We start from the raw sequence: 57,671 nt of genomic DNA, 5'->3' as shown, positions 1-57,671 counted from the left end.
CGGGTTCGTGGAGGCATTGGCATCGGCGGGAATCGCCATCCAACCCGATACTATTCAGGCGAATGGATATGATCCCGCAATCGCCGAAGCTACCATCCGTTCTATCTACAAGAAGGGCAATGGACTGCCTGACGTGCTGTTTGTGAATTCGACAATTGTCTTTGAAGGTATTGTCAGGTTTCTCAAAACTCTACCCGTGGAAGAAGTTCGTAAATGCTCGATCGGCTGTTACGACTGGGACCCTTTTATCGAGCTTCTGCATTTTCCGGTCGTGATGGTACGCCAGAATGTGCAGGCAATGATGGAGCGTGCCTATGCGCTTCTGGACGAACCCGAAACGGCCAAAAGCCCAATAGAACGGATACCCACGGAACTCATTATGCCGCTAACAGCCAGTTAGAAGGCCGACACTATCGGGCGCTCTATCAACCGGCCGGATAGGCTTTAACCTGCGCAACCAGCCAATTGCCGGACCGGATTCGGCACCATTGATTTAAGTCAATGACTGGCTTCATAGCACATGTTTACATAACGATGAATCATCGCATATGTTTGCATGATCATGAATTGACGCAGCCAGCCACCGGAACTCGACCGGGAGCCAAGCCATGATGGGTCACATGACGCCAAGCCGCCACGACCAACAAAAAGCCCTCTGGCTAAGCACCATCGCATTTACCTTGTGCTTTGCCGTCTGGACGCTCTTTTCCATCATCGGGCTATCCATCAAGGAGGAGCTTGGGCTCTCCGAATTCGAATATGGCGTTCTAATCGCCACGCCGATACTGACCGGCTCTCTGACCAGGCTGATCCTCGGCGTTTGGACCGAGCGTTATGGCGGACGGCTGGTGTTTTCGGCCCAGATGGTCCTGACCGGCGCAGCGACCTATGCCCTGACCTGGGCCCACAGCTACCCAACTTTCCTGCTGGCCGCGCTGGGCGTGGGGTTGGCGGGCGGTTCCTTCATCATCGGCGTCGCCTATGTCTCTAAATGGTTTCCGCAAGCGCGACAGGGAACTGCGCTGGGCGTATTCGGCATGGGCAATATCGGCGCAGCGCTGACAACTTTCCTCGCTCCTTTCGCGTTGATCGCCTGGGGCTGGCAGGGGGTAGCGGAGCTTTGGGCATGCGTCATCGCCGCCATGGGCGTCATCTTCTATCTGGTGGCCAAGGACGACCCAGATCTTGTTGCCAGGCGCACCCAAGGCATTGCCGCGCCAAGCCTTGCCGAGCAATTTGCGCCATTGAAGAAGCTGCAAGTCTGGCGTTTCTCGCTCTATTATTTCTTTGTCTTCGGTGGCTTTGTCGCGCTGGCTTTGTGGCTGCCTTATTATCTGGTGCAGGTCTATGATGTGGATGTGCGCACGGCTGGTATCGCTGCGGCTGTATTCAGTCTCTCGGCCAGTATCTTCCGCGCCTATGGCGGAATACTGTCCGACCGCTTCGGTGCCCGCTCCGTCATGTACTGGACCTTCGGCTTCTCGCTGGTATTCCTGTTCATGCTGTCTTATCCGCCAACGGATTATGTAATCCGGGGCAAGGATGGCCCGATCGCCTTCTCGACCGAGATGGGACTGTGGCCCTTCGTAGTCACACTATTCGGACTGGGCTTCTTCATGAGCCTCGGCAAGGCGGCGGTCTTCCGGCATATCCCGGTCTATTATCCTGACCATGTTGGCTCGGTCGGCGGTCTTGTCGGCATGATCGGCGGGCTGGGCGGCTTTGCCCTGCCCATCGTCTTCGGCGCATTGCTTGACGTGACCGGCATCTGGACCTCTGCCTTCGTGCTGCTGTTCCTGACCGTACTGGTGTCTCTGGGCTGGATGCATATGTCGATCCGCGCCATGGAGAGGCAGGCACAGGGCGCAGCTCTCGACCGGCTGCCCAACTTCCCCGAACTCGCGGAAGTCCATGACCCCGAACGCACGGTCATGCCGCATGTGATCGACGACTGGCGACCAGAAGACTCGCAATTCTGGAACGACAAAGGCAGGCGCATTGCCAAGCGCAATCTGTGGATATCGATCCCCGCGCTGCTGCTTGCCTTCGCGGTGTGGATGGTCTGGTCGGTGGTGGTGTCGCAACTGCCAGCTATCGGCTTCGACTTTACGCAGGACCGGCTTTTCTGGCTAGCGGCACTGCCAGCGCTATCGGGGGCGACATTACGCATCTTCTACAGCTTCATGGTGCCGATCTTCGGCGGACGGCTGTGGACCACGCTATCCACCGCCTCGTTGCTGGTTCCTGCTATAGGTATCGGATATGCCGTGCAGGACCCCTCAACGCCCTATCTGATCTTCGTGGTCCTGGCACTGCTCTGCGGCCTGGGTGGAGCTAATTTTGCTTCCTCCATGGCCAATATCAGCTTCTTCTTCCCGCGTGCCGAAAAGGGCAATGCCATGGGGCTGAATGCAGGCCTGGGCAATCTCGGCGTCTCGATCATGCAGTTCCTGGTACCGCTGGTCATCACCGTCGGCGTGTTCGGCGCCTTTGGCGGCGCGCCGCAGGAGTTGTCGAACGGTGGTCGCATCTGGATGCAGAATGCAGGCTTCATCTGGGTACCCTTCATTCTGGCCTCAACAGCCGCCGCCTGGCTGGGGATGAACGATCTGGCCGACGCACGCGCGAGTTTCCGCGAACAAGCGATAATATTCACCCGCACTCAAAACTGGGTGATGTGTCTGCTTTATGTCGGCACATTCGGTTCCTTTATCGGTTATTCGGCGGGTTTTCCCCTGCTGTCGGGCCTGGCCTTTCCGGAAGTGAACGCGCTGCAATTCGTCTTTCTCGGGCCATTGATCGGAGCGCTCAGCCGCGCCGGCAGCGGCTGGCTGGCCGACCGGGTCGGCGGCGGGCGCGTCACCTTCTGGGTGTTCGTCGGCATGATCGCCTCTGTTCTGGTTGTGATCTGGGGGCTGGAGAGCACATCCTTCGCCGTCTTCTTTGCCGGCTTCATGGCTCTGTTTTTCTTCACCGGAATCGGCAATTCCTCCACCTTCCAGATGATCCCGATCATCATGGGCAAGGAGATCGCGCGCCTCTATCCCGATCAGGACGCGGACGAACAGCGCCGCCAGTCCGAGCGTGAGGCTGCCGCCATCGTCGCTTTCACCAGCGCCATCGGCGGATATGGTGGCTTTTTCATCCCGAAAGCCTACGGCACCTCCATCGGGCTGACCGGAGCACCGCTGGCAGCCCTGTGGGCTTTCCTTGCCTTCTACATCCTGTGCCTGGGCGTCACCTGGGCCGTCTACACGCGTCGCGGCGGACTGCTGTACGACATTGAACGCGGTCGGGCTATGCCCACCGCCCTTCCAGCCGGAATAAATTGAGGAGACAGTCATGAGCCAATTGCTGGATCGACTAAACTTCCTGACATCGTTGCGCAAAGACACCTTCGCCGATGGTCACGGACAGACGACGATCGAGAACCGCGACTGGGAAGATGTCTATCGCCGTCGTTGGCAGCACGACAAGATCGTGCGCTCCACCCACGGGGTAAACTGTACCGGCTCCTGCTCATGGAAGATCTATGTCAAATCCGGGATCGTCACCTGGGAGACGCAGCAGACTGACTATCCGCGCACGCGACCCGATCTGCCTAATCACGAGCCGCGCGGCTGCGCGCGTGGTGCTTCCTACAGCTGGTATCTCTACAGCGCCAACCGGGTAAAAACGCCGCTGATCCGTGGCCGGTTGATGCGCCTATGGCGCGAAAAGCGCAAGACCATGAGCCCGATCGATGCCTGGACGGCGATCCAGAGTGATGCGGGGGCGCGTGAAAGCTATACGCGTATCCGTGGCAAGGGCGGTTTCGTGCGGGCGAGCTGGGACGAGGCAACCGAGATCGTCGCCGCCGCCAATGCCTATACGACGCGCAAATACGGCCCCGACCGAGTGTTCGGCTTCTCACCAATCCCGGCCATGTCGATGGTCTCCTATGCGGCGGGTACGCGCTATTTGTCGCTACTCGGCGGCACCTGTATGTCCTTCTATGACTGGTATTGCGATCTGCCGCCGGCCAGCCCACAAACCTGGGGCGAGCAGACCGATGTTCCCGAATCCGCCGACTGGTACAATGCGGGCTATCTGCTGCTGTGGGGTTCCAACGTGCCACAGACACGTACACCCGACGCCCATTTCTATACCGAAGTGCGCTATAAAGGCACCAAGAGCGCCGTCATTTGTCCCGACTATTCCGAGGCTGCCAAGTTCGGCGACATCTGGCTGAGTGCCAAGCAAGGCACGGACGCGGCACTAGGCATGGCCTTTGGCCATGTCATTCTGCGCGAATTCCACCTCGACCGGCAGGTTCCATATTTCGAGGATTACTGCCGCAAATATTCCGACATGCCGATGCTGGTGCGCCTTGATCGCCAAGGCGAAAGGCTTGTGCCCGGCAAGCAGTTGCGCGCTTCCGATTTCACAGGCGGGCTGGGCGAGAAGAACAATCCTGACTGGAAGACGGTCGGCATCGACGAATTGTCTGGCAAAATCGTCGCCCCCAACGGCTCCATTGGCTTCCGTTGGGGGGAGGAAGGCAAATGGAATCTGGAGCAGAAGGCTGGCAAGGAGGATGTCAAACTCAAACTCAGCCTGATTCTGGATAGGGACCATGACGAAGTGGCAGGGGTTGACTTCCCCTATTTTGGCGGCGCTGCCACCAATGGCTTTGAAGTGGACGACCGCGGCGAAGTACTGACCCGCAAAGTGCCGGTGAAGCGGATGATGCTTGCCGATGGCAAAGAGGTGCTCGTCGCCACGGTCTTCGATCTCTTATGCGCCAATTATAGCCTCAACCGTGGCCTGGGCGGCGAACATGTAGCCTCTGATTATGACGCCGACGTGCCCTTCACCCCGGCCTGGGCAGAGCGCATCACTGGTGTGCGCCGAGATAAGATCGTTCAGGTCGCGCGCGAATTTGCCGCCAACGCCGAGAAGACCAATGGCCGTTCCATGGTTATTATCGGCGCAGGCATGAACCACTGGTTCAATATGGACATGAACTATCGTGCAGTCATCAATATGCTGGTGATGTGCGGTTGCGTGGGCCAGTCGGGCGGCGGCTGGTCGCATTATGTCGGGCAGGAAAAGCTGCGACCGCAGACCGGCTGGACGCCGCTGGCCTTCGCGCTCGACTGGGCGCGCCCGCCGCGCCACATGAATTCCACCAGTGCCTTTTATGCTCATACCGACCAGTGGCGCTACGAGACAGTGAGCGCCGCCGAAATTCTCTCGCCGACTGCACCGAGCGGCGACTGGCACAAACTCAGCCTGATCGACTACAACATCCGCGCCGAACGTATGGGCTGGCTGCCTTCGGCTCCGCAATTGAAGACCAATCCGCTGGAGGTCGGTCGCGCTGCCAGGGCCGCGGGTGTTGATGCGGGAAGCTATGTGGCTGAGCGCCTGAAATCAGGCGAGCTGCAAATGTCCTGCGAAGACCCGGACGCACCGGAAAACTGGCCGCGCAATCTGTTCGTGTGGCGCTCCAACCTGCTCGGCTCGTCCGGCAAGGGACATGAATATTTCCTCAAGCACCTGCTCGGCACCGATCATGGCGTGCAAGGCAAGGATCTTGGCGCAGAGGGCGGCGTGAAACCGGTCGAGGCTGTCTGGCACGACAATGCGCCAGAAGGGAAACTCGACCTGCTCGTTACCATTGATTTCCGCATGTCGACCACCGCTGTCTATGCCGACATCGTGCTGCCTACAGCCAGTTGGTATGAAAAGGACGATATGAACACGTCCGACATGCATCCCTTCATCCATCCGCTGCAAGCTGCGGTGGACCCGGCCTATGAATCGAAAACCGACTGGGAAATCTTCAAGGCGATCGCGAAGAAGTTTTCTGAAGTGGCTCCGGAAATCCTCGGAGTGGAAAGCGACTTGGTGCAACTGCCCTTGCAGCACGACAGCCCCGGCGAACTGGCGCAAGGCGTGGTGCGCGACTGGAAACGGGACGAATGCGAGTTGGTTCCAGGCCAAACAGCACCGGCATATATCGCCGTCGAGCGCGACTATCCCAATCTCTATAAGCGCTTCACCGCTGTCGGGCCACTGATGGAAAAGGCCGGCAATGGCGGCAAGGGTATCGCTTGGGATACAAAAGAGGAAGTCCACCATCTCAAGACCCTGAACGGCACTGTCACTGAGGAGGGTGCGACACAGGGCATGGCCCGTCTCGATACCGCTATCGACGCCGCCGAGATGATCCTGATGCTGGCGCCCGAAACCAATGGCGAGGTAGCGGTAAAGGCGTGGGACGCGCTCAGCAAGGCGACAGGCAAAAGCCACCGACATCTGGCCGAAGTCAAGCGGGACGAAAAGATCCGCTTCCGCGACATCGCCGCCCAGCCGCGCAAGATCATCTCATCGCCCACATGGTCGGGCATCGAGAGCGAGGAAGTCTGCTACAATGCCGGCTGGACCAATGTACATGAGCTGATCCCCTGGCGCACGGTCACTGGCCGCCAACAGCTCTATCAGGACCATGAATGGATGCGAGCCTTCGGCGAGGGCTTCGTTACCTGGCGCCCACCAGTAGACCTGAAAACGGTAGGCGAGAACGCCAGACGGCCGCTGGCTGCGGACGAGCCACATGTGGTGCTGAACTTTCTCACGCCGCACCAGAAATGGGGCATCCATTCCACCTATACCGACAATCTGCTGATGTTGACTCTGAACCGGGGCGGCCCGGTGGTGTGGATTTCCGAGACTGATGCCAAAACGGCGGGGCTGGTCGATAATGACTGGGTCGAGGTCTTCAACATCAATGGCGCCATTACCGCGCGCGCAGTGGTCAGCCAGCGCATGAAGGAAGGTTCCATGTTTATGTATCACGCGCAGGAGAAAATCATAAACACGCCCGGTAGCCAGGTGACTGGCAAGCGCGGCGGCATCCACAACTCCGTCACCCGTATCGTGCTGAAGCCCACTCATATGATCGGTGGCTATGCCCAGCTTGCCTATGGCTTCAATTATTACGGCACCGTCGGTTCCAACCGCGACGAGTTCGTGATCCTGCGCAAATTGTCGAAAATCGATTGGATGGACCAGCCCGCAACACAGGCTACGGAGGCAGCAGAATGAAGGTACGTGCCCAGATTGGAATGGTGCTGAACCTCGATAAATGTATCGGGTGCCACACATGCTCCGTCACCTGCAAAAATGTATGGACCAGCCGCGAAGGCGTCGAATATGCCTGGTTCAACAATGTCGAGACCAAGCCAGGCATCGGCTACCCCAAGGACTGGGAAAACCAGAAGCGCTGGAACGGCGGCTGGACCCGGACGAAGACCGGTGCGCTGCAACCCAGACAGGGCGGTAAATGGCGTATCCTGGCGAACATCTTCGCCAATCCCGACCTGCCCGAGATCGATGATTTCTACGAGCCTTTCGATTTCGACTATGATCATCTGAAGTCCGCGCCGGAAATGAAGGCATTTCCAACTGCACGCCCGCGCTCGAAGATTTCGGGCGAGCGCATGGAAAAAATCGAATGGGGGCCGAACTGGGAAGAAATCCTTGGCGGCGAGTTCGAAAAGCGCTCCAAGGACTACAATTTCGAGGGCATCCAGAAGGAAATTTACGGCGAATACGAAAACACCTTCATGATGTATCTGCCGCGGCTGTGCGAGCACTGCCTTAACCCGAGCTGTGTGGCTTCTTGTCCTTCGGGGGCGATCTATAAACGCGAGGATGATGGCGTTGTCCTGATTGATCAGGAAAAATGCCGGGGCTGGCGCATGTGCGTCTCGGGCTGTCCCTACAAGAAAATCTATTACAACTGGTCGACCGGCAAATCCGAGAAATGCACGCTGTGCTATCCGCGCCTGGAAAGCGGCCAGCCGACAGTGTGCTCCGAGACCTGCGTGGGCCGCATCCGCTATCTGGGTGTCATGCTTTACGACGCCGACAGAATCGCTGAAGCGGCAAGCGTGGAAAACGAGAAGGATCTTTATGATGCCCAGCTCGGCGTTTTTCTCGACCCCAACGACCCGGAAGTGATCGCCGCAGCGCGCGCCGAAGGCGTTCCCGAAGACTGGATCAGGGGCGCGCAGGCTTCCCCGATCTGGAAGATGGCGATGGAATGGAAGATCGCATTCCCGCTGCATCCCGAATATCGCACCTTACCCATGGTCTGGTACGTCCCTCCGCTGTCGCCGATCCAGAACGCGGCCGAAGCAGGTCGGATTTCTGCGCAGGACGATATGCCCGATGTGCGCTCATTGCGCATTCCGGTGCGTTATCTTGCCAATATGCTCACCGCAGGCGACGAAGCGCCAATCGTCTCGGCGCTGGAGCGGATGCTGGCGATGCGCTCCTATATGCGTTCCAAGACGGTCGATGGCGTCGTCAATCTGGGCGTGGCCAAGCGCGTCGGCCTGACCCCGCTACAGATCGACGAGATGTACCAGCTTCTGGCCATCGCTAATTACGAGGATCGTTTCGTTATTCCCACCACCCATCGCGAACTGGTCGAGGACGCTTATGACCTCAAGGGCGGTTGCGGCTTCACCGACGGCAATGGCTGCTCGTCCGGTCACTCAGGCCAATCGCTGTTTGGTGGCAAGAAAAAGTTCCGCAGCCCGCAGGAGTTCATTGCATGAAGACCTTCAAAGCCCTGTCGGCCCTGCTCACTTATCCGGGCCATGATCTGCAACAGGCAATCCCGGCGATCCGCGAGGTTTTGAGTGAAGGTGTCGTGTCATCAGCCGCTATTGCTGCGCTGGAACCCCTTCTAGCCTCGCTGGAGACTGGCGACCTTTACGATCTTCAGGAGCGCTATGTACTGCTGTTCGACCGTTCGCGCACCTTGTCGCTCAATCTGTTCGAGCATGTGCATGGCGAAAGCCGCGACCGGGGCGGAGCAATGGTCGATCTTTTGGAAACCTATCGTGCCGGCGGATTCGATCTTGCCGGGACAGAACTGCCCGACTACCTGCCGGTGCTGCTGGAGTTTCTTTCGACGCAGCCGCTGGCCGAGGCGCGTGAGATTCTGGCCGATGCAGGCCATATCCTCATCGCCCTTGCCGAGCGGCTGGCGCGACGCGAAAGCGTTTATGGCGCCGTGTTCGAAGCGCTGGTGACGTTCGCCTCTGCCGATCCGGAGACGGAAGAAGCGCAGGCGCTGCTGTCGCAACAGGATGACAATCCGGAAGATTTGGACGCCCTTGATGCTGTCTGGGAGGAAGCGCAGGTCACTTTCGGCCCCGATCCGAACGCTGGCTGCCCGATCAGCCGCGATATTCTTGCCCGCATGGACCCCGCACCGGCGTCGACCGTACGCTAAATGGGAGGCAGAGATGAATAACTTCCTCTTCGGTATCTATCCTTATATCGCCATCACCGTGATGGTCGTGGCAAGTATCATCCGCTACGACCGCGATCCCTTCACCTGGAAATCCAAATCGAGCCAGCTCCTGCGCAAGCGGCAGTTCATTGCTGGATCGGTGCTGTTTCATGTTGGTGTGCTGGCGATCTTTGCCGGGCATCTGGTCGGCCTTCTGACCCCGATCCAGATATTCGACGCGCTGGGCATCAGCCATGAAGCAAAGCAAATCCTTGCCATCCTGGCGGGCGGCATAGCCGGATTGATGGCGCTGGTGGGCGGCATGCTCTTGTTGCACCGGCGACTGTTCGATCCGCGTATCCGTGCCAACTCCACCCTGGCCGATACCGGCATCATGGTGTTGCTGATGGCGCAACTGCTGCTGGGACTCGCCAGCATCGTGGTTTCGCTCGGCCATCTCGACGGTTCGGAAATGGTCAGATTGATGAACTGGGCGCAAAGCATAGTCTATCTGCGCTCCGGCGCAGCCGATTATGTCGCTGGCGTGCACTGGCTGTTCAAGGCGCATATCCTGCTTGGCCTGACCATCTTCCTGCTGTTTCCCTTCACCCGACTGGTGCATATGTTCTCAGCCCCGGTGCGCTATCTATGGCGACCTGGCTATCAGATCGTGCGCTCTCGGCGCGGGGCCAAGCCCGCGCCTACCGGGCTGAAGCCATTGGCGCGGTCAGGTATGGAGCCGGGCGAATGAGAGTCCTCGATTTTACCAACGCTCCAGTGCCGGTTACAGTCAACGGCATCACCATCGCCGCCGAGGCAATCGCGGCAGAAGCGCAAAATCATCCGGTGCCGAAAGGCAAGCCCGGCTGGGCCTGGCAGGCGGCAGCGCAGGCGTTGGTGCTGCGTGAGATTCTGTTGCAGGAGGCAAGGACGCGCCGCATCACACCCGAACCAATCGAACTGGAAGAAGGGAAATGGGAAACGCAGGAGGAGGCGCTGATCCGCCAGCTTCTGGAAAGCGCCATCGCACCGACTGCGATCGACGAAGCCCGATTACGCGCGGTCTATGACGCCGCGCCGGACAGATTTCGCGGTCCCTCATTGTTCGAGGCCGCGCATATCCTGTTTACCGCCGCCCCCGGCGATACAGTCGCACGCGAAACAGCACGCCAGAGGGCCGATGCCGTGCTTGCTGATCTCAAACACGATCCACGCCGCTTCGCAGCGCTAGCGGCCGAATACAGCGCCTGCCCATCGCGGGCGAATGGGGGGGTGCTCGGCCAGCTTGCCTCGGGCGATACGGTGCCAGAATTCGAGGCGGCTCTTGGCCTTATGGAAGAAGGAGCCATTTCCGAAACACCGGTGGAATCTCGTTATGGCCTCCACCTGATCCGACTGGATGCGAGGGTGCGCGGCGAGGTGCTACCTTTTTCGACTGTGTTGCCGCATCTGCGCGAAGCGCAGGAAAAGGCCGACTGGGTACGTGCCAGCCGCATCTATGTCCAGGAGCTCGCAGCACAGGCTGAAGTGACTGGCATCGACTTTGCTGAAATGCCATGAACGGAGCCTACAGTCAGGATATCTATTGCATCATATCCTTCGCCGCCTTCTGGAAATTGGCTCAGGTTGGCACTACCGGCAGCGATCCTGCCTCGCCTCGCGCATATCCGTCAACCAGCGTTCCCGGCAGGTCAAGACAGGACAAGACGAAACGCGCCGCTTGCGGTTCCTGCCGCCCCTCGATAATCCCTCTGTAGGTTTTCGCCACTTCTACCATGTCGCAGCCATGCGGCGACAACCGCAGCCGTTTTATGCCGTAGGCAGAAAATTCAGCCGGATCGGCCAGAACAGCGTGCACCTGCGCTGAAAGAGTCTGCACGCCGTTGATCGCCAAGAATGGCTGGTCGTCCAGCGTGTCGACGGCAAGACCGTCCAGATCCTGTTCGCAGGTGAACTGGCATGAATCCTTATGCAGCCCATGCAGCCTCGCATGATAACAACGTCCCGAAATCGCCAGCGGCAGCCGCCCAAAAGCGAATATCTCGAACTCCGCCTCCGGACAGGCCGCAGCTATCGTACCCACGGTTTTGAGGGAAAGCTCGACGGGTGGGCAGATGGTGGCCGCGCCGTGGCGGATAAGAAAGCGCGCCGTTGCCTCGTTGTAGACATTAAGAAAAGGCCCGGTAACGAAGGGCGTGCCGCCGCGAGCAGGCAGGGCCGTGACATCGTTGATCTCAACCAGCCGTTCATTCCCGCATAAGCCTGCAACGGCACGGCGCTCACGCACAGTCGCGGGAGCAGCAAGTGTGGACAGCACCACCTCCTTGCCGCCGCGCTCAAGCCGTTCGATAATCTCCGGCCAGATGGGATCGGAAAATGGCATACGCTTGCCGCACACCACCTCGCCGACATGAACGCGCTCCACCGGTGCCTCGTCGGCGATGCGAGCGTAAAAGTCGCGCAGGCGATCAGTCGGCCAGTGGAAGAAGAGCGGCCCCAATGTCAGCTTGATCAGCGGCATCATTTATCTCCAGATCTTGCGATAAGCGCCTGTGGTCTGCCTGCCGCCTTCCGACATACTGGACAGAATACTGTCGATCTCGGTGGCGTCATGGCCCTGCTCAGCAGCATCCACCGCCTTCCTGAAGGCGCGCACAACCTCGGTAACATAGCCCTTGCCCCGTTGACGGCCCTCAATCTTCAGCGCAGTGACCCCAGCCGCCTTCAACGCGACAATCATGCTGCCGGCATTGAGACTGACGGGATCTTCAAACAGATAGCCGGTCTTGCTCCCTGCCTTGAACCTGCCCTTGCACAATGTGGGGTAGCCAGCGGGTGCACCAGGCTCATAGCGATCAATAGTGAAGCCGGCTAACCGCGCGGCTATGCCATCCTTGTCCTCGTCATAGCTCACCATTTCCGGTGGGGAACACACGCCATCGAGGTTCGGCGACTTGCCGGCAGCGTAGGAAGAAAGATAACACCGGCCCTCGATCATGACGCACAAACCGCCGAACACGAAGACCTCCGTCTCCACATCGATCGCGCGGTTCAGAGCTGCAATCTCCTGCACAGAAAGTACGCGCGGCAGCACGACGCGGCGCACGCCGAAGGTTTGCACATAGAAGGCGATCGCCTCGGGCGTTGCAGCCGCCGCCTGAACGGACAGGTGCAGGCGCGTATCTGGATGTTCATTCGCCATATGATCGAGCACGGCGATGTCGGCAGCGATGATGGCATCGGCACCACATTCGGCTGCCGTGTCGGCTGCTTTGCGCCAGGGATCGATGCCGCCGGCACGCGCGAAAGTGTTGATGGCGACCAGTACCTTACTGCCATGATCGTGGGCAAACTGGACGCTTTCAGCCATCTCCGCAGGCGAAAAATTGAGACCAGGGAAATTACGTGCATTGGTTTCGTCGCGGAAGCCGCAATAGACCGCGTCAGCACCCGCCTGTACGGCAGCGCGCAGCGTCGCCGGTGTTCCTGCCGGACAAACCAGTTCCATATTGCCGCTCATATCCGGCTGCCTTCAGTTAAAGGGGCGTTCGCCACCATATGGCGGATCGTACCGAGACCACCGAGGATGCCGGCATCCGCAACACGGGCGAGTGTCCCGCGCAGACCCAGAAGATCGGATGGACGCAGCTCGGCGTCCTCAATGGCGTTGCGCAATGCCACCACCGCCTCTGTGCGACCGCTAACGGAGATAGTACGGTGGAAGAACAGCGCATCGCCATCCAGCGTGCCGTCAAGTATGCCAAGCAGCATCAGGATCGGACCGCGAATGACAACGTCGCAGGAGCTTTCAGTATCTTTTCCGGTGACGCGCACCACCGAGGCCCGATCATCGGGGACCATGATGAAGGCGAATGGCAGGTCGGTCGGGTCGATCAGGTAGCGTAGGGTACGATATTCGCCCAGCCGTTCGAACAAGCGCGGGAAGCGCCGCGCCAGTGAACGCAGCGACAAGGTAAGCAGCGGCCCCAGAGGCGCACCTGAACGTGGGGGAAGGCTGCGCCGGATTAAAGCGGGAAGGCTGGCGCCCTCATGAAGATTGGGACCCATCTAGACCTCCGTATCATGGCAGCCTGATCGATATATACAAATGGAAAAAAGAACTTTGCGCTGTGTCAAACAGAACGGGATTCATCTTGTAACCGGCGAAGGCTCAGGTGCTGGCGGCAGTTTGAGATCTTCGGTCTGCCCGGATTGGAGGTTCTTTGCGCTACCGCAACGACTTTACACGCCCTGCATGGCTTGAGCGACACAGCTTATCCTGATTGATCGGAGCCATTTCATGCATCGGCGTAGCTTTCCTCCATTTGGTGATCTCGGCTCGTTTCTCTCCTTTCTGGAGGGGAAGGATGAGCTTGCCACGATTTCGGCGCCCATTTCGATGCATCTCGAAATCACTGAAATCCATCGCCGTGTCATTGCTGCGGGCGGGCCAGCGATGCGATTGACGCGGGCACTGAACGGAGATGGCACCCCCGCTGCTCTGCCAGTGGTGACAAACCTGTTCGGCACGCCCCGGCGCGTGGCCTGGGGGTTGGGTACGGATATGGCCGGCCTCGCCGAACTAGGGGCGCTTCTGGCATGGATGCGTTCGCCGCAGCCGCCGCAAAATCTGAAGCAGGCACGGCTGTTGCTGCCGGCAGCGCGCGGCGCACTTCAGGCAAGACCGAAGATTGTCAGGGCACCCCAACAATGGCAGGAAACCAATCCCGATTTCTCGCAACTGCCAGTACAGACCTGCTGGCCGGGCGATGCCGGGCCGCTGATCACATGGCCAGTAGTCATCACCCGCCCACCGGGCGAGGACGATGTGAGCACCTACAACCTTGGCATCTACCGCATGCAGGTGATCGGTCCCGACCGCGCAATCATCCGTTGGCTGCCGATGCGCGGTGGCGCCAGCCATCATCGTCTGTGGCAAGCGCTGGAACAGGAGATGCCGGTTGCCGTAGTAATCGGTGCGGACCCCGCAACGCTACTCGCCGCCGTGATGCCCGCGCCCGAGGGCATATCGGAACTTGCACTAGCGGGCATGATTAATAACCGGCGGGCGGGACTTGCGCCATGCGCCGAAATTCCCCTGCATGTGCCAGCAAGCGCCGAAATCGTCTTGGAGGGAACCGTATCGCTGACCGAAACCGCGCTTGAAGGACCGTTCGGCGACCATACCGGTTATTATAACGCACCCGAATACTATCCGGTTTTCACCCTCAAGAGGATGCGGGTCCGCAATGATGCAGCCTATCTCACTACCTTCACCGGTCGCGCACCTGACGAGCCAGCCATACTGGGAACGGCGCTGCTGGAGATTTTCAAGCCGCTGTTGCGCCAGCAATTGCCCGAAATCGTGGATGTATGGCTGCCACCGGAAGCCTGTTCCTATAGGATCGCGGTGATTTCGATCGCCAAGAAATATGTCGGGCAGGCGCGGCGCGTCATGATGGGATTCTGGTCCCTGCTGCCGCAATTTTCCATGACCAAGATGCTCATCGTGGTGGATGACGATATCGACATCAGTTCCTGGGCTGACGTGATGTGGGCGCTCGCTACGCGCATGGACCCGTCGCGCGATCTGATGCTGGCCGAACGTACCCCGATCGACCATCTCGATTTCGCCTCTCCGCTGGAGGGGCTGGGCGGCAAAGTCGGCTTCGACGCCACGCGCAAGGTCGGCAGCGAAACCAGCCGGGAATGGGGGGTGAAGCTGGAAATGGAAGCCGCAATACAGCATAGCGTGAATGAGCGGTGGCCGGAGTTGTTGTCTCAATTAGGAAAGGTGATGGAATGCGAAGGCGCATGATCGTTGGCATCACCGGCGCTTCGGGTGCGGTTCTGGCGCTGGAAACACTGCGGCAGCTGGCAGACAAGGAATTGGAAACGCATTTGGTCATAACCGCTGGTGCGCGCATAACCATTGCCCACGAACTCGGCACCAGCGGATTTGACCAGATGAGCGCGCTGGCCGATCAGGTTCACTCGCCCCGCAACCTGGCCGCTCCCATCGCCAGCGGCTCCTTCCGCACCGAAGGCATGATCGTGGTACCGTGTTCCATGCGCAGCCTAGCGGCCATGGCGCATGGGCTGGGCGATAACCTTCTGACAAGAGCCGCCGATGTGGTGCTAAAGGAAAAGCGTCGACTGGTCGTCGCCGCGCGCGAGGCGCCGCTGCACGAAGGTCATCTAACGGCCATGCAACTTCTTGCACGAATGGGGGCCATCATCGCGCCGCCGGTACCGCCCTTCCATGCCAGACCAGCTACCATTGAGGACATGATCAGAGAGATCGCCGCGCGGCTTATCAATTGGGCAGGCGTCGATCCTGGCGAAGCGCTGACGCGCTGGGGCGAGGACATTGTCGGATGATCACAGGCAATCAGCATAAGCAATGCCCGTAAACACCACGACATTATCCGCGTTCCACCGGGTAAATAAAAGGAGGTAAGCTCAAAACCTCCGCCTGCTCAGACTTCGACCTTGACGTGACCAAGAGGATGTGAACAGCAAGCGAGAATATAGCCATCCTCGATATCCTCATCGGTAATGCCGCCATTGTGCACCATATGGACCTGTCCTTCGGTCTTGTGAATCTTGCAGGTCCCGCAAATCCCCATTGTGCAACCTGAAGGAATCATCAAGCCTGCGGCGCGCGCAGCGGCAAGAATGGTGTCGGTCTCTGCGCAGGCCATCGAGACGCCGGACAGGGTGAACTCGATTTCCGCCCTGCTTTCCTCGTCAGGCGTCACATCGTCAGGCACCAATTCGGTTTCCGGCAGCGGTGCATGGAAGCTTTCCTGATGATAACGCTCCATGTCGTAGCCGAGACCGATCAGTGCCTCGCGCACCGCCTGCATGAAAGGTTCAGGTCCACAGCAAAAGACCTCACGCTCCAGATAATCCTGTGCCATCAGGCCCAGCATCAACTGGTTGAAAAAGCCCTTGTAACCGGTCCATGGATTATAGGGATCGCTTTCCTCAATAACCCACTTCAAGTCGATCCCATTCACGCGGGAGGCCATGTGTTCCAGCCTCTCACGGAAAATGATCTCTGACGGGCGCCGCGCGCAGTTGACGAAAACCACATCCATATCGCGCCCGGAATCGTAGAGATAGGTGGTCATGGACATTATCGGCGTAATGCCTGACCCCGCCGAAATAAAAAGATACTTATCGGCTGGATGACTCGCGATCGAGAAATTCCCACCGGGACCGATCGCACGCAAACGCATACCCGGCCGCAAATGATCGAACATCCAGCGTGTACCAATGGAATCCGGCTGTGCCTTGACGGTAACTGTCAGCGATGTCGGGCGAGAAGGTGAGGATGAAACCGTATAGGTCCGATAGATCGATCCGCCCGGTACGGGCAGTTCCAAAGTAAGGAACTGCCCCGGATCGAAGCTGAACAGCGCCCCGGACGGAGACTGAAAGCAGAAGGTCATGACGTTTGGCGCTTCCGGCAGGTAGGAAACGCATTCAAGCTCTTCCGCATCCGTCCAGAATGCGAGCTTCGGCCTTGTTACCACATGCATGCATTCACTCCGCAGCCATTCGGAATGGCGTCAGCGAGCGTTCCAGCCAGAGCGCATACCAGTCCACGAACTGGATCACACCGCTTTCCTGATTGGGCGAATAAGGCCCAGGCGTATAGGCGGGCGAAAATATCCCTTGCTGGTTGGTTTCGACGATTTCTCGGTCTTCGTCATTGGTGGCGATCCACACTTCCGTCAGCCGCTTGAGATCGTAGTCCACGCCCTCGACGGCATCCTTATTAACGAGCCAAGTGGTCGTGACTTCCGTTTCCGTCGGGCTAATCGGCGTGACGCGGAAAGTTAGCGAATGATCCGGAAGAAAATGATTCCATGTGGATGGATAGTGAAACACCAGCAACGACCCAGCATCCGGTACGGTGAGCTGCCCCAGCTTTTTCGTTACGCCCGCTTTGCCGTCCATCGTGTAGCTGACCGCTCCCTCCTGCAACGGCATCCGAGCCATACGGTATTGTCCTTCACCGGCCAACTGGAATCGCGCAGGCGCACCAGCTGCCTCGCACCGATCGAAATGCGCTTGAAGTCTGGCCGAGATCGAGCCGTCTGCGGATACGCCTGCGACTTCGGGATCAAGCGGGAATGAGCGGCAGAGTGCGGGATGGTTGCTGCTGCAATGATAGCATTCGCGGTTGTTTTCCCAGACGAGTTTCCAGTTGCCCTTCTCCACGATGGTCGAGCTATAAGCAACCTTGGCGTTCTGGAGATCGTGAACCTCAAGATAGGGACGCGCCTGTTCAGCGAAGGCTTCAAAAGGCGGCGGCGTATCAGACAGGCAGATATAGACCAGCCCCACGAGATTACGCAGGTTAACCGGCTTCAAACCATGTGCCGATGGATCGAAATCCGACCCCATGTCATTAGCCCAGATAAGCTTGCCGTCCAGTTCGTAGGTCCATTGATGATAAGGACAGACGAGCTTCGCGACCTGACCTTCGCGCGCCTTGCAGATAATAGAGCCGCGATGGCGGCAGGAATTGTGAAAGGCGCGGATTTCGTTGTCACGTCCTTTGACGATGATGACGTCATAGGCACCGACCCGCATGGTCGCATAGCTACCCGGTTTTACAAGCTGACAGGCCGGGAGGGCATAGAGCCATTCCTTGTAGAAAATATGCTCCAGATCCAGATCATAGATTTCCTGCGACGTATAAAAAGGTTGCTCCAGAGCATGGCCAGGCTTTCGAGCTGAGAGCAATTCCTGTACCGAGAATTGGGCATTCATGATAACAAATTCCTCCCTATTTGTTTTGAACCAGTCTAAAAACTCTCATGTGTGGCAACCAATTTGGCAATAGCACTTTTTTTCATCATGGATTAGTTTAGCTAATCTCAAGGTTTCCCGGCCTTTCAAAGGGATTCCGGAACTCGGACGAGGTTTTTTATGGCCAGACCTTACGACCTTTCCTCCATAACCGCCCTCGTCTGTTTCGAGGCGGCTGCACGAAACCTCGGCTTCAAGAAAGCTGCGCAGGAGTTGAACGTAACGCCGGCGGCAATCAGCCATCAGATAAAGGCGCTTGAGGTCGATCTAGGCTGCGCCCTGTTCATACGCCGCAGCAAAGGCGTGGAACTGACGGAAAAGGGGGCTTTTTTATTCGTCGCGCTGCAACGTGGCTTTGAATCCATTTCCGAAGCTATCGTCCAGATAAGGGAGCGCCCCGAAACGGTCGATGTGACCATCCGCTCGACCACGGCCGTCAGTTCACTGTGGCTCACGCCAAAGATTTCCGCCTTTTGGAAAATCCACCCGACCGTCACCATCGCGCAGATCATCAGCGATGTTCCGTCCGAAACCAGCCGCTGCGATCTGAGCATTCATTACGGAAATCCTGACGAGAATGACGAATGCCGCAGTCTTTTTCAGGATCGGATCGTAGCGCTGGGTACGTCGCGTTTTGCAGCTGAATATGGCGTTTCCACTATTGAGGACCTGGTAAGAGCCCCGCTGATCCATTCCAGTGGCGAGGAAACCAACTGGACGAAATGGTCCGACTGGCTTTCGTCTCTCGGGCAGCCTGCACCGAAAGGTCGCAACTTTTACATCAATAATTACATGATCGCCCTTCAGGCCGCGCAGGACGATGTGGGCGCGGTTCTGGGATGGGACGGGCTGACCGCAAACCTCATGCGCGAGGGGCGGCTGATACAGCTTGTCCCGGATTGCGTATTCTCCCCCGTGCCGTTTTATCTCAAAATCCATCCACGCGCATCGGTGAAGGCGCGTATTTTCGCCGACTGGCTCATTGAGAACGTCTGAGCATCGTGCTCCCTTAATGCGGGTTTTTCACCAGCAATGCCCAGAATGCGAAAAGCGGTGTATCAAGCGAGCGCATGGCATGTTTGATGTCCGGAATATTGTAGAACGAGCCGCCGATGCCCGGAGCAAACCAGTCGTCGTCGCCCTGACGAAATTCACTGTGTGAAAGGACGAGATAGGTTTCTTCCGGGGCGTGGTCGTGGTCAGGATAGCGGACATTGGGGGCGAGCAGTGTCGCACCGATCCACAAATCGTTGCGCGCCTCGATCCCGCCGGGACCAAGCACCATCGCATTGCCGTGGCCATCGACGTAATTGCCGCTTGCCGTTCCAGCGGTGTCGACGCGCCGTCTCCAGTCGAGGCGTGGTGCGATTGCCCTAAAGCTTTCAACCAAACGGCGCAATGAAGGCTCCTGCAAATCGACAGCCATCGCTGCATCGAGATATTGGCAAACCGGAAGCTGCTTTCCTTCGCCTGCCCGTTGTTCGCCGGGCTGCTTGAGCACATCGAAAATCTGGCCGATCGAACGCTCGGATTCTGCATGATTAGTGAATTTTGCGAATGCGGCGTGGGCTGCATCCACAAAAGTCTGCAATTCAGCATCGCGATTAGTCATAAATTCTCCTCCCAGAATCGAACTATATATCCTTCGCCAGCCGTAAGCCGTCATAGATTGCGGCATGAGTGTTGCGCGCTGCGACAGCATCGCCAATCCTGAAAACCTGGAACTTTCCATCCGGATTGCGGACCACCGATTGCGGCGCGCCAGCCAGCAATTGCTCATATGAGTTTTCGCCGCCATTGGATGACAGGGGTTTTAGCTCGAAATAGAGCTCATCGAGCGGAATGGTGCCGTGGTTGACGATGATTTGATCAACCGTGCGCTGCCGCGACACGCCGCCATAATCGCTGCCGATATGAGCAATGAGCTGATTGCCGCTCTTTTCGACCGCTTCCAGACGGAACGTCACCGTGAAGGTCACATCGTGTTTTTGCAGCGAGCGCATATAGGGAACGAGGTTCATGGCCATCACCTCCGGCGCAAAAGCGCGGTCGCGTGTCATGATCTCAACCCTGGCGCCCGTTCTGGCGATGAATTCTGCCGCCTGCAATCCCGCATGATCGCCCGCATCGTCATAGATGAGCACATTGGAGCCGGGCTTCACGTCGCCCGAAATAATATCCCATGCCGAGATGACAAGCTCGTTGCCGTGGGTGAGTACTTCCGTATGAGGCAGGCCGCCAGTGGCGATAATGACCACATCAGGATTATGTGCCTGCACGGTTTGAGCATCTGCCCATGTATTGAAATGGAAAACGACATGGTTCTTTTCGCATTGGGCCACGCGCCAGTCGATGATGGAGATCATTTCGCGACGGCGTTCGCTCTGGGCGGTCAGGCGGATCTGCCCGCCCGGATGAGCAGCGGCCTCGAGCACCACGACCTCGTGTCCACGCTCCGCTGAAACGCGGGCCGCTTCCAGTCCGGCCGGGCCAGCACCAATCACGACGACCTTTTTGCGTGTTGTTGCCTTACTGATGGTATGCGGCATGGTCAGTTCGCGCCCGGTGGCGGCATTGTGGATGCAATAGGCCGATCCGCCCTGATAGATGCGGTCGAGACAGTAATTGGCACCGACGCAGGGGCGAATATCGTCCTCGCGCTTTTCCATGATCTTGCGCACGATATGCGGATCGGTCATATGCGCGCGGGTCATGCCGATCATATCAACTTTACCCGATGCGATGGCGTGGCGTGCGGTGGCTACGTCCTGAATTTTGGCGGCGTGGAAGGTTGGGAAGCTGGTTGCGGCGCGCACTTCGCCAGCAAAATCGAGATGCGGCGCACTGGCCATGCCCTGAATTGGGATCACATCCGTCAGCCCGGCATCGGTGTCGATATGGCCGCGAATGACATTGAGATAGTCAATCAGGCCGCTTTCCTTTAGGCGACGCGAGATTTCCAACCCTTCGGACTTCCCCGTGCCGCCGGGCAGGCGCTCATCGGCAGTGTAACGAACGCCAAGAATGAAATCATTGCCGACGCGCTCACGTATGGCCGTGAAGACATCCAGACAGAAGCGCATACGGTTTTCGAGCGGACCGCCATAGGGAGCGTCAAGCTCATTGGTGAGCGGTGAACTGAACTGGTCGATGAGATGGCCATAGGCCTCCAGTTCCACACCATCCATGCCGCCGGCTTTCATGCGTTCGGCGGCGTCGGCGAAATCCTTGATGACCCGCTCAATGTCCCAGTCCTCCATTTTCTTGGGAAAGGCGCGATGAGCCGGTTCACGGTGATGGGAGGGGGCGAGGACCGGAAGCCAGTCGGCCTTGTCCCAGCGGGTGCGGCGACCAAGATGGGTGAGCTGGATCATGATGGCCGCGCCCGCTTCATGCACGGCGTCGGTCATGTCCTTGATCCACGGAACGATCTCGTCCTTATAGGCGAGCAGATTATTGAAAACCGGGGGGCTGTCGCGCGACACGGCGGCGGAACCTGCCGTCATGGTGAGCGCGACACCCCCCTTGGCCCGCTCTACCGTATAGGCGCGATAGCGCTCCTTGGGCATCCCCTCTTCGGGATAGGCGGGTTCGTGAGAGGTGACGATGATCCGGTTTTTAAGCGTCAGATGCTTGAGTTTATACGGCTGCAGAAGTGGATCGTTCGACATAGCCGGTGCTCCCATTTTTGTGTAATTGGGGCAACGCTATGCTTGACTGTACACATATGTCAATGGAGAAAACATAGCCGTATGTTAATATGACATTGGTGTACATTTTCACTTGCGTCCCACTTCGACTTCTTGTTAGGATTTGTACCATGAACCAGATTGTGCAGGACGGCGGTTGGAGAGGATCAGCGGAAGGTTGGCTGGAAGCAGCTTACCAGGTGCTACTGGAAACAGGCGTCGATTCCGTGAAAATCCAGCCGTTGGCTAAAAAGCTAAATCTGTCGCGGACCAGTTTTTACTGGTTTTTCAAGGATCGCGAGGAGTTGCTGAGCGCCCTGATCGCGCGATGGCGAGACAAAAATACGGGTGCTATCATCAGGCAGTCGGAAGCCTATGCGGAATCGCTCAGCGAAGCGATGCTGAATGTTTTCGACTGCTGGCTGGACAAGAATCTCTTCGATTCGAAATTCGAGTTCGCCGTGCGAAGCTGGGCCTTGCAATCGGAGGAAATCCTGGCCCAGATTACGGAGGCGGATCAGCAGAGGATGGAAGCGCTCAAGCGCATGTTCATCCGTTTCGGGGAGGCTGAAATCAGCGCCGATGTGCGCGCGAGGACCACCTATCTGGTGCAGATCGGCTATATTTCGATGCAATCCGAAGAAGATATCCCGACGCGGATGCTCAGAATTCCCGAATATATAGCGATCTATACGGGCCAGAGGCCCGAGCAGCGAGAATTGAACCGCTTTTTTGCGAGGCATGGATACAAGCCGGGATAAACTGGCTGAAGGAGAGGGAGGTTTCGATGGCAGATGCAAACAAGATTGAGATAGTCGGCTACGCAGGATGGCTCCGGAGCACCATCGCGCCTGCGGTGATCCATGCCGCGTCGGCAGGCGGCCTCGCCGCCGGCTTTCTGAAGTCAAGCGCCATGGGAGGCGCTTTCTGATCACTTTTGAAGCGGGAATAAGCGGCGTCCCGTTCGCAGAGATAACAATTGCCGCAATAAGGGAACGATAATGAGAAAGCTACTTGCATCCACTTGTCTGGTGTTCGGCCTCATCGGCACTGTTTCGGCAGCCAATGCCGCAGAATGCGGCAACATTGTCATAGCCAGCATGAACTGGCAGAGCGCCGAGGTGCTTTCAAACCTCGATAAGCTTATCTTGAATGAAGGATATGGATGTGCTGCCGAAATCACCCTCGGCGACACGGTGCCTACACTTACATCCATGGCTGAGAAGGGCCAGCCGGATATTGCGCCAGAAGCATGGATCGACCTCCTTCCGGATGTCATCGGCAAAGGTACGGAGGAAGGGAAAATCGTTCAGGTCGGCTCGCCCTTGCCGGACGGCGGAATTCAGGGATGGTACATCCCTCAATATACTGCCGAGGCGCATCCCGACATAAAGACTATCCCCGACATGCTCAAGCATCCTGAGCTTTTCCCTTCGACAGAAGACCCCTCAAAAGGAGCGATCCTGAATGGCCCTCAAGGATGGGGCGGCACGGTAACGACTGCTCAGCTTTTCAAGGCATTTGAAGCTGACAAAAGTAATTTCACACTCGTCGATACCGGCTCCGCGGCAGGTCTGGATGGAGCGATTGCCAAAGCATATGAGCGCAAGGAGAATGTTGTCGGCTTCTATTGGGAGCCGACCGCGCTTCTGGGCAAATATCCTATGGTCCGGCTCGACCCCGGCGTCCCACATGACAAGGCAGAGTGGGGCCGTTGCAACACGGTGGCCGACTGCCCCGATCCCAAGCCGAATGCATTTCCTGTCGACCGGATTGTCACGCTCGTTGCGAAAGGATCAGTCGACAAGATAGGCCCCGATGCCATGAATTATCTCGAAAAGCGTGCCTGGAGCAATGAGACGGTCTCCAAGCTGATGGCGTGGATGACAGACAATCAGGCTTCCGGCGAAGATGGCGCGAAGCATTTTCTGAAGAATAACAAAGACATCTGGGTAAAATGGGTATCCCCGGAGGTCGCTGAGAAGATCGAAGCTGCGCTTTAGGACTTTCACAGGGCCCATCATTCATGAACTGCGAACTACGTTCGATCTGACGTAACGGGAAATCGAACGTAGCAAGCGGTGAATATGTTCGGCTTCTACAGCATCCGTCCGAAAACAGGAATTATTTTTCGGAAAGCATGATGTGTAGATTCAACAGGTTAGAGCGTCTTTGTGCAGCTAAATGGTACACCACGCTCTATTGGGGAACAGTAATGAAAAAACTACTTGCATCTACTTGTCTGGTGTTCGGCCTGATCGGCACCGTTTCGTCAGCCAATGCCGCTGAGTGCGGCACCGTCACCATCGCCAGCATGAACTGGGCGTCGGCTGAACTTCTCGCAAATGTCGATAATTTCATTCTCTTAAACGGTTATGGCTGCGATTCCAGCATCGTACTCGGCGACACGGTGCCGACGCTGACCTCAATGGCAGAAAAAGGCCAGCCGGACGTCGCGCCCGAAGCGTGGGGGAGCCTCATTCCGCCGGTGACACAGAAGAACATCGATGAAGGTAAACTGCTGATTGCCGGACAGGGCTTCGTGGACGGCGGCATACAGGGAATGTACGTTCCCAAGTTCATCGTCGATGAGCATCCTGAAATCAAAACCATCGCCGATGCAGTCAAGCATCCAGAACTCTTCCCCAATCCGGAAGACCCATCAAGGGGAGCCTGGTCAGCGGGGCAGCAAGGCTGGGGCGGTACAATCACCGCCAGTCAGTATTACAAGGCCTATAATGCAAAGGAAGCGGGCTTTGATCTGGTCGATACCGGGTCGGCAGCTGGTCATGACGGTTCCATCATCCATGCTTACGAGCGCAAACGTGGCTGGATCGGCTATTATTGGGAACCGACAGCACTTCTGGGCAAATACGATATGGTCAGGCTGCCTTCCGGCGTGCCTTATGATGAGGCCGAATGGAACCGCTGCAACAAGGTGGATAACTGCCCCGACCCAAAGCCGAATGAATGGCCGACCGATAAGGTCAATACTATCGTCACCAAGAAATTCGCTGAAAATGCCGGTCCTGCTTACGAATATCTGAAGGTCCGCTCCTGGCCGAATGCTACGGTCAACAAGATGCTTGCCTGGATGGCCGACAATCAGGCGCCAGGCGAAGATGGCGCCAGGGAATTCCTCAAGAGCTATCCTGATGTATGGACCAAATGGGTTCCTGATGAGGTCGCAGAGAAGGTGAAGGGCGCGCTTTAAGATCGTGCCATGGCGCGGCGCCGATGCGCCGCGCTGCCCATCCAAATGGCTGCAAATGACGGCCGACTTTAAAAAAGGGGAGCCGAATGGACTGGTTTTACCGATTCCCGCATATGAATGACGACGCCCTGCGTGCGCTCAAGAAGGGTATTGACGACGCATTCCGCACATTCACCCGTGGCTATGGCGAGGCTATCGAAAACTTCTTTTCGCCCTTGCAGAAATTCCTGCTCATATCCGAGCGTTTCCTGACACAGACACCATGGCTGATCATTCTCGCTATCATCCTGGCCATCGCCTGGGGTGCCAGCCGCAGCCTCAAGGTCGTGCTCGGCGCCCTCGTCACCCTGCTGCTGATTGGCTATTTCGATATGTGGGAGGATGCGATGCGGACGATCTCGATGATCTTTGTCTGTACCATCCTGTCGATCATCATCGGCCTACCGATCGGTATTCTGATGACCCGTTCGGAACGGCTGCAAAAACTCATTAACCCGATCCTCGACGTCATGCAGACCATGCCGAGCTTCGTCTATCTGATCCCTGTCGTCATGCTGCTCGGCATCGGTCGCGTACCAGGCCTGATCGCAGTGGTGGTCTATGCGATCCCTCCGATCATCCGGCTCACCAATCTTGGCATTCGCCTCGTTGACAGGGATGTGCTGGAAGCCGCCGACGCATTCGGTTCGTCCAATGCGCAAAAACTCTTCAAGGTCCAACTTCCGCTGGCTCTGCCCACCATCATGGCCGGTATCAACCAGACCATCATGATGGCGCTCGCCATGGTGGTCATCGCCTCCATGATCGGCGTACAGGGGCTGGGGCAGCCAGTGCTGAAGGCCATTGCCAACCAGTATTTCACGCTCGGCATGTTCAATGGATTTGCGATTGTCGGCATCGCCATCATCTTCGATCGGGTCAGTCAGGCCTATGGCAAGAGACTTCAGAAGCATCAGGAGATTGTCCATGGCTGACACTGGTTTCAACGGTATCAGGATACGCAATCTCTACAAAATCTTCGGCCCGGATGCGGCCCGGCATGTGGAGTCCGTGCAAAATGGTCTTACCAAAGCAGACCTAAACGAACAATACGGCCATATTCTCGGACTGAAGGACATCAATATCGAAATGCCCGCCGGCTGCATTCAGGTCATCATGGGCCTGTCGGGTTCGGGAAAATCGACGCTGATCCGCCACATCAACCGCTTGATCGATCCCACTTCTGGCGAGGTGCTGGTCAATGGGGTGGATGTGGTCAAGATGGGTGGTGCCGAACTGCGCGAGTTTCGTCGGCATCAGACAGCTATGGTGTTTCAGAAGTTCGCACTGCTGCCTCATCGCAACGTTCTCGACAATACCCTGTATGGACTTGAAGTGCAGGGCACGCCGCGTGCAAAGGCGGTTGATACTGCGATGGGCTGGATCGAACGGGTCGGCCTGCACGGCTTTGAGAAAAAATACCCCAATCAGCTTTCGGGCGGTATGCAGCAGCGTGTGGGCCTGGCGCGTGCGCTCGCCAATGACGCGCCGGTTTTGTTGATGGACGAAGCCTTTTCGGCACTCGATCCGCTGATCCGCATGGATATGCAGACGGTTCTTCTCGATCTCCAGAAGGAGATCAAAAAGACGGTTGTGTTCATCACCCACGATCTCGATGAGGCGCTCAGGCTCGGCGACCAGATCGCCATTCTCCGCGACGGCGAGATCATCCAACAGGGCACCAGCCAGGATATCGTGCTGCGCCCAGCGGACGAATATGTCGCAAACTTCGTCAGGGAAGTGAACCGTGGCCGGGTCATCCAGGTGGAAGCCATCATGGATTCCCTCATCCATCACGACGTCAGCGGCACGCCGACGGTTACGGCAGGGACGACGATCGAGGATGCGATCAAGATCCTTGCGCACGGAGACAGCAAGGACATCATAGTGGTCGATACCGCAGGTGCACCGCTCGGCAAGGTAGATCTGAAGAAACTGGCCGCCGCGACAGTGACGGCGTACTGAAGGGGTAGGCACTATCTAGGAAAAGAATAATGCGCTCATCCAGGATTGTTCATATCGTCAGTTGCCACGCCGAAGGGGAAGTAGGCGACGTGATCGTAGGCGGCGTCGCACCGCCTCCGGGTGACTCCATCTGGGAACAGTCTCGCTGGATCGCCAGAGACCAGGCGCTCAGGAACTTCGTCCTCAATGAGCCTCGCGGGGGCGTCTTTCGCCATGTTAACCTTCTGGTGCCGCCGAAGAACCCCGGCGCGCAGATGGGCTGGATCATTATGGAACCCGAAGACACGCCGCCTATGTCGGGTTCCAATTCGATTTGCGTATCGACCGTTCTTCTTGATAGCGGTATCATTCCCATGACCGAACCAGAGACCCGCATGGTGCTTGAAGCTCCGGCCGGACTTGTGGAAGTGGTCGCCGAATGCCGCAACGGCAAGGCCGAGCGGATCACCGTTACGAACGTCAAGAGTTTCGCCCAAAAGCTGGATGCCAGGCTTGAAGTGCCTGGCATCGGAACACTCACCGTCGACACCGCCTATGGCGGTGATAGTTTCGTGGTCGTTGATCCCGATGAGATCGGCCTCGACCTGTCACCGGAAAATGCCCGTGTGATTGCCGAGACAGGAATCAGAATCACCAATGCCGCCAACAAAAAGCTCGGTTTCTCGCATCCGGAAGAGACTGGCTGGAACCATATTTCGTTTTGCCTTTTCGCCGGGCGTCCCTATCATGCGAATAACGAACTCATGGCTAAGTCTGTCGTGGCGATCCAGCCAGGCAAGATCGACCGCTCGCCCACAGGAACGGCAGTGTCGGCACGCATGGCGCTCCTTAACGCGCGCGGTGCATTGAAGGAAGGCGAAACCCTCACGGGCGTTTCCATCATCGGCACGAAGTTCGTGGGTAAAATTATCAAGGAGGCGACGATTGCGGGACAGAAGGCCATCGTGCCGTCGATTTCGGGGCGCGCCTGGATCAGTGGCACGTCGCAGCTAATGCTCGATCCGGCGGATCCGTTTCCGGGCGGTTACAAACTCTCCGACACCTGGCCGATGCTAAAGTAAAGATAACCACGATACCGGCCATGAACGCGAAAGCGGTCTGGCCGAACTTTATATAGAATTGCGTAGGTTTACCCCCCACGTTCCTCAAAACCTTCGGCATTGCCTTCATCTACTTTGTGGCGCAGATATTGTTTCAGCCGGTCAATGTCTTCACTTTGCCAGCCTTCAGCACTTGCCACCTCCCGCCAGGCATCCAGATAATGCTCGGGGGCATAAACATGTCCATGCCCCATGGGCGCGGTGTCAGCAAATGCCATATCGACCACGAGTTGTAGTGCGGTCACAATAGGATACCAGCGCAAATCTGCTGAAACATCAGGGCCGCGGGGTTCCTTCATCCACTCTGGTTCGCGATAGAATACGCTGCTGTCGAAAAAGACAATGGCATCGCTGGCATATTGCAAGTAGACCGTGCGCATAACGCCCCATTCGGTGCCGTTACCTGGCGCTTCACCATTCTGGTTCATGAAGCGAACGAAAGCACCGTCACGCACCACAGGCAGCCATTCCGGCGAGTCGGGATTGCGGTTGCGTGTCATGGACCGCCACAGAGGGCTGGGAAAGGGAGGACCGCTCCACACAGCGCCATTCAAAGGTGCGTCTAGTATCTCGAAGAGAGATACCGAGCTTTGTGAATTGAAAGCACCAAGGCTCAGGCCGTGCAGATAGATCTTTGGTCGTTCGTCCACCGGCAGGCTCTTCCAGTATTCATAGACGGTCTCGAACAGGGCGCGTGCCGATTCGATACCATACTCGGGCTGGAACAGCAGTGACAGCGGACTGTTGAGATAGGAATATTGCATCGCGATGCTGGCTACGTTTCCATCATGCAGATATTCCAGGCCGATCATGGCGGACGGATCAACCCAGCCTGTACCCGTTGGCACGGCGATCACCAAAACGGATCGCTCGAAGCCTCTCTGCCGCTTCAGTTCTTCAAGCGCCTGTCTGGCCCTCGCCTGCGGCGTGTTGCCGACGTTGAGACCGGCATAGACTCGCACCGGCTCCATAGCCGCCCGTCCAGTAAAGGCAGATATTTCGACTGCCGTCGGTGCGGAAGCGATATATTCGCGGCCAGCGCGACCCAGATCCCGCCAGTCGATCAGTGAGGCCGCACTGCCAGTCTTATTGGGGGATGATGGCTGCACACGATCCGGTTCCATCAGAGCGTCATAGCGTTTGAAGGAGGCATCGAGCGAGTTGAATGCTGTGTTGATCAGGAGGCCATTTGCGATAGTCCAGATTAAAAAAGCCGTTACAGAAGCGGCAATGACATTGGCGACACGCCTCGGCATGACCGGGTGCATCTTCGATGAGATATACTGTCCCAACCGAATGAGTATGCGGGAGATGGCCAGAAGCGTGAGGAAAACTGCCAAAGCTATAGCCGTAAGCGTCACGGGATAGACGGACGGTACGGACGGCATATCCATTGCCGCACGAATGGAGTTTTGCCAGGCTGCAGATGAGCCGAGTGCGGCGAGCGTGACCACAAGACAGATAATGCCGACGCCGATTTTAAGAATGGCGCGTTTGCGGCCCCTAATCTCCGGTAGTTCGAGGTAGCGCCACAACGCGCCGAAAAGCACGCCGATACCGTAACCGATTGCGAACACCAGCCCGCACAAAATTCCCTGAATGATGTGGGTTCGCGGGATGAGACTCGGTGTTAGCGCCGCCGCAAAGAACAAGGTACCGAACGTCAGTCCCGTAGCGCAAAATGAAGAGGTGCCCCGAAAAAGAGCGAGGACAAAAGCGTGCATCGATATTTGCTCCAAGTGAGTTCAGCCCGGTGGCTATACGAGCGCGACATACCGTAGACCACCTACGGGACCGCCGTTGATAGTGAACGTTGGCCGGGCAGCGGGAACTTGTCTAATGCACTGATGCGCTGGCGGCTTCCCGTTCTGTCTTGTCATGTAAAGCAAATCGGTCCACCATCTCGGCACTAGCCTGATTGAAACCGTGTACTTCGACTTTTACGCCTGCACGACGAAACTTTATCACGACCTTGTCAAGTGCTCCCACCGCAGTAATATCCCATAGGTGCGCCCGATGAACATCGATTATCACTTTTGATTCAGTATGAGCGAAATCGAATGCGTTGACAAAGCTCTCCGCAGAAGCAAAGAAGATTTGTCCTGATACCGTATATGTGATCGTCGTTTTCTCCTCATCAACCTGCTTTATGACGCTAAATAACTTGGCCACTTTCCCGGCGAAGAAAATACCTGACAGGAGAACGCCAACGAGGACGCCTTTTGCGAGATTATGCGTTGTAACGACCGTGACCACCGTCGCCAGCATGACCACTGAAGACGGAAGGGGGTTGCGGCGGAGATCGAGGATCGAACGCCACGAGAAAGTCCCTATCGAAACCATAATCATAACTGCAACCAGGGCTGCCATGGGAATGATGCGGACCAGATCATCGAGAACGAGGATCAGGAAAAGCAGAAATGACCCTGCCACGAAGGTCGAGAGTCTCCCGCGCCCGCCGGACGAAACGTTGATCACGGATTGGCCGATCATGGCGCAGCCGCCCATGCCGCCGATCAAGGCAGAGGCAATATTGCTCGTTCCCTGGCCGATGCATTCCTGACTCTTGTTGCTGGGCGTATCAGTCATATCATCGACAATTTGAGCCGTCAGCAAAGACTCAAGCAATCCAACCGCTGCGAGCGTCACCGAATATGGAAGGATGATTTGCAGCGTTTCAAGATTGAGTGGCACCTGAGGCAACGCGAAAGCAGGAAATGCCGATGGCAGTTCACCAAGATCGCCTACGGTTCGCAGATCCATTCCTGACCACCAAGCGATACCCGTCAATACGGCTATCGCCACCAATGGCGAGGGCACAGCTTTGGTCAAACGGGGGAAGAGATAGATAATCGCAAGTCCGCCTGCAATCATCCAGTAGGTCTGGATCGGGACATTAATGAGTTCGGGCAACTGGGCCATGAAAATCAGGATTGCCAGCGCGTTGACAAAGCCTGTGATGACGGAACGCGAGACAAAGCGCATTACGCGTCCAAGCTTTAGCATACCCGCGGCGATCTGTATGAGTCCCATGAGGATCGTGGCCGCAAAAAGATAAGGCAGTCCATGCTCTTTCACGAGAGATACCATCACAACGGCAGTCGCAGCAGTGGCTGCGGAAATCATGCCGGGGCGGCCACCCGTGAAGGCGGACACGCAAGCTATAGCAAAAGAGGCATAGAGCCCGACTTTCGGATCGACCCCCGCAATAACAGAAAAGCCGATAGCTTCCGGAATAAGAGCGAGGGCGACTACGATACCGGAGAGAACATCGCCGCGAATGTTTGAAAACCATTCCCGGCGGTATTTTAAGAATGTGTGCATTAAGATTTTTTCACAGTTGAATGCAACGGGCCGAACGAAATCCGGTCCTTGAGAAAGAGTTGCGTTGCTGTGTTGTCTGGCGGATTGGCGGCCAGAAGAGCCACCCGGAGTTTCACCGGGTCCAAACGGATGATTGCAAACTAGCTGACTATCTTTTCGAATTCAATAACTACTGGGATGATGTTCGCACTATATGATCGATCACCTTTAATCGGTCCACCACTTAAATCGCCCGAGCTTATCGCCCACGAAATTCGGCCCCTGCCCGATAAGCAGGGGCCCACAATTATCTGACCCAAACAATGCGGCGCGTGTCTGTTTCCACGAGCGCAGGCCGACCGTTTACATAGATATAAGAGTAGGTCGGCTGATCAGGGACAATTTCCAGCGGAATATCGCTCGGAATAATCGTGCCTTCGGCCAGATCTCCTTCATATACTACCGGCGGCAAGGGATTATCTTCGATATAGGTGACGACGTCATCCGGAATTACGGGTCCGGCGCTTGGCGCTTCCGTATAATATACAACTGTCCTATTCTGCATTGAGACGATCACCGGCTTGCCATCGACATAGATATATCCAAAATCCGGATCGTCCGGAATCGGATTGACGATAACCGCCTCCGGCAGAATATAGCCTTGACCGATTTCGTCCTCAATGACAACAGGATCGGCAGGATGCGTAAGGACATATTCCTGAACTCTGCTGGGTACCTCTACAATCACTGTATCTTGAGCAAAGGCGGCTGAGGGTGCAGCCAAGAGCGCTGTTGCGGCAACAAGAATTATCTTTCTCATATCGGGCCTCGCTTTCAAGGTTCCCCGCTACGTTGCAAATAACCACCAGCACCCTCGCGTGTTCCACAGCCGGGAGACACAACATGCGACAGGCTGAAATATTCACTCGATCAGGTAACAGTCATGTAGCAGTTATTTGCCTACAGGACGATAGTGGCAATTATAAAATTTATATCCATTTCAATAAGTTATGGATTTAAGGAAGATGCCACCTCGACGCTATGGCCTTGAAGAACACCGCAGAGGTCGCGTTCCAATGATCGTATATATTCATCTATCGATTTCTGGCCTTTCCGATTTCGTTTCACCCGTCTAAACTTCTCCCTGAACATACCAGGGAGGAAGAGTATGATCGCATTGACACGACGCGCCTTGATCGGCGGGGCAGCAGCCCTATCGCTTAACCTGTCGGCAACGGGCGCACAGGCACAGGAATTCATCAACGTACTCACCGGCGGCACATCGGGCGTCTATTATCCGCTCGGCGTCGCGCTGTCGGAAATCTACGCCAAGGGCATCGAGGGTTCGCGCACGCAGGTGCAGGCAACCAAGGCATCAGTCGAAAACCTGAACCTGTTGCAGCAAGGCAAGGGCGAGATCGGCTTCTCATTAGGCGATTCGGTACAGGAAGCCGTCAAAGGCAACAAGGAAGCTGGCTTCCCGCAACCTCTCGACAAGTTGCGCGGCATAGCCGCCATCTATCCAAACTATATCCAGATCGTCGCCAGCCAGGAGTCCGGCATCAAGTCGCTGGCTGACCTGAAGGGCAAGAGCCTTTCCGTCGGCGCCCCCGCTTCGGGCACCGAACTCAATGCCCGCACCATCTTCGCCGCTGCCGGCATGACCTATGAAGACCTCGGCAAGGTCGAATACCTGCCCTTCGCGGAATCGGTCGAATTGATAAAGAACCGCCAGCTCGATGCGACGTTGCAGTCGGCCGGACTTGGCGTAGCCTCGATCCGCGACCTCTCAACCTCGCTGCCAATCAACGTCGTGGCGGTGCCCAAGGCGGATGTTGAGAAAATCGGTGCGCCCTACGTCTCGGTCATCATTCCGGCAGGCACTTATGACGGCCAGAGCGCAGATGTAGAAACTGCTGCCGTCGGCAACTTCCTGATCACGCATGAAGGCGTTTCAGACGAGACGGCCTATCAGATGACCAAGCTGCTCTTCGATAACCTTCCAAAGCTCATTGCCTCGCATGCTGCGGCAAAGGCTATCGATCCAGCCAAGGCGCTGGAAGGCATGCCCGTTCCGCTGCATCCGGGTGCCGAACGCTATTATCGCGAAGCCGGGATCCTGAAGTAATCGCCCGAAGCCTGACGGGGCGTCCGCACTGGGCACCCCGTAGCCAAGTACCAATCCCACGATCAGGCGCAGCCGTGGATAGCTTGCGCTTCCCATTGCACGGAGGGCGACCATGAGCACCGCCGATAAGGTTGAAGGGCCGGTCATTCCACAAGATAGCGCAGAAGAAGTCATCGAGGGGTTGCCGCCCGGTTTCGGCGGGGGCATTCTCGGCCGGACCGCCTTCTGGATCGCCTTTACGTTCTCGTTGTTTCAACTATGGACTGCCGCTTACGGAACGCTGGCCAGTCAGATTGTCCGAGCCATGCATGTCGGCTTCCTGTTGCTGCTTGGCTTCGCCCTCATTGGCAATCTCGTCGCGAAGAATCCGGTCAGCAAGGCATGGTTCTGGCTGCTGGGCGTTCTTGGCTTTCTGACCGGCATCTACAATTGGGTCTTCTACAAGGATTTGATCATCCGTTCCGGATTCCACACGGTTCCGGACCTGATCGTGGGCGCGCTGGTTATCGTTCTAGTCTTTGAGGGTGCACGCCGCCTGATGGGCTGGCCACTCACCATCATCGCCGGAATCTTTCTGGTTTACTGCTTCTTTGGCAATTATCTACCGCCTCCCTTCATCCATCGTGGCTACGACTTCGCTCAGATCATAGAGCATTTCGGCTTCGGCACAGAAGGCATCTACGGCACGCCGATCTACGTCTCGGCGGCCTATATCTTCATCTTCGTCGTATTCGCCGCTTTCCTCGAACGCGCCGGGATGCTCGCTCTGTTCAACGACTTTGCACTTGGCCTCGTAGGCAGTTGGCGCGGTGGCCCGGCTCAGGTCTGCGTCATGTCCTCGGCCCTCATGGGAACCATCTCGGGCTCGGGCGTCGCCAATGTCGTGGCCTCCGGCCAGTTTACCATTCCGCTGATGAAACGCTTCGGTTTCCGGTCGGCGTTTGCTGGCGGCGTGGAAGCCACCTCATCCATGGGCGGCCAGATCATGCCGCCTGTTATGGGCGCAGTCGCCTTCATCATGGCCGAGACGCTGAACGTACCCTATGTCGATGTCGTCAAGGCAGCGCTCATTCCTGCTGTCCTCTATTTCGGCGTCTGCTTTTGGATGGTGCATCTGGAGGCCGGCAGGGCAGGCCTCGGCGGCATGGACAAGAAGACCCTGCCCGACCCCTGGGCAGCTCTACGCCAGCACTGGCCCCTGGTGCTGCCGCTCGGCATGCTGATCTACCTACTGTTCGCTGGCTATACGCCGATCTTCGCTGGCACAATGGGCCTCGCCTTGATCGTCGTGCTGATCCTTGGCACGCCCCTAGCCGCGCTGATCGGTCCCTTCGCCTTCCGCGTCGTGTTCTGGATCGCTCTCGGGCTCGCGGCAGCCGCCTTCATGAAGTTCGGCATCAACGTGCTCGCCATCGTGATCAGCCTGCTGATTGCCGCCTGCGTTTTATTCAAGGGCGGTCGCGAGACATTGGCCATCTGTCGTGACTCCATGGCCGAAGGTGCGAAAAACGCGCTGCCCGTCGGTATAGCCTGCGCCATTGTCGGCATCGTCATCGGTACACTGACACTGACTGGCATCGCATCCACCTTCATCGGATGGGTCATCGCCATCGGCGAGAACAATCTGTTTTTATCGCTGATCCTCACAATGATCACCTGCCTTGTGCTGGGTATGGGCATTCCCACGATCCCGAACTACATCATTACATCGTCTTTGGCTGGCCCTGCCTTGCTGGAGCTGGGCGTGCCTCTGCTGGTCAGCCACATGTTCGTCTTCTATTTCGGCATCATGGCCGACCTGACGCCACCCGTCGCACTCGCCTGCTTCGCCGCCGCACCCATGGCCAAGACATCGGGCCTCAAGATTTCGGTTCAGGCGACGAAGTTAGCGACAGCCGGTTTCGTCGTGCCTTTCATGGCAGTCTATACACCGGCGCTGATGCTCCAGGATCCCGGTCCACTCTCGACCTATATCGGCTATTGGGGCGAAGTGTCCTACATTTTCCTGAAGACCTGCTTCGGCATCGCGCTCTGGGGCATGGCGGTTGTCGGCTTCCTGTTCTCACGGGCGCTCTGGTGGGAACGATTGGGCAGTTTCCTTGCCGGCGTTCTTCTGGTGCTGACCCTGCCCCTGACCGATGAAGCCGGCTGGGTACTAGGCATCGCAGTGGTCGCGGTCCACTGGTGGCGCAGCCACCGCGTGGCCGCACCCGCAGCCTGATAGCGAAACCTCCATGGACGCCCTCTGCATCCTCCTCGCGGGCAAGATGACCGTTATCGCGGCGTCCGTCTTCTCGCTCTCCTGGACGCATTCGGTGCAGAAGACGGAATGGCGCGAGGAATGGCAGGTCACGCCAGACGGTCTCCTGCTGACAGAAGCGCGGGTGAAAGGCTCGGGCGCGGGAATGGAACCGCCCGAAGGTTCAAGGCTGATCGATAACTGGTGGGTCTATACGCCGAAGCTGCCGGCACAGAAATCCGTGATGCTGGCATCGTCGGGCCAGACCGGTGGCGGCTGGCGGCTCTGCACTTCCGGTCAATGCATCGACTTCGGCAAGACAGTCGGCGCACCGATCAAACTCAGCCGCTGTGAAGTAGGACAATAGCCAGACAAAGACCCGCCTGAGTGGCGGATCAGACTGCTGACAAGCCCCTGACATTAGCTGGAGACTTCGATTATGGAGTAGCCTACCCTCTCCAGAGCGATCGGTCAGGACCGCTCTGTTTTGATATGAAGGCCAGCGATGACATTCTGATGGCGACAGTGCTAAACGGTTTGGAAAGGTCGGGTAGCCTCATCAATTCCTGATACTCTGATCGCGGCAAAGTGGTAACTGAACAACAAATTCAGCACCTCCAGATTTATCATCTGAAAGGCAAAGTTCGCCCTCAAGCCTTTTAATAATCTGCCGGCTGATTGGTAGTCCTAATCCAACACCGTTTTGCCGCGCCTTTGATCCCCGGAAAAATTTTGTGAAAATATTCTCTCGATCAGCCGGAGGGATACCCGGCCCGTTATCGGATACTCGTGCTTCAAATACTGTATTTCTACGGGTGCGACACGATACGACGACTTCCGGATTTATGTTTGGATTGTGTTTGATAGCGTTCGAGATCAGGTTGATGAAGACCTGAGCAAGGCGATCCTGGCTCCCCAGTATATGTGCATTGCGCACCCGACGACCACGCGCAATCTTCACCCCCGCGGCTTTGGCCAGCGGCTCGCAGGTTTCAATTGCCTGGTCTATTGCTAATTCCGGATCGAAGATGGTCATCTCCCAGAGCTGTGCTCCCGGCTCTGTGAAATTCATGTCGAGAATACCGTCCAGAAGGCGAGTCAGGCGAAAGCTCTCGGACTGAATTATGCCAAGGAAATGAAGCTTGCGCGTTTCATCAATATCTCTGTTCTTCAGAAGAATCTCGCTGAAGGAGCGGATCGCCGTCATGGGCGTACGGACTTCATGGCTAATCTGACTCAGGAATTCGTCCTTCTGAATGTCGATTTCGCGCAGTCTCTCATTTGCCTTTGCCAGTTCCGCCGCCGTTGCCTCGATCTGGTGCGACTTGTGTTCCAGTTCCGCCGAATATGCCCGTATCTGTTCCGCCTCACCGGCAAGGCGCTTCAGTTCCTCGACGCTGATCGTCTCATTAGTGACGACTTGTGAGACTAGCGAGCGGGCTGAAGCCGCGCCGACATTTGCCGCAAGCCGCGCCTCGACCAATGATATGAGCTCTTCGCTGGCGACGGTCGCCTTTCCTCCAGCCTCCTCAAGATGGAAGAGATGCATGGTTTCCTCGGGACCAAGTATACGCCCGGCGGTCTGACGCAAATCCGAAATCTGCGCAGTGCGGCGGATCACACTAAGCTCGCTCTCCGTCTGGCGGCGAAAGACATCTATGAAAAGTGTGGCCTGCAACCGGGCAAGCGGGGTCGGCTCACCTACCAGCGAAACGCCGACGAAAAATGCTATGTTCAGGAACATGCTCCAGAATAAAGCATGAACCAGCGGATCGAAGCCGACCAGGCCGAACAAAGCATAAGGTTTGAGCCACGATAAACCGAATAATCCATTATCGATAACATGCGTGGACAGTAGGAAGGCACCTTCGAAGCTTGGCAGGAAAAGCGTGTAGCTCCAGACGACGAAGCCTGCCGTCAAACCGGCTATCGCGCCCGCTTGCGTTGCGCGACGCCAGTAAAGCCCCCCGACAAGGCTTGGCATGAATTGCGCAACGCCGCAAAATGAGATTAGCCCGATCGCGGCCAGAGCCCCGGATGTTCCGCTAAGCCAGAAATAAACGTAGCCCAACAGGATGGTGATACAGATGCTGATGCGGCGCACGCGGAGAATAAAGCCGCGAGCAGTTTGTCCGCTGGCAGCCGGCACCATGCCAAATCGTACCGCGAACGGCATGACCAGGTGGTTCGATATCATGGTCGATAGCGCAATCGAGGCAACGATGACCATGGAAGTCGCCGAGGAAAAACCGCCGAGAAAGGCGAATAGTGCAATCGTGTTCTGACCGGAGGTCAGCGGAAGCGTCAACACGAAAAGATCAGGATCCGACCCTTCCGGGAGGCCTTTGAGCCCTGCTATAGCGATCGGTATGACGAAAAGGCAGATCAGGAAGAGATACAACGGAAACAGCCAGGAAGCAGTGCGTAGCTGACGCTCCGATGTATTCTCCACCACTGCAACCTGAAACTGACGCGGCAGGCAAATCACAGCCGCTCCGGCAAGAAAGCAAAGAGCTACCCAGCGCGTGCCAAAACTGTCGGGGTTGGAGAGGCTGACGGGCGCGTTGTTGAAAACCGTGGCGGGAGTGTCTGCAATACCAAATACGACCCAGAGGCCGACAGTCAGCAAAGCAGATAGCTTCACCACCGCCTCCACCGCGATTGCCGCGATCACACCATGATGATGTTCGTTGACGTCGATGTTGCGAACACCAAACATGATCGAGAAAACACATAGGCCAGCCACCACCCAAAATGTTGTGATGAAATCAGGCTCTAGTTCGACACTTGCCGCCACAACGGCTCCGGCTGGAAAGGTAATCACCTGAAAGCTCGACGTGAGCGCTTTTAACTGCAACGCGATATATGGCGTGGTGCCAATCAGCGCCATGATTGTGATCAGGGCGCCAAGCGCCGGGCTCTTTCCGAAACGCGCGGAAATAAGATCAGCAATTGAAGTGGTGTGATAGACGCGACCGACAGTAACTAGCTTGCGCAGGAAAAACCACCAACCAGCGAAGACCACTGTAGGGCCAAGATAGATCGTCACGAATTCCGCACCGTTTCGCGCCGCCGACCCCACCGCTCCGAAGAATGTCCATGATGTACAATAGATGGAGATGGAAAGGGTATAAACGAGCGGTGAGGAAAGCCAGCCGGATGGGTTCCTGGAGGCTTTTCGATCACCGGCAAAAGCGACAAGAAACAGGAACAGCACGTAGGCCAGACAAACGAATACGACGAGATTGACGGGCAGCATTTCGTTATCCCCGCTCGTCGGCTCCGGATTGATCTTTGGGCTCGTTCGGTGGCTGATCGACACGCCGCGCGAGAAAAAGGGCGACGAGAATAATAGCCGCCCAGACAACAAAAATATAGAGCACAATCAGCGGAATACCGCCAGGCTTAGCGGTTGTGGCAAATATCCAGATCAGCGGCGGCGTTAGCAGTAGCGTCGCAATGACAGGCAGTATCGTCGCCGCGTCCCGAAACCCCTGACCGCTGGATTGCCTGGAAGCCAAGGTCAGCCCCCCGTCAGTTTGCGCACCCGCTCGACAACGTCCTCGTTGGAGAAGGGTTTCGTGACGAAAGCGGTAGCTCCTGTCGCTTCCGCCGCCTTGCGGTCGGCTGCTTGCCCCTTGGCGGTCAGCACGATCACCGGCAGGTTTTCAAGCACCTTGTCGGAACGTATTGAACGCAGGACATCAAAACCGCTGATCCCCGGTAGCATGAGATCAAGAATGAGAGCCGAATAGGACTGCCTGTGCAATCGCCACAGCGCTTCAGCCCCATCCAGCGCGGTGTCGATGTCGAAATCGGCCCGTTGCAGGATAAAGCTCAAGGATTCTACTATATTCGGCTCGTCCTCGACGATAAGTACCCGCGTCTTTGACAATGCCCGGCGACCTCCCCTTGTTCACCGTTTTCCCTCTATTCTATACATATCGTGGGCGGTGAGCATATATTTTATTGCCATACAGCCCATCAAAGAAAAAGTGGTGCCTCCTGCCGGTGGCTGCACCTCGCCCGCGGACACAGGCGGCATGTCGTACCCACAGGAACAATGGCCTTGATGTCGTTGCGGTCAATTCCATCGCCATAGACCACACGGCCAGCCTCAGAGGCAGGACATGCAAGCATGATTGAAAGGAGGTGCCTTGGGTGAGTGACTGATTGTGGCCTCTTTTCTATTGCGCGGGCAAAGAAAAGAAAACTGTCGCTGGAAGGCAATTCGCCGAATGACCGTATCGTCGCTCCCGGGCTCTGAAACGCCGCATAGATTACCCATAAAGGACAGGCATTACTGTAACGCGGTAAAGGCAGGTGTGGCAGCGGAAGGCGCTTTGTAACATAACCGGACGGATCGGAGCGCATGAAAGCGAAATGCACGCCTTCGGCACCCGGACGGCGCAGCGTCGCGACACGGTGCGCCGCCTGCTCATAGGAAACATTGAATTGCCTTGAAAGTGCATCGAGATCATATCGCCACCGTTCGGCAGCGGTCAGGAACTGCTCATATGGCATCAGGATCGCCGCAGCAACATAGGCATGCAGAGCGGATGTCGCCAGGGAGCGCGCATCACCGGAAATAAGGGTCGGGCTATTGGTAACAAGTGCCGTCACCACAGAATGCGCCGTCCGCGCCGAAGCCTCCCGAAGCCAACGGAAACGCCGCGATTGCGCATTTTCCAGCACGGCATCCGCTTGTGCTGGTTCGTCATCATACGGATGGCTTCGTCTCACTGGTCCGGAATGTTGCAGAAAATCCGCAGCAACCTGCTCCAGTCCGGCAAAATAATTGCCGGATTCGAACATGAATGCATCGACCTGTTCAGTCGACGTAGCCGAAACTGTACGCATGTCGGGGTTATCGAAGAACTGTGCCAGCGACCGCGCTGTATCAGATAGCTTTTCGCTGTCAGCCGCAATGATCATCAGGAACCGCTGCCGCTCTGCAATGCTAAGCTGGTCATATTCTTCGAGAATCTCGGCAGCGGAGCGTACCGCAGTCACATTGGTCAGAATCCGGTGAACGCTCTCACCCAGGAATGGATCGCGATTGAGCCTGTCCGCCAAAGCTACGACTGCCTGATCACGGTCGACAAAAGCTCGATAGACCATCAATAGAAGATTTGCCCAATCCGGATGGCGGCTGACAAATTCGGCCGCCTTTCTTGGGGGGGCGCAAGCCCCGGCGAATGCCGGGTCGGCAGAGAGTTCATCGAGACTGTCCACCGTTCGCCGCTCGGACGTGTCGTCAAGTTCTGAACGCTCAATGCCCAGACCGTCTGCGATACGACCGATAAGCACGCCGGCAATTGTACGTTTGTTCAACTCGATCAGGTTAAGATAGGATGGCGAAATACCCGCTCGGCGCGCCAACTCCCCTTGAGTAAGGCCGATGCGCTTGCGCTGTGTTCGTATCTTCATGCCAGCGAGGCTTTGGGGCATATGCACCTCACGGATTATATGAGTTTGTAAATTAAACACAAAAATACCTTTGCGTAAATACAAATATTTACAAAAATATCATTGTAATACAATGTCTTATTGCTGAAATGACAAAACAGGGCAACAATAATGCGGAGCAAACACCGCTCGACGGCAGCGGCCGGGAACCGATGCCGCATCCATGGGAGGCATAGATGAAATTCGAGAACGTGAATCGTCGTTTCATTCTTAAAACCGGCGCGGCTCTGGGCGTAAGCCTTGCCGCGCCGATGCATTTTATCCGCGGTGCTTATGCCGAGGATATGTCCTGTAATATGCCGAAGGGCGATACGGTGACTTTTGGCTGGAACGTACCCCTGACTGGCGCCTACGCCGACGAAGGCGCGGATGAACTCAAGGCATTCCAGCTTGCCGTCAAGCACCTCAATGGTGAGGGCGACGGCGGCATGATCAATACGATGAAGCCGACAGTGCTCAAGGGCAACGGCATTCTTGGCAAGAAAGTCGCCTATGTGCATGGCGATTCGCAAACCAAGTCCGATGCCGCGCGTGACGGCGCCAAGCGCATGATCGAGCGCGATGGCGCCATCATGATTTCGGGCGGTTCGTCATCAGGCGTGGCCGTCGCTGTGCAGGGACTTTGCCAAGAACTCGGCATCATCTTCATGGCTGGCCTTACCCATTCCAACGATACAACGGGCAAGGACAAGAAGCGCTACGGTTTCCGTCATTTCTTCAATGCTTATCAGTCGGGCGTGGCGCTCGCACCGGTGATCGGCGAGGCCTATGGCAAGGATCGCAAGGCCTATCACCTGACCGCCGACTACACCTGGGGCTGGACGCAGGAAGAATCTATCAAGAAAGCAACCGAAGCGCTCGGCTGGGAAACAATAAAAGCCGTGCGCACACCGCTCGGCGCAGCCGACTTTTCACAATACATCACGCCGGTTCTCAATTCAGGCGCCGATGTGCTGATCCTCAACCACTACGGCAAGGACATGGTCAATTCATTGACCCAGGCAGTGCAATTCGGCCTTCGTGACAAGGAGGTTAACGGCAAGAAGTTCGAGATCGTGGTGCCGCTGTTTTCCGAGCTCATGGCACAGGGTGCTGGCGAAGCGGTCAAAGGCATCTACGGTACCGGCAACTGGGACTGGAAACTGGAGGACGAAGCCACCAAGGCATTCACGAAATCCTTCGGGGCTGAATACGGCGCTCCGCCTTCGCAGGCGGCCCATACTTGCTATGTTCAGGCTCTGCTCTATGCCGACGCTTGTGAACGCGCCGGCACCTTCTTTGCTCCGGCTGTGATCAAGGCGCTGGAAGGCTTCGAGTTTGACGGAATGGGTAACGGCAAGACGCTCTATCGGGCTGAAGACCACCAGTGCATGAAATCGTGCGTGGTGGTGAAAGGCAAGGAGAACCCCAACGACAAGTACGACTTGATGGAGGTCGTCAAGGTCGTGCCGCGCGAGGAACTGACCTACGATCCCGCGATATTCGGAGGCGAGCTGGGGCCATCGGATCCCAAGCAGTGCTGAGTTGAGAAAAAGGTTCGGCCGCGAACTGGCGGTCGGACCAATTCCATTTATGTCGACAGTCAACATGGGCGGATGAGGATGGACGCGATACTGTTGCAAATACTGAACGGTCTGGACAAGGGCGGCGCTTATGCCTTGATCGCTCTCGGTCTTACGCTGGTCTTCGGAACGCTTGGCGTCGTAAATTTCGCACATGGGGCACTCTTCATGCTGGGTGCCTTCTGTGCTGTCTCCTTCAACAAGCTGCTCAATCTGGAAAGCGTCACAATCGACCCGGACAAGACGACGGCGTGGGGCAGCCCGCTCGAAATACGCACGCCTTATGTCGAAGCCTGGCTGGGAGATTTCGGCGTTTTCCTCAATGATTATTCGGTTCCGGCATCTATCCTGCTTGCCATCCCGGTGATGCTAACCATTGGGATCGTCATGGAACGCGGCCTGATCCGCCATTTCTACAAGCGCGACCTTGCCGACCAGATTCTCGTGACATTCGGCCTGGCGATCGTCATCCAGGAGATCATCAGGCAGTTTTTCGGAGCAAACCCTATCCCCCAGCCCGCGCCAGAAGCGCTAGGTGGAACCGTTTATGTCGGGACGCTGCTCGGAATGGGCCACACACTCGCCTACCCGTTGTGGCGTATTGTCTATCTGTTATTCTCTCTAGGGGTGATCGGGGGTGTGTTCGCGTTCCTGCAATTCACCACCTACGGCATGGTAGTGCGTGCTGGCATGCATGACCGCCAGACTGTCGGCTTTCTGGGCATCGACATCGAGCGGCGTTTCACGGTCGTGTTTGGCCTTGCGGCGGTGGTCGCAGGTGTTGCCGGTGTCATGTACACACCGATCCTGCCACCCGATTATCATATGGGAATGGAGTTCCTGGTGCTCTCCTTCGTTGTCGTCGTTGTCGGTGGCATGGGCTCGCTCGGTGGCGCGGTGGCGGCAGGTTTCCTGCTCGGTATCCTGCAATCCTTCGCCTCGATGAACGAGATCAAGGCCATCGTGCCGGGCATAGACCACGTCATTATCTATCTGGTTGCGGTTGTCATTCTGCTGACACTGCCGCGAGGGCTTCTGGGCCGCAAGGGCGTGATGGAGGACTAAGGCCTATGTTCAATAATACCACACGCAACGATTGGCTGCTATTGGTCGGATTCTCTGCCGTCATCCTCTGTTTGCCAATCATTCTGGATCCGATTGGCGCCGCATACCCCGCGCTGATGCAGAAATTCTGTATCTTTGGCATTTTCGCCATTGGCTTCAACATCCTCTTCGGTCTCACCGGCTACCTTTCCTTCGGTCATGCAGCATTTCTTGGTGCCGGGTCCTATGCGGCGGTTTGGTCATTCAAGCTCTTCACCATGAATGCAATTCCGGCCATCCTCATGGCCGTCTTCTTTGCCGCCTTGTTTGCGCTGGCCATCGGCTATATCAGCCTGCGGCGGTCTGGCATCTATTTCTCGATCCTGACGCTTGCCTTTGCGCAGATGAGCTATAATCTAGCCTATTCGGTGCTTACACCTCTGACCAACGGCGAAACCGGCCTCCAGCTTTCACTTCAAGACCCACGGATCATCGACGGTCTGTTTTTCGAACCTGCGGCTGGACTGCCGAGAGTCAATCTATTTGCATTGAATATAAGTGGCGGTGGCTATGCCGGGTTCTATCTGTGCGCAGTAGCATTGATCGCCTGCTTCTTTATCTCGCTGTGCATCTTCCGCTCGCCCTTTGGCATGATGTTGCGGGCAATCAAATCCAATCAGATGCGGATGCGCTATACCGGTTTCAACACCCGGCCCTATCTGCTGGCTGCTTTCGTCATTTCAGGCATGTATGCGGGGCTTGCCGGCGGGCTCATGGCTGCAACAGATCCGCTTGTTGGTGCCGAGCGAATGCAATGGACAGCGTCGGGCGAGGTTGTACTGATGACCATTCTTGGCGGCGTCGGGACACTGGTAGGCCCTGTGCTGGGTGCGGCGGTGATCAAATATTGTGAAAACATCTTCTCTTCGTTCAGTGCAAGCACGCTGCATAGCGTCTTTGGCTTCCTGCCTGACGTCATCGAGGCGCCCATCGTCGGTTTTCTTTCGCTTTTTGTTGGTGATGGTTGGAATTTGACGCTGGGCGTGGTGTTCATGCTTATCGTCATCTTCCTGCCGGGCGGGATCATGGAAGGCTTGCGGCGCATCTTCGCGCTGTTCAGACGGCCGCCCAACGGCGGCGTGAAAATCCCGACAGCTCAAGTCCAGCCAGCGGAGTAGAAAAAATGTCGAAACGCAACATCGTTCTGCATGTAGCCGATGTAGATAAAAGTTTCGGAGGACTGCACGCCCTGTCCGATATCGACTTGCAGATTGAGGAAGGCACCATCCACGCCATTATCGGCCCCAACGGCGCCGGTAAATCGACCCTGCTCAATGTATGCATCGGGCGTATCGCGCCCGATAGTGGAGCAGTCGTTTTCGACGGGCAGGTTATCACCGGTAAGCAGCCGCACGAGATCAACCAGATGGGCGTCGTGCGGGTTTTCCAGACGCCGGAAATCTTTCCCGATCTGACACTCCTGCAAAACGTTATGGTTCCCGCTTTTGCAAAGCACGACGGATCGTTCAAACTGAATGCTGTGCGGCCGGTATTGAAACGGACAGACATCCGCGATGAAGCCCTGCACTGGCTGGAGGATGTCGGGCTTGCCAGCAAGAATAACATGATTGCGGCCAGCCTTTCGCGTGGCGACAAGCGTCGGCTGGAACTTGCCATGGGGCTGGTTCAAAATCCGCGGCTGCTTCTGCTCGATGAGCCGACTGCCGGCATGTCGCGGCATGACACCAATTCGACGATCGATCTTCTGAAAAAATACAAGGGCCGTGGCATGACCAAGGTCATCATAGAACATGACATGCATGTCGTGTTCTCGCTGGCCGACCGCATCACCGTGCTGGCTCAGGGCAAGATCATTGCTGACGGCCCGCCAGAGGAAGTAAGAGGCGACCCAAAGGTACAGGAAGCCTATCTGGGAGGAACGCATTTATGAACACGATGACAATGCCCGCCACAAACGCCATTCAGGCGCAGCCAGCCTATTTTAGCGTGCGCAACATCCACGCCTATTATGGTGAAAGCTATATTGTTCAAGGCGTCAACTTCGACGTAGCTGAAGGCGATGTTGTCGCGCTGCTTGGCCGTAACGGCGCAGGCAAGACCTCGACACTACGTACCCTATCGCGTGCCGGGGACCCCGAACTGAAGTCCGGCGAGATATGGCTGAACGGAAATCCGGTCCACACGCTCAGAGATTTTCAGGCAGCACAGCTTGGTATTCAGCTCGTTCAGGAAGACCGACGCATCATTCCCGGATTAACGGTAGAGGAAAATCTCCAGCTCGCACAAATAGCTGAGCCTATAGGCTGGTCGCTCGAACATATCTATGAACATTTTCCACGGTTGGCCGAGCGGCGTAAGCAGGAGGGAATGACGCTATCAGGTGGCGAGCAGCAAATGCTTGCTGTTGCGCGGGCGCTAGCACGCGATATCAAACTTCTCTTGCTCGATGAACCCTATGAAGGTCTGGCTCCCGTCATCGTGAAGGAAATTGAACGCATCGTGCACGACATCAAGCAGCGCGGTATCACGACCATCATCGTTGAGCAGAATGCTGTTGCAGCGCTGGAACTCGCAAATCGCGCCTTGATCCTGGATATGGGACAGATCGTATTTGACGGCTCAGCGAAAGACGTTCTTGAAAATGTCGAGCTGAGAAACAAATACCTCGCGCTTTAAATGAAACTCCTGCAACATATCCGAGAAGGTTTCGACACCCCTTGCGCGACTATACCCGTTTTGCATTGCTCCATCTGCGAACCGAAGAGATGAACGGATGCCATCTTCTTACTACCGCCTGATTCAATAAAATTCGTTTCAGTGCCCAACCGATCCTGTTCGACGAGGTCTATCGTGAGGCTTTGCCTAGGGGGCCTATCATAATCAGTTCGGGATCAAATGTCCCGAAGAGGCATTTGCCAGTACAAAACGTACCCACACAGCGCTTGCAGCCATACGGGCCGTGCGCGGGCGCACTTCCATAGTAAAGATCCCCCCTTGTGGCAGCGTTGATCAGAAATAGCAGCCCCCATCAACAGCGCAGGAGAGTTAAACGCGTCATGCTTTAGACCGTATAGACAAAAAATAACTTACACACGGTCTAAGCTTCGGAAACCAAAGGCTCTGATCGGCCCAGCGATAGCACCAGATCAAAGGCGCGGGCGATGAACGGGTCAGCCATACGCCGCTCCAGCGCCACCACATAGTAGCGCTTGGACGCCGGGATCGACAGATCAAACGGCCGTATCAACTGGCCCGAAACCAGATATTTCTGGGCTAAAAAATCGGAAACCAATGCCAGCCCATGCCCTGACAAGGCCGAGTTGAAGGCCATTGACAGGCGGTTGAAATAGGCGTTGCGCAGCGGAATCGTCTCCAGCCGAGCGGCTGCACTCCATCGTTGCCATTCTTGGCCGCTGTCCTCATGCAGTAAACGATGATTACGCAGGTCGCGGAAATGGCGCAGGGGATGAGTATGGACCAGACCTGGCGTGCATAGCGGACTAAGCCGCAGTTCCGGTAACGGTGCCCATGTGCAGCCACTCCAGGGCGGGTTGTCATAGACGATCGCCAGGTCGACCTGGCGCCAATTCACCTGCGACATCTCGCGCGCGATATGGGATTCCGCGATATTCACCCCAAGCTGGTCGGCGATACCGGTCAGCTTGGGCGCAAGCCATACGTGGCTCAGTCCGGACGGAGCAGCGATCCGCAGGCGGGTCTCGGCTTGGCCATCTTGCTGCTGCACGATATCGCCCAAAGATGTTTCGAGTGTGCGCATGATCGAAGCGACATCACGATACAAGCGTTCACCTTGCGGGGTTAGCTGCATCCGCCTGTTCTCGCGTGAAAAAACCGCCTGCCCAAGGGTCTGCTCAAGCATCTTTACCTGATAACTGATGGCACTGGGGGTCAGGTTCAGCTCAGCCGCCGCCGAGCGGACATGGCCTAGCCGGGCAACCGTTTCAAATGCCCGTATAAAAGGCAAAACTCGGTATGAATGCAGCATTCTTCATCCAATCGTTTAAATATTTTGCACAATCATAATGCAATAAAAATAGCTTGTTAATACAATCACACTGTTGCACCGTGAAAAAAGATAAAAATAGGAAGATCCATGCAGACTGCGCTGACACTTGAGGGAATCGGCAAGCGGTACGGGGAGTTTACCGCCCTTTACCCAACCGATCTGACAATCAAGGCAGGAGAATTCCTGACCTTGCTGGGACCCTCGGGATCGGGAAAGACGACATTGCTGATGACCATCGCCGGGTTCGTGGAACCCGGTACAGGCCAAATGCTGTTGGACGGTACTGATATTACCCGCATCCCGCCTGAAGCCCGGAACTTCGGCGTTGTATTCCAGGGCTACGCACTTTTCCCTCACCTGTCAGTTTGGGATAACGTCTTTTTCCCGCTGCGGGCGCGCAACATCTCGCGCAACAATGCCCGCCAGCCAGTCGAAGAAGCACTTGAGCTGATGGAACTGACCCAATACTCTCACCGCCTGCCGAAAGAGCTGTCGGGCGGCCAGCAGCAACGTGTCGCATTGGCCCGCGCGCTTGTCTTCAAACCAGAATTGCTGCTGCTGGACGAACCCCTCTCGGCGCTCGATAAGACGCTGCGCCGCTCATTGCAGACAGAGCTGAAATCCCTGCACAAAAAGGTTGGGACAACCTTCGTTTATGTCACCCATGATCAGGAAGAGGCCCTGTCGATGTCCGACCGGATCGCCGTACTGAATGGCGGCCGCATTCAGCAGTTGGATACTCCCGACCGAATGTATCACAAACCCGATAGCGCCTTTGTCGCGGATTTCCTTGGACGCAGCAATTTCATCCGCGGTGAAATCGCTTCGATCAGTGGAGAAAGCGTGGTTTTGCAAAGTGGTATCGGGAGCCTGCCGGCACAGCGAGGCGCACCCTTGCGCACGGGTGAAAAAGCTGCAATCGCGATTCGGCCCGAGCGGATACAAATCTCAACCGAAGAGCCATTACTGCCAAATCGCTTCATGGGCGAAATCACAGACACTACATTCTTGGGCGGTCAGCTGGATCTGGAGGTGAATGTCGCGGGCGAACGTTTGAGCGCGTCGGTACCTGCTGTTCAGGCCGCGCAGCTCAGCTCGGTGGCGACCGGCAGCAAGGTCTGGCTGGGCTGGGACACCAGTGCAGCGCGCGCATTGCCGATTGACGGTGCAGCTATCAAAGACATAGGGACCGCAGCATGAGCAGCGGCGTAAAGTCTTCTGCGCTCATTAATAGCGAAAACTACTATCTGCTGATGGTTACGTTGCCCTGTATCTTCATGGGGATCGTCTATTTCACCCCGGTTATCAATGTTCTGTTGCTGAGCGTAACCGAGCCGCAACCGGGATTACAAAACTACAAGCTGCTGGCCGACAGCTCTGCTTTACACCGGATATTCGGCAATACGCTGCGCATCGGTTTGGCAACAACGGCGATCACACTGGTTCTGGGTTATCTGTTCGCGCTTGGCCTGATGGCCATGAAACCGCGCGAACGCAGTATCGCCTTCTTCATAGTACTGGCCAGCTTCTGGATTAGTGCGCTAATCCGCGCCTATGCCTGGGTCGCCATCCTGCAACCCAACGGCGTTTTGAACCAGCTTTTGATGAGCATTGGCCTGATCGACCGTCCATTGGCGTTGGTACGCAATGAGGTTGGCGTGATCATCGGCATGGTTCATTACATGCTGCCTTATGCCATACTGCCGATCTATACCAATATGACCGGCATTGACACCCGCCTGATGAACGCAGCGCGTGCGCTCGGCGCTAGCCGCTGGCGCAGCTTCTGGTGGGTTTATTTCCCCTTGAGCCTGCCGGGGCTGGCAGGTGGTGGACTTCTGGTCTTCATCTTCTCGCTTGGCTTCTACATCACCCCTGCGGTTTTGGGTGGCGGGCGCGTCGTGATGATCGCCGAGTATATCTCGATCCAGATTTCTGAAACCTTAAGGTGGGGACTGGCCACCATGCTGGCGACCGTACTGGTGCTGATTGTAGTCTCCCTGACCGTCTGGATGAGCCGGTTCATGCAGGTCGGCGGCACCATCGCAAAAAAGGGAGGCAAGTCATGACAAGGGAATTCTCGCCCTCTCGCGTCATCGCATGGCTAATCGCCTGTTTTCTGGCGCTGCCAGTCCTTATCATGCTGCCTATTTCAGTCACCCCGCATCGTTATCTGTCGCTACCTGACGGGGATATCTCATTTCGTCACTATGCCAGCTTGGTCAATGATCCGCGCTGGCTGAGCAGCATCACCGACAGCCTCATTGTCGCGGTCTGCGCAACCACTCTTGCGCTTTTGTTGGGAGGCGCCTTCGCCATTGGTGTCTGGCGCCGCGGTGGGCTGACGCAGAGTATCCTGCAACCAATCATGCTTGCCCCGATGATCGTACCCCCGATCGTCCACTCCGTCGCCTTCTATAAGGGCTGGGCCGCCATCGGGCTTCTGGACAGTTATATCGGTCTTATTCTGGTTCATGCGGTGAAAGGCACGCCTTTCGTAATCCTGACGGTGGGCGCGGCTTTGGTGAACATCGATCCCCGAACGGAACAGGCGGCACGCAGTCTGGGCGCGTCGGCCGGGCGCTCGATGCGGTGGGTAATCCTGCCCCAGATCAAGTCCGGTCTTCTGGCGGGAGGCACTTTCGCCTTCTTCATCTCATGGGACGAAATCATCGTCGCGATGTTTATCACAATGCGCAAGGTCTACACCCTGCCGCGCCGGATCTGGGACGGATTGGACGATAATATCGACCCGGCCATCGCCGCCCTTGGCACGGTGATGATCCTGCTAACGGTGATCATCATGCTGTACCTGGCTGGTAAAGGTGACTCGAAATCCAGCAATAACTAACAACATAAAAAGGGAAACACATCATGGCAAAGCGAGAGTTCGACAACGATTTCGTCAAAGACGCGCTGATGATCCTGCGCGAGAAAACCAATGGCAAAACCGTCCATCGCCGTCAGTTTCTAGGCGCCTTGGGTGCCTTGGGAGTAATGCCGCTGGCCCTGCGCCTCACCCCTGCTCATGCACAGTCGAATGAACTGGTCATTGTCAACTGGGGCGGTGACGCGGTGCCTGCTTTTGAAAAGATACTGGCAGCGCCCTATACCGCCGCCGGCGGTTTGCCGGCAGTGGTCGAGGGGTCAGGTCCGACCTCGGGCAAGATCCGCGCAATGGTCGAAGCCGAAGCTGTTAGTTGGGACGTCTGCGACCGCAACCTGCCCGCATCCATTGAACTAGGGCAAGAGAACCTTCTGGAAGAAATCGACTGGAACGTCGTCGATCCGAATAAGCTACGCGATGTCCACCGTAGCAAATGGGGCGTGGGCAGCTATCTTTACACTTTTGCCCTGACCTGGGACAGCGAAAAGCACCCCGAGGCGCCGAAAAACTGGGCCGATTTCTGGAACATCAAGGAGTTTCCCGGCACCCGTACGCTACGCAACAATATTGAAGGTATGCTGGAAGCCGCATTATTGGCTGACGGCGTCGCCCCCGCAGATATCTATCCCATTGATGTCGAGCGCGCCTTTGCCAAAATTCGCGAGATCAAGGAACAGACTATCTTCTGGACCAGCGGCTCGCAAAGCCAGGAGCTTTTCCGTAACGGCGAAGTTACGATGGGTAATATCTGGCACACGCGCTCAATGCTGCTGCGTGACGAGACCAAGGGCCGGGTCAAATTCGATTTTAATCAAGGTATTCTGTTCGCTGGCGCCTGGATCGTACCGAAAGGCAATCCGGCAGGCAAATCGGTGTGGGATTTTATAGCCTCGACCCAGAACCCCGACAGCCAGGTTGAGTTGTTCAAGGTGCTTGGCAACGGACCGATCAACCCTGCCGGTTCGGACCTGGTTCCTGCCGAGATGCGCGCCGATGACCCAGGAAATCCGGAAAACTTTGCCCGCCAGGTCGCCGCCGATGCCGCTTGGTATGCCGAGCATTATAGCGAAATCCTGAACCAGTACACTGACCTGATCGCATCCTGACCTGTATCGGAAAGACCGGGACAGCCGCAGCCGCATGGCTGTCCCAAAACATATCAAGATAATTGGAGCCTTATATGCCGGAAGCATCGCCGCTTCGCCAGCTAACCTCATTCATGGGGGTGCCGCACGCCAATGAACCGGGGAAGGCAATGGCCGTGATCCTTGGACTGCCGTTTGATTGCGGCAACCACCCCACCCGCGTCGGTTCGCGGCTTGGCCCCAGCTCGATCCGCGAGCAATCCCTGCTTCTACGTGCCTATGACGGAGACACCGGGATTAATCCGTTGAGCAGCCTCAATCTAGTGGACCTGGGTGATGCCGATGTGGTCTCGGGAGAGATTGAGAATGCTTACGAGGTGATAGAGGCCGCGATGAAGATTGCGCTTTCAAACGGCGCGGTTCCTGTAATTTTTGGGGGCGATGGTGCGATTGCCCTGCCCCAGATGCGTGCGCTGTCAAAGCGCTATGACGATCTGTGCGTGCTGCATATCGACGCCCACACAGATGCCTACCCAATTGACGGGTACAATAATGCAACTCCCTTCTCGCGTGCTTTCGAAGAAGGCCTGGTGAATGCTCGCCGTTCATTTCACATCGGGACGCGCCGCAGCCATTTGGTGCCCGGTGTTTATGATTACGGCCGCCAACTCGGCTATTCCATCATCTCGATGGAATTAATGATGCAGATGGGCATCCCACAGATATTCAGCAAGGTCCGCGACACGATTCAAGACAGGCCGGTCTATCTTTGCTTCGATATGGATTTCTTCGACCCTTCGGTAGCGCCGGGCGTGTGCACGCCGGCCTGGGGCGGCGCTTCAGCCCGCGAAGGGCTGGAGGTCATCCGCAATCTCTCGGGGCTGAATATCGTTGCAATCGATATCAACACGATCAGTCCGCCCCATGACGTCGGTGGCATGTCCGCCTATCTTGCGGCCACTGTGGCCTATGAGCTGCTGTTAATGCTCGCTCTTGGCACGATCGGACGCAATGTGGTCGAAAGGGGCCAGTCATGAATGGCGCCGATGTCCTTTGCCAGACGCTGCTGGACCATGAAATCGAGGTCTGTTTTGCCAATCCCGGTACATCCGAGATGCATTTCGTCGCAGCGCTTGACGCGCAGCCGCAAATGCGTTGCGTATTGGGTCTATTCGAAGGCGTGGTAACAGGGGCTGCCGATGGCTATGCTCGCATGACGGAACGACCGGCCTCGACTTTACTGCATACTGGGCCAGGGCTGGCAAACGGTCTGGCCAACTTGCATAATGCACGTCGGGCACACTCGCCCATGGTGAATATCGTTGGCGATCATGCGACTGATCATCTGCCCTACGATGCTCCCCTCACCACAGATATTGAGAGCCTCGCACGACCTATGTCGCATTGGGTCGGGCGCGTCGGAGGTACAACCAGTATTCAGGCGGACGTGAAGAGCGCAATTGTTGCGGCACAGTCTCACGGAGGACAGGTTGCGACGCTGATATTGCCTGCTGATGCCGCCTGGGGCAAAGCCGAATATGCACATTCTTCGCTTGCAGAAGTTCCAGAACTGCTTGCCACCGATGACAAAGCCATTGGCAATGCAGCCACCGCCATCCGCCGCGCGGGCAGCAACTGCCTGATTTTGCTTGGCGGCGCAGCCCTGCGCCCCGAGCCAATGGCCGAAGCCGCTCGGATCGCCAATACCTTTGGGGCGACAATCATGGCTGAACAAGCAAATGCCCGCATCACTCACGGGTTGGGAAGCGCCGCCCCCACTCGTATTCCCTATGCCGTCGATACCGCCGTGGCCCAATTGGCGGCCTTTGACACTATCGTGCTGATCGGCGCGAAATCACCCGTCGCTTTCTTCAAATTCCCCGGTAAGCCTCATCGGGTCATCCGGCCAGATTGCAAGGTTATCACTCTTGCCGGCCCCGAAACCGACCCGTACACAACCTTGTCAGCCTTGCGAGAGGGACTTGGGCTTGACTCCCATGCAGCACTCCGTGTTGTGGATGCCCCGCGCCCCGAGATCGCGCATGGCGCCTTGACCGCGCAAGCTGTCGTCCAAACCATCGCCGCACTTTTGCCCGAAAATGCGATCCTTTGCGATGAGGCGATCAGCCATAGCCACGCTTTGGGCCTAGCTGCGCGCGGGGCGGCTCCGCATGATTTGCTGCAATTGACCGGCGGAGCCATCGGCATTGGCCCATCGCTTTCTGTTGGTGCTGCGATTGCCTGTCCAGATCGCAGGGTCATCAATGTTCAGGCGGACGGCAGCGCGATGTATACGGTGCAGGCACTTTGGACGCAGGCGCGCGAAGGATTGGATATTACTACCGTCATCTTGTCCAATCGCAGCTATGCCTGCCTGTATGGAGAACTGACAAATCTCGGTCGCCCCGAGCCGGGGCGCAATGCTCAACGTATGCTGGACCTCGACGACCCTTCTCTGGACTGGACGGCGCTGGCCAAGGGCCTGGGCGTCCCTGGCATCAGAGTTACCAGCACCGCAGCACTGGCCCGCGAATTGGCTCAAGCCATCGCAACCCCTGGCCCCAGTCTGATCGAAGTTGCTCTGTCTGATACTACATGAGCTGGGAGAGCGGCTAGTTGAAGAAATGCTCATGGAGCACGGGAGTACGGTCTCCTACGAAACGATCTGCGCCGGGTAATTAGCGCTTCTGTTCAACGCACTAAATAAGCTGGCGCTTTCGTATCAAACCCGACAATACGCTGGCCTTGATCAAAAGCAGCCAGAAGAGCCTCCCGAAGCGACAGTCTGGCATTCAGGGCTGCCGCTGGGTGGGTTGATAACAACTGCTCGATATCGTGCGGAATTTCTACTCTTCGGGCATTTTCAGAGAAATCAAGCTGCTGCCCCCGAGAACGCGCTTCAACATGCGGATCATCCAGTTGCCAGTCAGCAACGATTCTATCCGAGGGCAATCCTGAGTTAATGCCAACCATCGGTCCATAATAGTCCACATGGTAAGTAGAGGATGTTGCTCCAAGGCTTGCAATATTCAAGCCTGCATTGATCGCGCGAATGGGATCATAGGTCCAGCGTACGAGCGTGATACCCCTTGCAAGGCACCAGTCCCGCTGGAACCATTTCATGCGAGCGCCAAGTTTTAATCCCCTCGCCTCTGGTAACACCGCTAAGCGATGCGAATGCTGCACACCCGGCGTTGCGCTGGGAAACCCAAAGATGAACCCGACCATCTTCTGATCAGCGAACGCCCCGGCAACAAGGCCGCCCTCATGCTGTATCGCAAGCAGCAAATCAGAAGCATCTACAGGGTCGTCCTCCCCCCAGACCAAGTGCTGCACATTTTCCGAGTCCTTCATCTCGGCGAGAGATGCGAGTTCGCGGATCACGACTTCACTCATGCGATCAACTCCTCACGGTGGTTTGTGACTGCATCGAGGAATTCGCGGTTTATGCTTACTCCGATGCCGGGGCCATTTTTAGGAACGGCCATTTGGCCGTCTACGGCCTCAAGCGCCTCATTGACGATGTCGCGAGGAAAATAGCGGCTGGCAGATGACGTGTCCCCTGGTTTGGTAAAGTTCGCAAGCGTGGACAGATGAATATTATGTGCTCGACCGATACCTGCCTCAAGCATTCCTCCACACCAGACAGGCACATCAAAAGCCGCACATACGTCATGAATTGCACGCGATGCGCTGTGTCCGCCGACACGTCCGACCTTGATGTTAATAACCCGGCACGCACCTGCGACAAGTGCTTTGCGCACGTCGACAGAAGACCGAATGCTTTCATCCAGGCAGATGGCAGTCAGGAGTTTCTCCTGTACATGAACATGGTCGGTGATGTCATCGAAAGCCAGGGGTTGTTCGATGTAATCGAGCGCAAAAGCATCCATCGCCTTGAGAAGGGGCAGATCAGAAAGCCTGTAATCGGTGTTTGCATCAACCGTTAGCTTGGCTTCAGGGAACCGCTCGCGCACAGCCTGGAGCATACCAAGGTCATGACCGCGTTTGATTTTCAGCTTCACGCGCTTGTATCCGGCATCAAGCGAGGCTGCGACACGATCAATCGTGGTTGCAACATCAGCAATACCTAGGCTGACGCCAACATCCACGGTGTCACGGACGCCCCCAAGAGCAACGCTGAGCGGCAAATTCAGTGCTTTCGCCCACAAATCCCAGATGGCCATTTCGACCATGGCCTTACTCATTCTATGGCCCCGCCACGGATCTAGAATTGCAGAAAGATCAGCCGGGCCGTTGAAGCGCTTCCCGATAATCTGGGGAAGGATCACTTCCCGCAGAAAATCAAGTGAGCCGCAGATGGTCTCTTCCAGATAATCGGGTAACGGGTCCATTACCCCTTCAGCATAGCCTTCGAGGCCCTCGGCCCGCAGAGTGAGAATCGGTATGACCTTTTCAGTCATTGTTCCGGTGGAGATCACAAAAGGCGTGAGCAAAGGCAAGCGTATCACGCGTATTTCAGCAGCCTCGATCTTTAATCCGGAAAAAATAGGAGCTGTATTCATCGGATACTCCATCGGTGAGTATAATTTATCGGTCAGATTCGGGGTAGGATCAGTTGATGATCGGGCCAGCCAATTCAGCAATTGTCAACATCAGCAGCACTCAGGATTCAGTCAAGGCTGCGAGTTTGTCCAATGGGAATACCGGGCGTCTCAACCGCGAGTATGTTCGTTTTGATAAGTCAGGCGAACTCAGCCCACCCGCATCTGTAACGATAATCTGTGACGCAACAGGGCCAAAAGCCCCCTTGAAATGCTGCATTGATTTAACAGCCAGAACGGACTTTTCCTTGGGCTCGATACCGACGGCGCGGAAAATGTTCTGGTCAAGCATCTGCATTCGCTCCGAAACGATCATAATATCAATCCCGTCCACGCGCAGGCACACGCTTTTTCCGGTCGTGCCTGGCAGCCCCGTAAACATCGGGCCTTCAAAGATGAAGGAACCATCGCAGATCGACATGACGCGGCCCGTTACAGTCAATGGCCCTCCCCCGATGGAAGGGTCGGATTTGCCGCCGATCGTCACTGTAACAGTTTCGCCAACTTCCTTGGCAGAAATCTCGGCAACCGCTTCAGGATCAAGAAGTGCGCCCGCTGCCGCGTTGGTTACACCTGCATCCAGCATCGCCCCGATAAGGGCCGTGCAGTCGCTATATGCACCAGATCCTGGATTGTCAGAAAAATCCGCCACAACAATAGTGCCAGCAGCGCCATGTGCATCTTTTAGCTTTTGTATACACTCATTTAGAGGCGTTGGTTGCGACCACTGATCCTTATAAAGCCATATTTCATCACAGATATTCTCAGCGGCATGAGTTGCGGCCTGTTGATCAGAATTCTTACTATCGAAAGTCACGACAACGCTCGGCCCCGCTGCCCACACATCGGCATCGGTGAAGCCTGCATTGATCGCTATATTCAAAAGACCGGGCTGCCGCATTTCGCGGCTGGCGCTTTCCAGCAGCCTGCACATCGGGCCGTTATCCGTTGTACGCCCATCATCGCAGCCCAGCAGCATGGGCGGGCGGGCAATGGCCAAAGCAGGCGCTATTTCACCTTTCATGGTTCGATCCAGCAACTCACAAGCCTCTATGCCAACCTCTCTCATATCGACGTGAGGGTAAGTTCTGAATGAAACAGCGATTTGCGCCAGATGAGCCAGCTCATCGAATATATTTGCATGAAGATCGAGCGTAATGGCGATGGGGACATCGTATCCAACGACAGACCGGATTGCGCGCAGGAACTGACT

General features: G+C 56.6%; 49 protein-coding genes and 1 other annotated feature (2 of these 50 running past the window's edge). Of the genes, 31 read left to right on the top strand and 18 right to left on the bottom strand.

Translation table 11 applies throughout. The features are described from left to right. The 7 genes from KUG47_RS08835 to KUG47_RS08805 form a co-directional block, all read left to right on the top strand. Nucleotides 1-400, top strand: the end of a protein-coding gene (locus tag KUG47_RS08835) for a LacI family DNA-binding transcriptional regulator (RefSeq protein ID WP_217677596.1). The gene continues 614 nt to the left of window position 1, outside the view; only the last 400 of its 1,014 coding nucleotides appear in the window; the start codon falls outside the window, past its left edge; the stop codon is at nucleotides 398-400. Between the two features lie 211 nt (nucleotides 401-611). Continuing rightward, nucleotides 612-3,332 carry a nitrate/nitrite transporter gene (locus tag KUG47_RS16815; RefSeq protein ID WP_305855228.1) on the top strand — a complete coding sequence of 907 codons (2,721 nt, stop codon included), beginning with the start codon at nucleotides 612-614 and terminating at the stop codon, nucleotides 3,330-3,332. 10 nt (nucleotides 3,333-3,342) lie between these two features. Continuing rightward, a complete protein-coding gene (locus KUG47_RS08825; protein ID WP_217677595.1) occupies nucleotides 3,343-7,092 on the top strand; it encodes a nitrate reductase subunit alpha in 3,750 nt (1,249 codons plus the stop codon). Beyond that, nucleotides 7,089-8,612: a nitrate reductase subunit beta gene (gene narH, locus KUG47_RS08820; protein WP_217677594.1), complete on the top strand. Its 1,524-nt coding sequence runs from the start codon at nucleotides 7,089-7,091 to the stop codon at nucleotides 8,610-8,612. The genes KUG47_RS08825 and narH overlap by 4 nt, the downstream gene beginning before the upstream one ends. Continuing rightward, complete coding sequence (gene narJ / locus KUG47_RS08815; RefSeq protein WP_217677593.1) at nucleotides 8,609-9,295, top strand: nitrate reductase molybdenum cofactor assembly chaperone; 687 nt, start codon at nucleotides 8,609-8,611, stop codon at nucleotides 9,293-9,295. Before narH ends, narJ begins: the two co-directional genes overlap by 4 nt. 13 nt (nucleotides 9,296-9,308) lie before the next feature. Beyond that, on the top strand, nucleotides 9,309-10,046 hold the full coding sequence (gene narI / locus KUG47_RS08810) for a respiratory nitrate reductase subunit gamma (RefSeq protein ID WP_217677592.1): 738 nt from the start codon (nucleotides 9,309-9,311) through the stop codon (nucleotides 10,044-10,046). Then, on the top strand, nucleotides 10,043-10,855 hold the full coding sequence (locus KUG47_RS08805) for a peptidylprolyl isomerase (protein WP_217677591.1): 813 nt from the start codon (nucleotides 10,043-10,045) through the stop codon (nucleotides 10,853-10,855). Before narI ends, KUG47_RS08805 begins: the two co-directional genes overlap by 4 nt. 61 nt (nucleotides 10,856-10,916) lie before the next feature. On the opposite strand, the gene ubiV is transcribed toward KUG47_RS08805, so the two are convergent. From ubiV to ubiT, 3 genes are read right to left on the bottom strand one after another with little or no spacing between them, the layout of a single operon-like run. Then, complete coding sequence (gene ubiV / locus KUG47_RS08800; protein ID WP_217677797.1) at nucleotides 10,917-11,816, bottom strand: ubiquinone anaerobic biosynthesis protein UbiV; 900 nt, start codon at nucleotides 11,814-11,816, stop codon at nucleotides 10,917-10,919. Nucleotides 11,817-11,819: 3 nt separating this feature from the next. After that, nucleotides 11,820-12,803, bottom strand: a complete 984-nt coding sequence (ubiU, locus tag KUG47_RS08795; RefSeq protein WP_217677796.1) for a ubiquinone anaerobic biosynthesis protein UbiU — start codon at nucleotides 12,801-12,803, stop codon at nucleotides 11,820-11,822. A gap of 8 nt (nucleotides 12,804-12,811) precedes the next feature. Then, nucleotides 12,812-13,363 carry a ubiquinone anaerobic biosynthesis accessory factor UbiT gene (ubiT, locus tag KUG47_RS08790; protein ID WP_217677590.1) on the bottom strand — a complete coding sequence of 184 codons (552 nt, stop codon included), beginning with the start codon at nucleotides 13,361-13,363 and terminating at the stop codon, nucleotides 12,812-12,814. 232 nt (nucleotides 13,364-13,595) lie between these two features. On the opposite strand from ubiT, the gene KUG47_RS08785 reads away from it, so the two are divergent. Together KUG47_RS08785 and KUG47_RS08780 are read left to right on the top strand one after the other, a co-directional pair. Next, a complete protein-coding gene (locus KUG47_RS08785) occupies nucleotides 13,596-15,113 on the top strand; it encodes a UbiD family decarboxylase (RefSeq protein WP_217677589.1) in 1,518 nt (505 codons plus the stop codon). After that, entirely contained in the window at nucleotides 15,098-15,676 is a 579-nt protein-coding gene (locus KUG47_RS08780; protein WP_217677588.1) for a UbiX family flavin prenyltransferase, read from the top strand. Before KUG47_RS08785 ends, KUG47_RS08780 begins: the two co-directional genes overlap by 16 nt. A 98-nt stretch (nucleotides 15,677-15,774) precedes the next feature. On the opposite strand, the gene KUG47_RS08775 is transcribed toward KUG47_RS08780, so the two are convergent. Together KUG47_RS08775 and KUG47_RS08770 are read right to left on the bottom strand one after the other, a co-directional pair. Further along, nucleotides 15,775-16,842, bottom strand: coding sequence for an FAD-binding oxidoreductase (locus KUG47_RS08775; RefSeq protein ID WP_217677587.1), 1,068 nt, complete (start codon nucleotides 16,840-16,842; stop codon nucleotides 15,775-15,777). 4 nt (nucleotides 16,843-16,846) lie between these two features. Next, entirely contained in the window at nucleotides 16,847-18,082 is a 1,236-nt protein-coding gene (locus KUG47_RS08770; protein WP_217677586.1) for an aromatic ring-hydroxylating oxygenase subunit alpha, read from the bottom strand. Between the two features lie 159 nt (nucleotides 18,083-18,241). Here KUG47_RS08770 and KUG47_RS08765 point away from each other — a divergent pair, with 159 nt between their 5' ends. Next, nucleotides 18,242-19,117 (top strand): LysR family transcriptional regulator, encoded by an 876-nt coding sequence (locus KUG47_RS08765; RefSeq protein ID WP_217677585.1) that lies wholly within the window; start codon nucleotides 18,242-18,244, stop codon nucleotides 19,115-19,117. Between the two features lie 13 nt (nucleotides 19,118-19,130). On the opposite strand, the gene KUG47_RS08760 is transcribed toward KUG47_RS08765, so the two are convergent. Then, on the bottom strand, nucleotides 19,131-19,733 hold the full coding sequence (locus tag KUG47_RS08760) for a dimethylsulfonioproprionate lyase family protein (RefSeq protein WP_217677584.1): 603 nt from the start codon (nucleotides 19,731-19,733) through the stop codon (nucleotides 19,131-19,133). Nucleotides 19,734-19,755: 22 nt separating this feature from the next. After that, a complete protein-coding gene (locus KUG47_RS08755; RefSeq protein WP_217677583.1) occupies nucleotides 19,756-21,792 on the bottom strand; it encodes an NADH:flavin oxidoreductase in 2,037 nt (678 codons plus the stop codon). 149 nt (nucleotides 21,793-21,941) lie between these two features. On the opposite strand from KUG47_RS08755, the gene KUG47_RS08750 reads away from it, so the two are divergent. The 7 genes from KUG47_RS08750 (at nucleotide 21,942) to KUG47_RS08720 (ending at nucleotide 28,089) form a co-directional block, all read left to right on the top strand. Then, nucleotides 21,942-22,571 (top strand): TetR/AcrR family transcriptional regulator, encoded by a 630-nt coding sequence (locus KUG47_RS08750; protein WP_217677582.1) that lies wholly within the window; start codon nucleotides 21,942-21,944, stop codon nucleotides 22,569-22,571. A 26-nt stretch (nucleotides 22,572-22,597) separates the two neighbouring features. After that, nucleotides 22,598-22,741, top strand: coding sequence for a hypothetical protein (locus tag KUG47_RS08745; protein WP_217677581.1), 144 nt, complete (start codon nucleotides 22,598-22,600; stop codon nucleotides 22,739-22,741). A gap of 70 nt (nucleotides 22,742-22,811) precedes the next feature. Beyond that, nucleotides 22,812-23,813, top strand: a complete 1,002-nt coding sequence (locus KUG47_RS08740) for an ABC transporter substrate-binding protein (RefSeq protein ID WP_217677580.1) — start codon at nucleotides 22,812-22,814, stop codon at nucleotides 23,811-23,813. Between the two features lie 212 nt (nucleotides 23,814-24,025). Then, a complete protein-coding gene (locus KUG47_RS08735) occupies nucleotides 24,026-25,024 on the top strand; it encodes an ABC transporter substrate-binding protein (RefSeq protein WP_217677579.1) in 999 nt (332 codons plus the stop codon). A gap of 86 nt (nucleotides 25,025-25,110) precedes the next feature. Beyond that, nucleotides 25,111-25,998: an ABC transporter permease gene (locus KUG47_RS08730; protein WP_217677578.1), complete on the top strand. Its 888-nt coding sequence runs from the start codon at nucleotides 25,111-25,113 to the stop codon at nucleotides 25,996-25,998. Continuing rightward, nucleotides 25,991-27,028: a quaternary amine ABC transporter ATP-binding protein gene (locus KUG47_RS08725; RefSeq protein WP_217677577.1), complete on the top strand. Its 1,038-nt coding sequence runs from the start codon at nucleotides 25,991-25,993 to the stop codon at nucleotides 27,026-27,028. Before KUG47_RS08730 ends, KUG47_RS08725 begins: the two co-directional genes overlap by 8 nt. 29 nt (nucleotides 27,029-27,057) lie before the next feature. After that, on the top strand, nucleotides 27,058-28,089 hold the full coding sequence (locus tag KUG47_RS08720; protein WP_217677576.1) for a trans-3-hydroxy-L-proline dehydratase: 1,032 nt from the start codon (nucleotides 27,058-27,060) through the stop codon (nucleotides 28,087-28,089). A 68-nt stretch (nucleotides 28,090-28,157) separates the two neighbouring features. On the opposite strand, the gene KUG47_RS08715 is transcribed toward KUG47_RS08720, so the two are convergent. The 3 genes from KUG47_RS08715 to KUG47_RS08705 all read right to left on the bottom strand — a co-directional run bounded on the left by KUG47_RS08715 (nucleotide 28,158) and on the right by KUG47_RS08705 (nucleotide 32,251). Continuing rightward, nucleotides 28,158-29,852, bottom strand: a complete 1,695-nt coding sequence (locus KUG47_RS08715; protein ID WP_217677575.1) for an alpha/beta hydrolase — start codon at nucleotides 29,850-29,852, stop codon at nucleotides 28,158-28,160. A gap of 112 nt (nucleotides 29,853-29,964) precedes the next feature. Beyond that, nucleotides 29,965-31,452, bottom strand: coding sequence for a SulP family inorganic anion transporter (locus KUG47_RS08710; RefSeq protein ID WP_217677574.1), 1,488 nt, complete (start codon nucleotides 31,450-31,452; stop codon nucleotides 29,965-29,967). A 70-nt stretch (nucleotides 31,453-31,522) separates the two neighbouring features. Continuing rightward, nucleotides 31,523-31,578: a sequence feature (sul1 is cis-regulatory element that is thought to sense ions involved in sulfur or methionine metabolism; They are found in Alphaproteobacteria), on the bottom strand. 160 nt (nucleotides 31,579-31,738) lie between these two features. Further along, a complete protein-coding gene (locus KUG47_RS08705; RefSeq protein WP_217677573.1) occupies nucleotides 31,739-32,251 on the bottom strand; it encodes a DUF1236 domain-containing protein in 513 nt (170 codons plus the stop codon). 348 nt (nucleotides 32,252-32,599) lie between these two features. On the opposite strand from KUG47_RS08705, the gene KUG47_RS08700 reads away from it, so the two are divergent. From KUG47_RS08700 to KUG47_RS08690, 3 genes are all read left to right on the top strand, one after another. Further along, nucleotides 32,600-33,559: a TAXI family TRAP transporter solute-binding subunit gene (locus KUG47_RS08700; RefSeq protein WP_217677572.1), complete on the top strand. Its 960-nt coding sequence runs from the start codon at nucleotides 32,600-32,602 to the stop codon at nucleotides 33,557-33,559. A 112-nt stretch (nucleotides 33,560-33,671) separates the two neighbouring features. Further along, nucleotides 33,672-35,780 (top strand): TRAP transporter permease, encoded by a 2,109-nt coding sequence (locus KUG47_RS08695; RefSeq protein ID WP_217677571.1) that lies wholly within the window; start codon nucleotides 33,672-33,674, stop codon nucleotides 35,778-35,780. A 13-nt stretch (nucleotides 35,781-35,793) separates the two neighbouring features. Continuing rightward, a complete protein-coding gene (locus tag KUG47_RS08690) occupies nucleotides 35,794-36,165 on the top strand; it encodes a DUF1850 domain-containing protein (protein WP_217677570.1) in 372 nt (123 codons plus the stop codon). 192 nt (nucleotides 36,166-36,357) lie between these two features. Here the strand turns inward: KUG47_RS08690 and KUG47_RS08685 are convergent, their stop codons facing one another. The 4 genes from KUG47_RS08685 to KUG47_RS08670 all read right to left on the bottom strand — a co-directional run bounded on the left by KUG47_RS08685 (nucleotide 36,358) and on the right by KUG47_RS08670 (nucleotide 41,249). After that, on the bottom strand, nucleotides 36,358-39,057 hold the full coding sequence (locus tag KUG47_RS08685; protein WP_217677569.1) for a sensor histidine kinase: 2,700 nt from the start codon (nucleotides 39,055-39,057) through the stop codon (nucleotides 36,358-36,360). 4 nt (nucleotides 39,058-39,061) lie between these two features. Next, nucleotides 39,062-39,319, bottom strand: a complete 258-nt coding sequence (locus KUG47_RS08680; RefSeq protein WP_217677568.1) for a hypothetical protein — start codon at nucleotides 39,317-39,319, stop codon at nucleotides 39,062-39,064. Nucleotides 39,320-39,321: 2 nt separating this feature from the next. Continuing rightward, complete coding sequence (locus KUG47_RS08675) at nucleotides 39,322-39,693, bottom strand: response regulator transcription factor (protein ID WP_217677567.1); 372 nt, start codon at nucleotides 39,691-39,693, stop codon at nucleotides 39,322-39,324. An 89-nt stretch (nucleotides 39,694-39,782) separates the two neighbouring features. Then, nucleotides 39,783-41,249, bottom strand: coding sequence for a helix-turn-helix domain-containing protein (locus KUG47_RS08670; RefSeq protein ID WP_217677566.1), 1,467 nt, complete (start codon nucleotides 41,247-41,249; stop codon nucleotides 39,783-39,785). Nucleotides 41,250-41,443: 194 nt separating this feature from the next. On the opposite strand from KUG47_RS08670, the gene KUG47_RS08665 reads away from it, so the two are divergent. The 5 genes from KUG47_RS08665 to KUG47_RS08645 all read left to right on the top strand — a co-directional run bounded on the left by KUG47_RS08665 (nucleotide 41,444) and on the right by KUG47_RS08645 (nucleotide 46,570). Continuing rightward, on the top strand, nucleotides 41,444-42,790 hold the full coding sequence (locus KUG47_RS08665; RefSeq protein ID WP_217677565.1) for a substrate-binding protein: 1,347 nt from the start codon (nucleotides 41,444-41,446) through the stop codon (nucleotides 42,788-42,790). A 78-nt stretch (nucleotides 42,791-42,868) separates the two neighbouring features. Beyond that, a complete protein-coding gene (locus KUG47_RS08660; protein WP_217677564.1) occupies nucleotides 42,869-43,894 on the top strand; it encodes a branched-chain amino acid ABC transporter permease in 1,026 nt (341 codons plus the stop codon). 5 nt (nucleotides 43,895-43,899) lie between these two features. Further along, nucleotides 43,900-45,051, top strand: coding sequence for a branched-chain amino acid ABC transporter permease (locus tag KUG47_RS08655; RefSeq protein WP_217677563.1), 1,152 nt, complete (start codon nucleotides 43,900-43,902; stop codon nucleotides 45,049-45,051). A 5-nt stretch (nucleotides 45,052-45,056) separates the two neighbouring features. Further along, nucleotides 45,057-45,824 (top strand): ABC transporter ATP-binding protein, encoded by a 768-nt coding sequence (locus KUG47_RS08650; RefSeq protein ID WP_217677562.1) that lies wholly within the window; start codon nucleotides 45,057-45,059, stop codon nucleotides 45,822-45,824. After that, complete coding sequence (locus KUG47_RS08645) at nucleotides 45,821-46,570, top strand: ABC transporter ATP-binding protein (protein ID WP_217677561.1); 750 nt, start codon at nucleotides 45,821-45,823, stop codon at nucleotides 46,568-46,570. Before KUG47_RS08650 ends, KUG47_RS08645 begins: the two co-directional genes overlap by 4 nt. 421 nt (nucleotides 46,571-46,991) lie before the next feature. Here the strand turns inward: KUG47_RS08645 and KUG47_RS08640 are convergent, their stop codons facing one another. Next, nucleotides 46,992-47,900 (bottom strand): LysR substrate-binding domain-containing protein, encoded by a 909-nt coding sequence (locus tag KUG47_RS08640; protein WP_217677560.1) that lies wholly within the window; start codon nucleotides 47,898-47,900, stop codon nucleotides 46,992-46,994. A gap of 108 nt (nucleotides 47,901-48,008) precedes the next feature. On the opposite strand from KUG47_RS08640, the gene KUG47_RS08635 reads away from it, so the two are divergent. The 6 genes from KUG47_RS08635 (at nucleotide 48,009) to KUG47_RS08610 (ending at nucleotide 54,492) form a co-directional block, all read left to right on the top strand. Next, nucleotides 48,009-49,121 (top strand): ABC transporter ATP-binding protein, encoded by a 1,113-nt coding sequence (locus KUG47_RS08635; protein ID WP_217677559.1) that lies wholly within the window; start codon nucleotides 48,009-48,011, stop codon nucleotides 49,119-49,121. Beyond that, complete coding sequence (locus KUG47_RS08630; RefSeq protein ID WP_217677558.1) at nucleotides 49,118-49,990, top strand: ABC transporter permease; 873 nt, start codon at nucleotides 49,118-49,120, stop codon at nucleotides 49,988-49,990. Before KUG47_RS08635 ends, KUG47_RS08630 begins: the two co-directional genes overlap by 4 nt. Then, nucleotides 49,987-50,772 carry an ABC transporter permease gene (locus KUG47_RS08625; RefSeq protein ID WP_217677557.1) on the top strand — a complete coding sequence of 262 codons (786 nt, stop codon included), beginning with the start codon at nucleotides 49,987-49,989 and terminating at the stop codon, nucleotides 50,770-50,772. The genes KUG47_RS08630 and KUG47_RS08625 overlap by 4 nt, the downstream gene beginning before the upstream one ends. Before the next feature lie 23 nt (nucleotides 50,773-50,795). Then, on the top strand, nucleotides 50,796-51,914 hold the full coding sequence (locus KUG47_RS08620; RefSeq protein WP_217677556.1) for an ABC transporter substrate-binding protein: 1,119 nt from the start codon (nucleotides 50,796-50,798) through the stop codon (nucleotides 51,912-51,914). A gap of 74 nt (nucleotides 51,915-51,988) precedes the next feature. Beyond that, on the top strand, nucleotides 51,989-52,930 hold the full coding sequence (locus tag KUG47_RS08615; protein ID WP_217677555.1) for an arginase family protein: 942 nt from the start codon (nucleotides 51,989-51,991) through the stop codon (nucleotides 52,928-52,930). After that, a complete protein-coding gene (locus KUG47_RS08610; protein ID WP_217677554.1) occupies nucleotides 52,927-54,492 on the top strand; it encodes an acetolactate synthase large subunit in 1,566 nt (521 codons plus the stop codon). The genes KUG47_RS08615 and KUG47_RS08610 overlap by 4 nt, the downstream gene beginning before the upstream one ends. Before the next feature lie 92 nt (nucleotides 54,493-54,584). Here the strand turns inward: KUG47_RS08610 and KUG47_RS08605 are convergent, their stop codons facing one another. The 3 genes in view from KUG47_RS08605 to KUG47_RS08595 are tightly spaced (at most 19 nt apart) and all read right to left on the bottom strand, a layout consistent with a single transcriptional unit that may run on beyond the window. Next, a complete protein-coding gene (locus KUG47_RS08605; protein ID WP_217677553.1) occupies nucleotides 54,585-55,289 on the bottom strand; it encodes a GNAT family N-acetyltransferase in 705 nt (234 codons plus the stop codon). Then, complete coding sequence (menC, locus tag KUG47_RS08600; protein WP_254799441.1) at nucleotides 55,286-56,500, bottom strand: o-succinylbenzoate synthase; 1,215 nt, start codon at nucleotides 56,498-56,500, stop codon at nucleotides 55,286-55,288. The genes KUG47_RS08605 and menC overlap by 4 nt, the downstream gene beginning before the upstream one ends. A 19-nt stretch (nucleotides 56,501-56,519) precedes the next feature. Then, on the bottom strand, nucleotides 56,520-57,671 hold the 3' portion of the coding sequence (locus tag KUG47_RS08595) for a M81 family metallopeptidase (protein ID WP_217677552.1). 357 nt of this gene lie beyond the right edge of the window; 1,152 of the gene's 1,509 nt are visible here — the last part of the coding sequence; the start codon falls outside the window, past its right edge; it ends in the stop codon at nucleotides 56,520-56,522.

The organism is Falsochrobactrum tianjinense, assembly GCF_019100495.1.
Taxonomy (GTDB): Bacteria; Pseudomonadota; Alphaproteobacteria; order Rhizobiales; family Rhizobiaceae; genus Brucella; species Brucella tianjinense.
The sequence above is the reverse complement of the archived record's forward strand: the minus strand, read 5'-3'. Positions and strand labels throughout refer to the sequence as shown.

Bases quoted from the DNA above. Each gene is read 5' to 3' on its own strand.
- KUG47_RS16815 (WP_305855228.1), top strand. From the start codon at position 612: ATGGGTCACATGACGCCAAGCCGCCACGACCAACAAAAAGCCCTCTGG.
- KUG47_RS08825 (WP_217677595.1), top strand. From the start codon at position 3,343: ATGAGCCAATTGCTGGATCGACTAAACTTCCTGACATCGTTGCGCAAA.
- narH (WP_217677594.1), top strand. From the start codon at position 7,089: ATGAAGGTACGTGCCCAGATTGGAATGGTGCTGAACCTCGATAAATGT.
- narJ (WP_217677593.1), top strand. From the start codon at position 8,609: ATGAAGACCTTCAAAGCCCTGTCGGCCCTGCTCACTTATCCGGGCCAT.
- narI (WP_217677592.1), top strand. From the start codon at position 9,309: ATGAATAACTTCCTCTTCGGTATCTATCCTTATATCGCCATCACCGTG.
- KUG47_RS08805 (WP_217677591.1), top strand. From the start codon at position 10,043: ATGAGAGTCCTCGATTTTACCAACGCTCCAGTGCCGGTTACAGTCAAC.
- ubiV (WP_217677797.1), bottom strand. From the start codon at position 11,816: ATGCCGCTGATCAAGCTGACATTGGGGCCGCTCTTCTTCCACTGGCCG.
- ubiU (WP_217677796.1), bottom strand. From the start codon at position 12,803: ATGGAACTGGTTTGTCCGGCAGGAACACCGGCGACGCTGCGCGCTGCC.
- ubiT (WP_217677590.1), bottom strand. From the start codon at position 13,363: ATGGGTCCCAATCTTCATGAGGGCGCCAGCCTTCCCGCTTTAATCCGG.
- KUG47_RS08785 (WP_217677589.1), top strand. From the start codon at position 13,596: ATGCATCGGCGTAGCTTTCCTCCATTTGGTGATCTCGGCTCGTTTCTC.
- KUG47_RS08780 (WP_217677588.1), top strand. From the start codon at position 15,098: ATGCGAAGGCGCATGATCGTTGGCATCACCGGCGCTTCGGGTGCGGTT.
- KUG47_RS08775 (WP_217677587.1), bottom strand. From the start codon at position 16,842: ATGCATGTGGTAACAAGGCCGAAGCTCGCATTCTGGACGGATGCGGAA.
- KUG47_RS08770 (WP_217677586.1), bottom strand. From the start codon at position 18,082: ATGAATGCCCAATTCTCGGTACAGGAATTGCTCTCAGCTCGAAAGCCT.
- KUG47_RS08765 (WP_217677585.1), top strand. From the start codon at position 18,242: ATGGCCAGACCTTACGACCTTTCCTCCATAACCGCCCTCGTCTGTTTC.
- KUG47_RS08760 (WP_217677584.1), bottom strand. From the start codon at position 19,733: ATGACTAATCGCGATGCTGAATTGCAGACTTTTGTGGATGCAGCCCAC.
- KUG47_RS08755 (WP_217677583.1), bottom strand. From the start codon at position 21,792: ATGTCGAACGATCCACTTCTGCAGCCGTATAAACTCAAGCATCTGACG.
- KUG47_RS08750 (WP_217677582.1), top strand. From the start codon at position 21,942: ATGAACCAGATTGTGCAGGACGGCGGTTGGAGAGGATCAGCGGAAGGT.
- KUG47_RS08745 (WP_217677581.1), top strand. From the start codon at position 22,598: ATGGCAGATGCAAACAAGATTGAGATAGTCGGCTACGCAGGATGGCTC.
- KUG47_RS08740 (WP_217677580.1), top strand. From the start codon at position 22,812: ATGAGAAAGCTACTTGCATCCACTTGTCTGGTGTTCGGCCTCATCGGC.
- KUG47_RS08735 (WP_217677579.1), top strand. From the start codon at position 24,026: ATGAAAAAACTACTTGCATCTACTTGTCTGGTGTTCGGCCTGATCGGC.
- KUG47_RS08730 (WP_217677578.1), top strand. From the start codon at position 25,111: ATGGACTGGTTTTACCGATTCCCGCATATGAATGACGACGCCCTGCGT.
- KUG47_RS08725 (WP_217677577.1), top strand. From the start codon at position 25,991: ATGGCTGACACTGGTTTCAACGGTATCAGGATACGCAATCTCTACAAA.
- KUG47_RS08720 (WP_217677576.1), top strand. From the start codon at position 27,058: ATGCGCTCATCCAGGATTGTTCATATCGTCAGTTGCCACGCCGAAGGG.
- KUG47_RS08715 (WP_217677575.1), bottom strand. From the start codon at position 29,852: ATGCACGCTTTTGTCCTCGCTCTTTTTCGGGGCACCTCTTCATTTTGC.
- KUG47_RS08710 (WP_217677574.1), bottom strand. From the start codon at position 31,452: ATGCACACATTCTTAAAATACCGCCGGGAATGGTTTTCAAACATTCGC.
- KUG47_RS08705 (WP_217677573.1), bottom strand. From the start codon at position 32,251: ATGAGAAAGATAATTCTTGTTGCCGCAACAGCGCTCTTGGCTGCACCC.
- KUG47_RS08700 (WP_217677572.1), top strand. From the start codon at position 32,600: ATGATCGCATTGACACGACGCGCCTTGATCGGCGGGGCAGCAGCCCTA.
- KUG47_RS08695 (WP_217677571.1), top strand. From the start codon at position 33,672: ATGAGCACCGCCGATAAGGTTGAAGGGCCGGTCATTCCACAAGATAGC.
- KUG47_RS08690 (WP_217677570.1), top strand. From the start codon at position 35,794: ATGGACGCCCTCTGCATCCTCCTCGCGGGCAAGATGACCGTTATCGCG.
- KUG47_RS08685 (WP_217677569.1), bottom strand. From the start codon at position 39,057: ATGCTGCCCGTCAATCTCGTCGTATTCGTTTGTCTGGCCTACGTGCTG.
- KUG47_RS08670 (WP_217677566.1), bottom strand. From the start codon at position 41,249: ATGCCCCAAAGCCTCGCTGGCATGAAGATACGAACACAGCGCAAGCGC.
- KUG47_RS08665 (WP_217677565.1), top strand. From the start codon at position 41,444: ATGAAATTCGAGAACGTGAATCGTCGTTTCATTCTTAAAACCGGCGCG.
- KUG47_RS08660 (WP_217677564.1), top strand. From the start codon at position 42,869: ATGGACGCGATACTGTTGCAAATACTGAACGGTCTGGACAAGGGCGGC.
- KUG47_RS08655 (WP_217677563.1), top strand. From the start codon at position 43,900: ATGTTCAATAATACCACACGCAACGATTGGCTGCTATTGGTCGGATTC.
- KUG47_RS08650 (WP_217677562.1), top strand. From the start codon at position 45,057: ATGTCGAAACGCAACATCGTTCTGCATGTAGCCGATGTAGATAAAAGT.
- KUG47_RS08645 (WP_217677561.1), top strand. From the start codon at position 45,821: ATGAACACGATGACAATGCCCGCCACAAACGCCATTCAGGCGCAGCCA.
- KUG47_RS08640 (WP_217677560.1), bottom strand. From the start codon at position 47,900: ATGCTGCATTCATACCGAGTTTTGCCTTTTATACGGGCATTTGAAACG.
- KUG47_RS08635 (WP_217677559.1), top strand. From the start codon at position 48,009: ATGCAGACTGCGCTGACACTTGAGGGAATCGGCAAGCGGTACGGGGAG.
- KUG47_RS08630 (WP_217677558.1), top strand. From the start codon at position 49,118: ATGAGCAGCGGCGTAAAGTCTTCTGCGCTCATTAATAGCGAAAACTAC.
- KUG47_RS08625 (WP_217677557.1), top strand. From the start codon at position 49,987: ATGACAAGGGAATTCTCGCCCTCTCGCGTCATCGCATGGCTAATCGCC.
- KUG47_RS08620 (WP_217677556.1), top strand. From the start codon at position 50,796: ATGGCAAAGCGAGAGTTCGACAACGATTTCGTCAAAGACGCGCTGATG.
- KUG47_RS08615 (WP_217677555.1), top strand. From the start codon at position 51,989: ATGCCGGAAGCATCGCCGCTTCGCCAGCTAACCTCATTCATGGGGGTG.
- KUG47_RS08610 (WP_217677554.1), top strand. From the start codon at position 52,927: ATGAATGGCGCCGATGTCCTTTGCCAGACGCTGCTGGACCATGAAATC.
- KUG47_RS08605 (WP_217677553.1), bottom strand. From the start codon at position 55,289: ATGAGTGAAGTCGTGATCCGCGAACTCGCATCTCTCGCCGAGATGAAG.